The sequence below is a fragment of the Bacillus sp. USDA818B3_A genome, from assembly GCF_009928415.1.
Lineage (GTDB): Bacteria > Bacillota > Bacilli > Bacillales > Cytobacillaceae > Neobacillus.
In genome coordinates this window covers 57,672-114,278 of the sequence record NZ_JAABNN010000004.1, presented here as the reverse complement: position 1 = coordinate 114,278, position 56,607 = coordinate 57,672, and the positions used below count along the sequence as shown (strand labels likewise).

The following is a 56,607-nucleotide window of genomic DNA, read 5'->3' as shown; positions in this document are numbered from 1 at the left end:
ATCTAAATGAAGGATTTTCCGGCGGTGAGAAAAAGCGTAACGAAATTCTTCAATTAATGATGATCGAACCAAAAATTGCGATCTTGGATGAAATTGACTCTGGTCTTGATATCGATGCCCTAAAAGTTGTTTCAAAGGGTGTTAATCAAATGCGCGGAGAAGATTTCGGCTGCTTAATTATCACACACTATCAACGTCTGTTAAACTATATCACTCCTGACCATGTGCATATTATGATGCAGGGCCGTGTTGTTAAATCTGGCGGACCAGAGCTTGCACAACGCTTAGAAGCAGAAGGATATGACTGGATCAAACAAGAGCTTGGCATTGAAGATGAAACAGTTGGGCAAGAAGCGTAACAGAGTGTTAGGAGGATTACAATGACAACAGAAACCAAATTACCAGTTGATCAGGAATTTGTCCGCTCGTTCTCAAAAGAAATGAATGAGCCTGCTTGGTTTGAAGAATTCCGGCTTAAAGCACTAAACGAATTCGAACAGCTTTCCATGCCAAGACCTGACAAAACGAAAATAGATAAATGGAACTTTACACAATTTCAGCAGCACACGGTTAAAAGTGATGCCTATTCATCACTAGATGCACTTCCTGAAGAAGTTAAGGCATTAGTTAACTTAGATGATCAAAATAAAAATCTCTATGTCCAACGCAATCAGACTCCTGCCTTTTTATCATTGTCTGAAGAGCTAAAAGGGCAAGGAGTAATATTCACAGATTTATTAACAGCTGCAAGAGAGCATGGCGATCTTTTGAAAAAGTATTACATGACTCAGGCGATCAATATGGATGAGCATCGTTTAACGGCCCTCCATGCAGCGCTTGTGAACGGAGGAGTTTTCCTATACGTTCCTAAAAATGTAGAAATCAAAGAACCAATTCAGTCTGTATTTGTTCAAGATCATCCGGAGGCAAACTTGTTCAACCATGTCATTGTAGTGGCTGAGGACAATAGTGCTGTCACATACGTAGAAAACTACATTTCTACAGTGGAAAGCTCGAATACTCTTGCGAATATCCTGACTGAGGTTATTGCCAATGTAAACGCAAAGGTTCAATATGGAGCCGTTGATTATTTGGCAAAAGGGATTACTACCTACGTTAACCGCCGTGGTGTGGCTGGAAGAGATTCCTCGATTGAATGGGCACTTGGTCTTATGAACGAAGGAAATACGATCTCTGAAAACACAACCAACCTGCTTGGTGATGGCGCGCATGGCGACACGAAAACTGTCGTAGTCGGCCGCGGAGAGCAAACGCAAAACTTTACCACTAAGGTCGTTCACTTCGGGAAAAATACAACCGGAAACATCTTAAATCATGGGGTTGTAAAAGATAGTGCGACTTCCATCTTTAACGGTATCGGTAAAATTGAACATGGTGCATCGAAGTCAGATGCAGAGCAAACTTCTCGTGTCTTAATGCTGAGCGAAAAAGCACGAGGAGATGCGAACCCAATTCTGCTAATTGATGAAGATGATGTTGTAGCTGGTCACGCTGCCTCTGTTGGCCGTGTGGATCCAGTTCAACTTTATTATCTAATGAGCCGCGGAATTCCAAAAACGGAAGCAGAACGCTTAGTCATTCATGGTTTCCTTGCACCAGTTGTTACACAGCTTCCGATCGAAGGAGTAAAGAAACAATTAACTGAAGTGATTGAAAGGAAAGTTCGCTAATGAACATCCAAGAGATTCGCAGCCAGTTTCCGATCCTTGATCAAGAAGTGAATGGGAAGCCATTGGTTTACTTGGATAGCTCTGCTACTTCACAAAAACCGATACAGGTTATTGAAACAGTTGAAAAATACTACCGTGAAATCAATTCCAATGTCCACCGCGGCGTTCACACTCTTGGAACGAGAGCGACGGACGCCTATGAAGGGGCACGGGAAAAGGTTCGCAAATTTATAAATGCAAAATCCACACAAGAAGTTATTTTTACAAGAGGCACTACGACTTCCCTTAATACAGTGGCTTCAAGTTATGCCGCTGCTAATTTAAAGGAAGGAGACGAAATTGTCATTACTTACATGGAGCATCACAGTAACATTATTCCATGGCAGCAGGTGGCAAAACGTACAGGCGCCCAGTTAAATTACATCCCGCTTCAAGAAGATGGAACTATTTCTTTAGAGGATGCTAGGGCAACGATTACGCCAAATACTAAGATTGTATCTATCATGCAGGTGTCAAACGTACTTGGCGTTATTAATCCGGTGAAAGAAATCGCACAAATTGCACACGAAAATGGAGCCATCATGGTTGTTGATGGCGCACAAAGTGCACCGCATATGAACATTGATGTGCAAGATCTCGATTGTGATTTCTTGGCTTTTTCTGGACACAAAATGTGTGGTCCTACCGGTATCGGGGTACTTTATGGAAAGAAACATTTGCTTGAAAACATGGAGCCGATTGAATTTGGCGGTGAAATGATTGATTTTGTTCACTTGCAGGAATCGACTTGGAAGGAACTGCCTTGGAAGTTTGAAGGCGGAACTCCTATTATTGCTGGTGCTGTAGGTCTAGGAGCGGCCATCGACTTTTTAAATGAGATTGGCTTAGACAATATTGCCGAGCATGAACACAAGCTTGCTGCCTATGCGCTTGAAAAAATGTCTGCAGTTGAAGGCATGGCCATTTACGGTCCCCTTGATGCAGCTAAACGTGCCGGACTGATTACCTTTAATATTAAAGATGTTCACCCGCATGATGTGGCTACCGTATTGGACGCAGAAGGAATTGCCGTCCGTGCCGGACATCACTGTGCACAGCCGCTGATGAGATGGCTTAACGCATCAGCAACCGCTCGTGCAAGCTTTTATTTATACAATACGGAAGAAGATATTGATAAACTCGTTGAAGGGCTTGTCAAAACAAAGGAGTATTTCAGCGATGTCTTCTAAAAATATAGATTTAGATGCATTATACCGTCGAGTCATTATGGACCATTATAAAAAACCGCGTAATCGTGGTATTTTAGAGGATGGCAGTCATACGATTAATATGAATAACCCTACCTGCGGCGACCGCATTCAATTAACCTTTAAGGTAGAAGATGGGATTGTCAAGGATGCCATGTTTGAAGGTGAAGGCTGCTCAATTTCGATGTCTTCTGCTTCAATGATGACACAGGCCATCAAAGGGAAAAAGGTAGAAGAGGCGTTGCAAATGTCCGGGATTTTTTCTGACATGATGTTAGGAAAAGAACCCGATGATTCCTTTGATTTAGGGGATATCGAAGCACTTCAAGGTGTGGCCAAATTCCCTGCCAGGATAAAATGTGCGACTTTAGCATGGAAGGCAATGGAAAAGGGATTAAAGGAAGAGGAACAAAAGTAAAACGATTGGGCTAATGCTCTAATCGTTTATGAAGGAGGAATACGACGATGGCAAAAAAGATGCCTGAAATCGGGGATTATAAATACGGTTTTGCCGATAAAGACGTTTCCATTTTCCGATCAAAACGTGGTTTAACACGTGAGATTGTTGAAGAAATTTCAAAAATGAAAAACGAACCACAGTGGATGCTTGACTTCCGCCTAAAGTCTTTAGAGCATTTCTACAATATGCCAATGCCACAATGGGGCGGCGACTTAAATTCTTTAAGCTTTGACGAAATTACTTATTATGTAAAACCGTCTGAAAAATCCGAGAAGTCTTGGGATGAAGTACCAGAGGAAATCAAAGCGACTTTCGATAAGCTTGGAATTCCTGAAGCTGAGCAGAAATACCTTGCCGGTGTATCTGCACAGTACGAATCAGAGGTTGTTTACCATAACATGAAGGAAGACCTTGAAGAGCTCGGAATCGTCTTTAAGGATACAGATTCTGCCTTAAGAGAAAACGAAGACATTTTCCGTGAACACTGGGCAAAAGTAATTCCGCCAACGGATAATAAATTCGCAGCATTAAACTCAGCCGTATGGTCTGGCGGTTCATTCATCTATGTACCACCTGGTATTAAGGTAGATACGCCATTACAGGCTTACTTCCGGATCAACTCTGAGAACATGGGTCAATTTGAACGTACTCTAATTATTGTTGATGAAGGTTCATCTGTACACTATGTAGAAGGATGTACAGCACCAGTTTATACAACTAACTCACTACACAGTGCGGTTGTAGAAATCATCATTAAGAAGGATGCTTATTGCCGTTATACAACCATTCAAAACTGGGCAAACAACGTGTTTAACCTAGTTACGAAGCGTGCGGTTTGTGAAGCAAACGCAACAATGGAATGGATTGATGGTAATATTGGTTCTAAGTTAACGATGAAATACCCTGCCGTTATTTTAAAAGGCGAAGGCGCACGTGGAATGACCTTATCGATTGCGATTGCAGGTAAAGGTCAGCACCAGGATGCGGGAGCGAAAATGATTCACTTAGCTCCAAATACATCTTCAACGATTGTATCTAAATCCATCTCTAAACATGGTGGTAAAGTAACCTATCGCGGTGTGGTTCATTTTGGACGCAAAGCGGATGGGGCACGTGCCAATATTGAATGTGATACATTGATTATGGATAATCAATCAACATCTGATACGATTCCATACAATGAAATCCTAAACGACAATATTTCTCTTGAGCACGAAGCGAAGGTATCGAAGGTTTCAGAAGAGCAGTTATTCTATCTGATGAGCCGCGGTATTTCTGAGCAGGAAGCAACTGAGATGATCGTTATGGGCTTCATTGAGCCATTTACAAAAGAATTACCAATGGAATATGCCGTTGAAATGAACCGTTTGATCAAGTTCGAGATGGAAGGTTCTATCGGTTAACAAAGAAAAGACCCTTGTATATCAAGGGTTTTTCTTATGTTTAGGTTACGCAATGGAATACAGCCATGCCGTAAAGATGACGATATGGGACGATGGATTTCCTAAAGGTTTATGTTGGACTAAAAGAGGATAGTTAAATAGAGACCTAATTTTTTAAAATTCTAGGGGGGTTGGTATGTGGATTAAGAGACCTTTTTTTAAATATGCAACCGGAACCCTGTTAATTTTATTAATCATTTTCTTATTTGGCAAAATCGATTACTTTGTTTGGCCTTTTCAAAAATTAATTGCTACCATATTCTTTCCGATCCTCATTTCCGGTATCATTTATTATATCATGAGGCCATTTGTAACCTTTTTTTCCAAATATATCAGCAAAAATATAAGTATATTGATTGTTTATCTACTATTCATTGGGGCGGGATATCTTTTTGTTCATTTTACTGGTACTCCTATTGCACAACAAGTCCAGCAGCTTTCGGAGCAATTTCCAAATAAGTTTGATAAGATCTCAAATGTCTCCCATAATATGGTTAAGCATAATAGCTTGGGAAACAGTTCATTAAGAATGATTGAGAAAAAAGCAAGTTCCCTCTCAAACTCTTTTTTACAGCATGTCGAACAAAATATCACGAATATCCTATCTATTGTCACTAGTATCGCAACGGTGCTTGCAGTGGTTCCCTTTATTGTTTTTTATTTTTTACGGGATGGAGAGAAACTGAAGCCTGCTCTCTTAAAAAATCTTCCCGTTGAACACGTGGAAGAGGGAAATTTGCTTCTGGTTGATATCGATAAGACTTTTTCCGCGTATATCATCGGACAATGTATCATAGCGTTATCGGATGGAATCTTGATGTATATTGGTTTTTGCATGATTGGCCTGAACAATAGTCTAGTGCTTGCCATTTTCGCCATGTGTATGACGATTGTACCCTTTATTGGCCCTGTGATTGGAATGCTACCGGCCATCATTGTCGCACTTTTACAAGGTCCGTTTATGGTCTTGAAAGTCATATTAGTTGTAATCGTTACCCAGCAATTAGATGGACACTTAGTTACGCCAAGAGTTATGGGGAAAAAACTGAATCTTCATCCATTAACAGTTATTTTCATTTTGTTAATTTCAGGGGCTATTTATGGATTTGTAGGCATCATTATCGCCATACCGCTCTATTCTGTTATTAAAGTAACCCTTAAAAATGTCATTCGTTTTTATAAACTGAGAAAAATTGAGAATATGTAGCCAAAATAAAACAGAGTTTCACTGACAGTGATGGTCTGTTTTATTTTGATCATTTTAGTCCATAACGTGGATAGGGTTATAGGTTATTTAACTTCTTCAATTATGGATTCTCCTTCAGTTTGGTCAGTATCCGTCCATTTCCACTTCTCATGTAATCTAATTCTTCCATCTGGCAGTGTTTCGGGAGTAGAGTAACATTGACCGCCTCTTATTTCGTTTCTGACGTTCACATGGTTATATCTAAACTGTAAACTGCCATTGTCCTTTACTATACCAATTAGTGTCCCTTTTACAATTTCTCCTCCACTATAGGTGGCTGTCAGGATGTTCCCTTCTTGGTTGTATTCAAAAATCGTATTTGAAGAAACTTCTCCGTTTGCAGTGTTTTCAACTGAAACAAATTTCCGTTGATTATAAAGATCAGTAAAGTCTCTCTTTTTTAGGTTTCAATCGTGCAAGATAGCCAGACCTTAACATTCTATGAAGTTCGTCACTTGCTTTTCCTTTTAAAACTGATTTAGCATAGGCTTGGTCAAGAGCCATTCCTTTGGCATTTGCTCTCTTAACAACTTCTGTAATGTATTTGGCAATTAAGAAATGTCGTTTATGGCAGTATAATTTTTGGATTGAAAATAAGCCACAATGTAAAAAAATTGCATAAAATCTTGTATACCGTGTCTTATTAATTATGATTGCTTTTTTCAGTAAAGCACCCGCTCATAATATAAGGTTAGCCAGATTTCTGGTTGACCTTTTTGTTTATGGTCTTATTATTACGGTAGTCGGAGTAGAACGTCGCACCCGTGGAACTCGATTCCGTCAACTAAACTGTTCACCCTCTACTTGTATAAACATGTACACGCTTTCATGTACCTCCATAACCCATATCATTCCAGTTTATGTATCATTATTAATAAAAACATTTGAAGTTGATTTTCCATATCTGTTAACTTCATAAATCTACAAAAAAAGCTTCTCTTACTTTGAGAAATGTAATCATTACTTTCTGAAGTACCAAGTAAGGTTTAATGACTTTTGAGATTAATTAAGTATTACACTACATTACATGCTCTCCTTTAACTAAAATTACCCACACTCACTTCAACGTGTTTAAGCAAAATTTCTTTACTGATTTAAAGGAATAACTTACTAAAGTCTAGAATAAAAGAGGTGGGGATTATTAAACATGATGGGAGAGATAAGATGCAATACAAGACGTTAGGAAAAAGTGGCTTATTAGTGTCTGAGCTTTGCTTAGGATCCATGACCTTTGGTAGAGAGGTGAATGAAACAGACTCCATTAATATGATTCATCAATTCCTTGACCGTGGAGGGAATTTCATCGATACTGCCGATGTATATGTTGGCGGAGAATCTGAGAAAATTGTTGGAAAAGCCATTAAAGACCGTCGTTCTGAGGTTGTAGTAGCAACCAAGGTACGGATGCGAGTAGGTCCACATCCGAATGATTTTGGTTATTCTCGTCGTCGGATCATGGAAGGAGTAGATCAAAGCCTAAAGCGATTGAATACAGATTATATTGATCTTTATCAATTGCATGTTTGGGATAATATTACTCCTATTGAAGAAACGATCAGGACGTTAGACGATTTAGTCAGTTCCGGAAAAGTTCGATACATAGGCTGTTCAAACTTTTTAGCTTGGCAAATGATGAAAGCCTTATCATATAGCGATTATAACAATCTTGTTCGGTTCATTTCGATTCAACCTCAGTATAGTCTTGTCACTCGTGATATGGATCGAGAAATTCTGCCACTTTGTAAGGAAGAAAACGTAGGGGTCATTCCTTGGGCACCAATTGGTGGAGGATTTTTAACGGGGAAATATAAACAAGGAGAAACACCTACTGCTGGAAGATTATCTAATGACGTAGGTGAATCTAACTGGCAAAACCGTGCATATGATAAAAATTTCGAGATTTTACGAGCAGTACAGGAAGTAGCTTATGAGATTGATAAAACCCCTGTTCAAGTCGCTCTAAATTGGCTGTTAAACAAAGAAGAAATAACATCCCCTATTTTTGGTGCCAGCAGTCTAGAACAATTTGAAGAAAATATGGGAAGTGTTGGCTGGAGCTTAAGTGAGGAACAATGGAATGTATTGGATGAAATAAGTAAACTTCCTAGCGAGTATCCTACAAGGTTTCTTGAGAAGTTTAAGAGATAGTTATATGTCATGATGAAACGAAGCCAACAAGACGTTAAGCTAGTTCTGTTGAAGGGACTTTTTTGGATGTGGTTTGATGCTGTTTTAAGTACTTTTAATCAAGTTCGAGATGGAAGGTTCTATCGGTTAATATGTAAAAAGTTACCCGTTTGCTTATATAGGCAGACGGGTATTTTTATATAAATGATCCGCTGCAACCGGGAATTCTAAGGTTCCCTGGGGAAATTAATATATGATAATCGGTAGGAAGCAAATCCAGATTTGGCAGCATAAAGGAAGCACTTGGCGGAATTAATTAGGAAACTCGCGGAAAAACATCAAAAACTGGCGGGATTATTTCTAAAAGGCGCGGAAATAAATCCACAACTGGCGGAATTATCTCTAAAAGGCGCGGAATTAAGTCTAGCATTAGTCTTAAGAAAACCAATTTTTCACCAGTAGCTGCTGTTAATTTGGCGGAAGAAAAAATGGTTATGCTATTATAAGATAGGGGTGAAAGACATGATCTATATTGGAGTAACCGGCTGGGGAGACCATGACAGCTTAATCCTTAGTAAAATCTCCTCAAGGGATAAACTAAAAGAATATGCCGGGCACTTTCCAATCGTGGAAGTGGATACTGCTTTTTATGCCGTTCAACCCAAACGAAATGCCGAAAAATGGGTAAAGGACACCCCGGAAGGTTTTCAATTTATTGTCAAAGCCTATCAAGGGATGACTGGCCACCAGCGGGGGGATATCCCGTTTGATAACAGAAAAGTCATGTTTCAAGCATTTAAGGATTCTCTAGAACCTTATATCGAACATAATAAACTGGCCATGGTACTGTTCCAATTCCCGCCATGGTTTGATTGTAAAAGAGAAAATGTCGACTACTTACGGTGGTGCAGACAAGAGATGGGTGATCTCCCATGTGCTTTGGAATTTCGGCACCAGTCATGGTTTGCCGCGGACTATCGGCAGAATACTCTGGCATTCATGAAATCAGAAAAATGGATCCATAGTATTTGCGATGAACCGCAATCAGGCGAGGGCTCCATTCCAACCGTTTTAGAGCCCACCACTGAAGAACAAGTACTAGTAAGATTTCATGGCCGCAATGTGTACGGCTGGCAGAAAAGAAATGCAGAAAACTGGCGCGAGGTCCGTTACCTCTATCGGTATAATCAACAGGAGCTCGAGGAATGGGCTGTTCATATCAAAAAGTTAGCGAAGGAATGCAAACATGTATACCTTCTGTTTAACAATAACTCGGGCGGGGATGCTGCCGACAATGCCAAAGAAATGATGAAACTCCTGGAGATCACATATGAAGGGCTCGCACCCAAACAACTGGATTTATTCAACGAAATATAAACTGACACTAGTAGGTGAAAGCATCAATGGAGTGGATTATTTTAATCATCATAGGAATAGCGGCTAGCTCACTTGGGTCCCTGATTGGAATGGGAGGAGGAATTGTCGTGGTTCCTGCCTTACTTTACCTGGCCACTCTCCCATCCTTCCATCACCTGACACCCCAAGTGGTTGTAGGTACCTCGCTGTTTACCATGATTTTTACAGGCCTATCTTCTACACTGGCCTACATGAAGCATAAAACCGTCGATTATAAAAGTGGATTCATTTTTCTAATAGGCAGCGGACCCGGCAGTATTTTGGGAGCTTGGGTGACGGAAAGAATGGCCCTGCATTCTTTTAATATCTATTTTGGTACATTTATTTTGTTTATCTCATTGGTTTTAGTAGTGAAGGATAAATTAAAACCCCTTCCTTTCCGGAAGGATAAAGGAATTGTCAGAACCTATACCGATAATAGCGGCAAAACATTCGAATATGGCTATAACCCAATTCTTGGAGTGATGATCGCTTTTATTGTCGGTTTCTTATCAGGTATTTTTGGAATAGGCGGCGGCTCACTCATGGTACCAACGATGATTTTACTATTTTTCTTCCCGCCCCATGTGGCCACAGCCACTTCCATGTTTATGATCCTGCCAACTTCCATTCTAAGTTCCATCACACATATTTCACTAGGAAATGTGAATTGGCTTTATGCCTTGGCTCTGATACCTGGAGCATGGATAGGCGCGAGGGTTGGGGTATACTTAAATACGAAGTTTAAGAGTAAAACAATTGTACTGATTATCAGAACGGTCCTAGTCATTGTTGGGGTTCGCATGATTTATCAAGGAATAACAGGATAAGGATTTTAAAAAATGGAAACCATACATATTTTTCATACCAATGATGTTCACAGCCATCTGGAGCATTGGCCAAGGATAGATGAATTTTTAAGGGGAAAAGGGGAGTATTACCAAGCAAAAGGAGAGGAATATTATCTCTTTGATATCGGTGACTTCATTGACCGCTGGCATCCCTTAACGGAGGCAACCAAAGGGCAAGGGAATATAGAGTTGTTGAATGCATCCGGGTATACGGCAGTAACGCTCGGCAATAATGAAGGAGTTAATCTTCCCCATTCTGTTCTGGATCATCTCTATGATGGCGCAGCATTCGATGTCATTAACGCGAACCTTTATCGGCCCAATGGTGATTTTCCTGAATGGGTCAAGCCGTATCATATCTATTACACAAATAAAGGAACACGAATAGGTGTCATCGGTCTCACAGCCTGCTTTAACCATCTCTATCATCTATTAGGCTGGCAGGTCACAGAACCGATCCCAGAGCTTAAGAAATGGCTCGAGATTTTAAAAAAAGAGTCTGATGTTATCATTTTGCTCTCGCATCTTGGAATCAATGACGATGAAAAAATAGCTGCCAATTTTCCAGAGGTCGATTTGATTTTGGGAGCCCACACCCATCATTTTCTTGAAGAAGGGAAGTGGGTGGGGCAAACACTAATTGGCGCTGCAGGAAAATACGGTCATTATGTCGGTCACATGACCATTACCGTTAATGAGGAAAAGACTGTGATTAGTAAAAAGGCAGCACTTTATGAATTCACGGAACTGCCAGCCCCAAAAAATGAAGAACAGCAGATTACCGCCTTTTTAGAGACCGGTAAGCAATTATTAAACCAACAAGTAACCTTCCTAAAGGAACCATTTGTTCATCATCCTTTTCAAGTAACTAATCTTTCAAAGTTATTATGTAAAGCGTTAAAGGATTGGTGTCAAACCGATTGTGCGATGATCAATGCTGGCCTGCTTTTAGGTTCATTATCCGATGAAGTCACAAATTATGATTTGCTTAGCATTTGTCCCCATCCCATCAATCCCTGCGTTGTTGAACTGACTGGTGACGAACTGGGTAAAATTATGATTGAAGCAAGTAGTGAGGAAATGTCGCGAAGAGAGATAAAAGGATTAGGTTTTAGAGGTACCGTATTAGGAATCTTTGTATATGAAGGTATTCACATTGAAAATGGAGTAATATTCATAAATCACCAGCCTTTGCAAAAAAATGAAACCTATTCTTTGGCGCTTCCGGATATGTTTACCTTTGGCCATTTTTTCAAAGAGGTACTGCCGTACAAACATAAAGAATATCTGCTGCCAGAATTCATGCGCGATTTATTAAAATGGGAGTTGGAACAACATCACTAGACGATAGCCTGTCACCCTTTAATCCTTCTAATCATACAGTGTTAGTAAGGAAAGGAGTGAGAAACCTTTGGTTGAGCTTTCACCAATTGATATTAATGGTCATACTTTTTTGGCTGTGACGGTACTGCTCCCTAAAACCACCTTGCTTGCCGTTTCGAATGATAAGGGCTATATCATGTGCGGAGCGTTAGATGTAGGCCTATTAAATGATAAACTAAAAGATCGGAAAATAATTGCCGGACGGGCGGTCGGTGTTCGGACAATTGATCAGCTTCTAAATGCCCCTTTAGAGTCAGTCACATGGGAAGCAGAGGAACTTGGCATCCATAAGGGAATGATCGGTAAAGAAGCTTTGCTTAAAATGGTTTAAACTTGCCAGATGTTTTGGCAGGTTTTTTTTTGCAGTAAAAAGGGTGTCCTTTTATTGGGCTAGTTCCCCTTTCTTGTGCATACATTTAACAAGAAGGGGTGATTTTTCTTGGCTAAGTTTTCTAGGCGTATTCGCAAACCGGGGCCGCTGCCTTTCCGCTATGTCTTGATGCTATCCTTTATCCTTTTCTTGTTTTCTACTGCTACAGGATTATGGCTCGTCAATAAGGGGATTGAGCCGACTTTAATGAGAATTGCCACATCTGAAACCCGGAATATCGCCTCACTCGTGATCAATCGAGCGATTACCAAACGAACGACGAATGTGGGTGATAACAATGAGGTCATTAAAATTGTGCCAGGCAGTAACGGAAAGGGACAAAATGCCCAATTAAATACGGATTTAATTAATCGAGTCTTGGCAGAAACGACCGCACAGATTCAAAGGAATTTAAAAACAGCCAAGAAAGGTGATATAGCACTATTAGAAAGTGATGTGGAGATTGAAACAGAAAATACCGAAAAAGAAGACGGGATTGTTTGGTATATTCCATTAGGGCAGGCAACCAATATTACATTACTGGGAAATATTGGCCCTAAGATTCCTGTGAAATTCCATGCTATTGGTGAAGTGGAACCAGATGTGCATATTGAAACAAAAGAAATGGGCATCAACAATACGTGGATGGAGGTTTCTGTAGATATAGAAGTTTCTGTTCAAATCATTACGCCATTTGCAACCGAAGTGACGAAGCTAAAACAAAGCATTCCTGTTGGTTCAGCCCTTGTCGAGGGAGAAGTCCCACAATTTTATAATAGTGGAGGCGGGATAACACCTTCCATTCAACTGCCAGAAAAAAGCACAGACTCTAGTAAGAAAAAGAATGAATAAAGCGAACAAAAAAGGACGATCCCATCGGATGGTCCTTTTTGACATACTAACGATTTTTCGATGCTTTCCTGAGTTCAATCCGTTCCATTCGTTTCCACTGTGCTAAGTGTGGATAGGGATCAAAGGACCATTCGGTAATCCCATTATCTTTGTACATTCCATAATGCAAATGGGGCGGGAACTTCCCGCTCGTTCCAGGCGGCCCATATCCTGTGCTGCCGACACCGCCTATTAACATACCAGGTTCTACTACTTGGCCAACTTTTAAATCCTTCGCAAAGCCGCTTAGATGGGCGAAATAGTGATACGTGTTATTAATATCACGTATTCCGATTCTCCAGCCGCCGAACTTATTCCAGCCTTTCATTTCAACAATCCCGTAGGCAGTTGCCCGGACCGGAACGCCGTAACCCGCAAAAATATCCGTTCCTTCATGAATTCTTCTTCCGCCCCAGCCCCGTGCATCGCCCCATGTGCTCCGGTAACTGTGATTACTTCTTAAAGGAACAGGAAAAACTCTTTTATCTAAATCCAACCGTCCAAAATGGCGGTAAATTTTTGCCTGTCCCGAAATAATACCAACGGTTCTATCGCGATGATAATAGTTCCATAATCCAATTTTTATATTCTCAGGATCAACACCGTATGAAAGAAGATAATTTGCAAATGCGTATAAAACATCCTCATCGCTCTTTAAACTCGCTTTGCCATCTCCGTCACCATCTACACCTATGCCGTTAAAAAACTGGATGACTGCCGGATTTTCTTCGCCTAGATTAGGGTTTGAAACCCCAGCCCAGACTTCCGGACGAAAATAGATACCAGTGATTCCCTCTGCTTTTGGCAGGTCTCTGCGAGCCAGGCGGACATTTCTTTCATATTGATCAATCGCAGCTAAATAATACCAAGGAATTTGGGTAATGGTTTCAACTTTTTTATAAAGCCTCATTCTTTCCTGATAGGGAATGGGTTCTTGTGCATGAGCATCCCTGACAGACAAAGCAGACAGACAAAGTATAAGGATGGTTCCAACCATTAGAACAGCCCGCAACAGGAATCCTCCTTCCAATTGATGTACAAGTTTAGTGTGCGGACTTTACGCTTTTTCATAATGGTTAATAATTGGTAATCAAAATTGAATTGCTTGTTGTTCCTTTTGTAGTATGATAAAGTGACAGAAGAACTCAATTTAAAGCTTTGAGGAGTGTAAGAATGAGCAAGAAAGAAGAAATTTTACGTAAGCCGGAATGGCTAAAAATAAAATTAAATACGAATGAGTCTTATACAGGCTTGAAAAAAATGATGCGTGAAAAGAATTTACATACGGTATGTGAGGAGGCAAGATGTCCTAACATCCACGAATGCTGGGCTGTTAGACGGACAGCTACGTTTATGATTCTTGGCGATACCTGTACACGGGCATGCCGTTTCTGTGCCGTTAAAACGGGTCTTCCAACCGAACTTGACTTGCAAGAGCCAGAAAGAGTGGCGGATTCTGTTCAATTAATGAATCTTAAGCATGTGGTTGTTACTGCCGTGGCCCGGGATGATTTAAAAGATGGCGGTGCAGCGGTGTTTGCTGAAACCGTACGTGCCATCCGCCGTAAAAATCCATTTACAAGTATTGAAGTTCTCCCATCCGATATGGGTGGAAAGGAAGAGAATTTACAAATCCTAATGGATGCCAAGCCAGATATCCTTAACCATAATATCGAAACAGTTAGACGGTTAACTCCAAGAGTGCGTGCACGTGCGAAATATGATCGTTCACTTGAGTTTCTCCGCCGTGCGAAAGAAATGCAGCCAACTATCCCAACCAAATCCAGCTTAATGATTGGTTTAGGGGAAACAAAAGAAGAAATTTTGGAAGTTATGGATGACCTAAGAGCAAACAATGTAGATATCATGACCATTGGACAATATTTACAGCCAACTAAAACTCATCTAAAGGTGGAAAAGTACTATACACCCGATGAATTTAAGGAATTCCAGGAAATTGCCTTCAGCAAAGGGTTCAGCCACTGTGAAGCCGGCCCGCTTGTCCGTTCGTCTTACCACGCTGATGAGCAGGTGAACGCCGCGGCAAAGCATAAACAAATGCTTGGTGAAAAAGAAGCTAAGGAAGCCTAATAAAAATAAGAGTTCAGCCAAAATGGCGTGAACTCTTATTTTTTATTGATTGGTCTTGTTCATATCGGTGTTTTTTCCGCCCTCATTTGTATTTTTATCAAGTGTTTCGGACGTGTTCGGGCGTTTATTATTCCAGTTAGGCGTATTATTGATATTCAAGTCGTCTGGTGTCCGGCCATTTTCGTCTTCACTTGCATTCAAGCGGGCCCCTTGAGGGGATTTTGTCATTTCTGAAATCACATGATTGACTGAACGACGGGCATTACGGCTAGTGGAATCAAGATTAGCAAGATTCTCAACATCACGCATTAATGTGGCATTATCTGTCACATAGACATGAAAATATCGAGGCACTACCGAAAAGGCAGTCTTTTTTACCTGGTCTGCTGTCAGGTTTCGATTTTTTGAATCTGTTCGATAAGCGATTAAAACCTCTTGGTCTGTTACTAATGTTGCCACATCATTCACATTCGGGATATTAGCACTGTACTTACTGATAATATTCGCCAGCTGCTCACGGTCAAGGGCCGTATAGCTATCATTAGATGTATTATCATTCATTAATGGGCTTTTTTGGTGACGGACAAAGCCATAATTTGTGCTGTCACTGCGAATTTTACGGCTTGCTCCCTCGCTATAAAGTTCATGCCGTTTGTTATTCACATTAATCGTATTGCCGCTCTCTTCGTATACATCGTTATTGCCCGTATCCTTAGAACATCCACTTAATGCTGTTATGGTACATAATCCGGCGATTATGAGTAGCTTTTTCAAATTTATAGCACCTCCTATACATAGGATGACCAACACAGCCATTTATTTTCTTAGCAATTGATGGGGAATCGGTTATAATGGGAAATAGGGATTTGTCGGCTAAAATGAGGTGAAATGGATGATAGTGATTAACAATACTACGTATGAAATCTTACAGGAGTACCGGAATGGGTATAATGAGGAAGCCTTTAAAACAAGGTATAGTGATATTTTATCCAGATATGACTATATTGTAGGCGATTGGGGCTATGGGCAGCTTCGCTTAAAGGGGTTTTTTGAAGATCAGAACCAAAAAGCTACCTTTGATACCAAAATCAGTACGCTAAGCGAATATCTTTACGAATACTGTAACTTTGGCTGTGCCTATTTTGTACTAAAAAAAGTAAAAAAGTGAGAAGGATCAGTAAATGGATCCTTCTCACTTTTTTTGCTTCAATTGTCGTATGGAGATTGAAAATCTTTATCAGGGTCATCGTGAGTCGGATGAGCCCCCTCCATTTGTCTTGGGATATCCTGATGCAATGATTTATTTTCATAATTAAAATTGCTGTAATAGCGTTGCCCCTCTTGCCAGGGAGTACTTTTATTCTGAACGGGTTGATTTTTTCGAATCGGTGAACCATAAGGTCCTTCCGGAAACTCTTGGGATGTAAGATAATTATGCTGTTTTTCAACATTGGATAATTCCGTATATGTTTCAGAATCCTTATCTGTCATGTTTTCACTCCTTTAACCCTTATTATGGGAAACTGAAATTAAAAACATGTGTGCTTGCATTAGATGATTTCTGCTAAAAAGCTTCTCAATTCTTCAGCATCTTCCTCATTTAATTGGAAGGCAAACTCTAAATAACCTTCTTCCTCCAAGTCATCAGGTCCAATAATTGCAAAACGATTTCCTTGCATATCAAGGACTAAGGATTTTCCATAGTGGCGGTTCGTTTGGATTATGGCCAAATCAAAGCGCTGGTTTTCACCAACAAAACTGACAAATCTTGTCTTGGTATTTTCTGTATCATCATATAAATAAAAACGTTCCGTCATTGCTTAATCTCCTTTTGATTTATACTGTTATCCGTCTCCTTTATAGTAACAAATTATCTCTAATGATGGGAGAAATTCTCCTGTTAAAAAAAGAGAATGGATGCTTTTGTGATACAATAAGAAACAGATGGAATTACATACAATAAACTTGAGTGGAAGGAAGTGGACAAGATGTATTTCGTTGACAGAGAAAAAATTGAAAGTACACTTCAATATTTAGAAAAACAAATTCATCTTTTCCGAGGTCAAAAGGAGTGGACAACCCCGATTGAAGCAGCAGCCTTGGAGCGTTTGTGCGTGATGATGATTGAGTCTGTACTAGACGTTGGCAATAGTATGATTGATGGCTTTATTATGCGTGATCCCGGCAGTTATGAGGACATTATCGATATATTAATGGATGAGCAAGTCATTGATAGTCAGTTAGGTGAAAGTTTAAAGACGCTTATTCATTATCGTAAGGTACTTGTCCAGGATTATCTGGAGATTCCCCATCAGAAGCTGGAAGAGGATTTTTCACAACGGTTACCTGAGTTAGGGTTATTTTCCACAAATGTCCGCAATTATTTAGCTAATGAATTGGGTCCGGTTTCAGCATTTAAAAATTAATACTGACTCTATCCGCGGTCAATTTCTTTTCTAGTTACCAATTTTTTGAGGAGCGATTTTTATAAATGAAACAATATAAAGGATACCTGATTGATTTAGACGGAACGATGTATAAAGGAACAGAACGAATTGAGGCAGCATCAGATTTTGTGAAAAAATTAAGGGATAACCATATTCCTTATTTATTTGTTACGAATAACTCATCTCGTACTCCCTTACAGGTGGCGGATAAGTTAAATGGTTTTGATATCCCGGCAGAAGAACAACTTGTTTTTACGACAAGTCAAGCGACGGCCAATTATATATATGAACAGGATAAAGATGCCTCGGTTTATTTAATTGGAGAAGACGGCCTTCAGTCTGCCATTAAAGAAAAAGGATTTAGACTTGCAGGGGAAGATGCCGATTTCGTTGTGATCGGGATTGACCGTGAAATCAGTTATGAAAAGTTAGCGGTTGCCTGCCTTGCGGTTCGTAATGGGGCAAAGTTTATCTCGACAAATGGAGATATCGCCATTCCTACAGAGAGAGGGCTAGTTCCAGGAAATGGTTCACTTACTTCCGTTATTGCCGTTTCGACACAAACGAAACCGACCTTTATCGGTAAGCCTGAAGCAATTATTATGGAGCAAGCGTTGAAGGTTTTAGGTACGGCTAAAGAAGAGACGTTAATGGTTGGCGATTATTATGATACAGATATCTTAGCTGGAATGAATGCCGGAATGGATACATTACTTGTCCATACAGGGGTGACCACAAAGGAATTACTGGCAGGATATGATCAAAAGCCAACGTATTCTATTGATTCATTAGATGAATGGGAAATAGAAAAGGGATGGAAATAATCCATCCCTTTTTAATCGTCTAGGAACGCTTGTGGATAACTGTTAAACAAAGGACTGTCGACGTCCAGCTCCAGCGCCTAGCCCCTCGAGGTCATAAGCCAATCCGACCAAAAGGTTAAAAAGCAACCTTTCGGCCGGCTCGTCTTATGCTTGTCGGGGCTGTTCAAGGCGCTTGCGCTTTTGTTCTTGTTAATCCTTTTCCTCTTCTTCTGCATGAGCGGCGCGATGGGCAAGTCTGCTTGAGGCTGCCGCTGCAATGGCACCGACGATATCATCCAGGAATGTATGGCATTCTCCGGTCGATTTATCATTCAGATGAGCGAGGATTCCTGGCTTTAATTTATCAATGTATCCATAATTGGTAAAACCAATTGAACCATAAACATTTACAATTGAAAAGGCAAGGATTTCATCTACACCATAAAGGCTTTCGTCCGTCCCGATAATGGATTGAAGCGGCTCTTCAAGCAGGCCTTTTTCAGCCAGGACATCAAGCTGTATCCCTGTAAGAATGGCATTTTGTACTTCTCGTTTGGAAAGAACACGTTCTACATTGGAAATACAATCTTCCATTTTTAAATTTTTATGATACTTTTCTTGTAAAAAGAAGACTAAATCCGCAATATCTTTAACTTCTACTCCTCTTTCTTTTAACCATTTTCGTGCCGTTTCTTCAGTTAGGTCTACTTTTTTGTTGTCTGCCATTTGACTTATCACCTTTTCCTTGTGAAATAATTTGAGATACTGATTTGAACTTAGCTCCAGCACTTTCTATTTTCAATATATATATACTTTTTTTACGAAATTATGCAGCTTAGTGCCTCCTGCCTAAACAAAATGTTATTTTTCCCAATCTTATTTCGGGGCATTCGCCTCTTTTTATAACAACTAGTTTTTAGATTGTGCACATATACATAAGGTAAGAAAAGGAAACTAGGGCGGGGTGCTAACATGCTTCGAAAAATGCTCGAGAATCAATATGGGATTACCGTAGAAGAATATGTGAAGCTGGATATATATGATGCTTTGAGGGGAAATGGCTGGCTTTATCTGGTTTCAAAACCAGGCGGAAAAGGAGAAGAGGATATTACCGAACTGGAAAAAATTGCGGAACACTTACGAAATTATGGAGACCAGAATGTACCCATTTTCCTTCCCTCAAAAGAAGGGAACCTGATTACCACATGGGAACAGAATCAATATTGTGTTTTAGCGAATCGGCAAATGGCATCCCATCCAAAAATAAAGTTAGGCCGAAAATTAGCAAGGTTCCATGAACGGGGAAGGAGAGTACCTTTTCAAATCGAAAGGTCGAGCCGAATGGGCCAATGGAAAGGCTTATGGGAAAAGCGTTTGGAACAAATGGAAAAGGTGTGGAACGGGCTGTTATTTCAAACACCGGAAGATGAGTTTGAACGAATGTTTATTGATTCGTTCCCGTATTATCTTGGATTAACTGAAAACGCGATTCAATATTTAGTCGATACGGAAATAGATGATGAACCGCGCGAGGAAGATAGCGGTACTGTTTGTCATGAACGGTTTACGAATAAAACATGGGGACCTTATGACCAGTATATGATTAAAAGTCCATTTGACTGGGTTTTTGATCATCGAAGCCGAGATTTGGCTGAATGGACGCGGGCAAGGTATTTTCGCAATATCCAAACCTATCATATCGAGTTAAGAAATTTTTATGACGAGTATCAGAGTATTGCTCCCTTATCTTCCTTCTCTTGGCGCCTGTTATATGCACGTTTGGTTTTTCCGCTTCACTATTTTGAGTGCATTGAAACCTATTATATCACCCGCTCAGAACAGGAAAAGAAAGTATTGGAAGAACGGTTAAGTAAAATATTACGACAATCGGGCGATTATGAGCGTTTTTTGGCAGAATTCTATCAAATATCTGGGGCACCTTTAAAACAGCTGCACCTGCCGCCGCTGGATTGGCTCTATTCCGTTTAAATCAGACTTGTTATTAAAGGGAGCAAAACGGGAAATTATGGTACACTTAAAATATAAAACAGCAAAGGATGTGGCAGGATATGAAGCCCTATGTCTATATAACAAGAAAGCTCCCTGAAGCACTTGTGAAACCATTGCAGGAAAAATTCAACGTGAATATGTGGGAACATGATGATATCCCGGTACCAAGAGATGTCTTATTGGAAGAAGCCAAAAAAGCAAATGCTTTATTCACCGTACTTGCAGACTCAATTGATGATCAGGTCCTAACGGCAGGTAACCATCTAAAGGTTGTGGCAAACCTTGCAGTTGGGTTTAATAATATTGATTTAGAAACGGCGAGTAAAAAAGGAATTGCCGTTTGCAATACTCCAGATGTACTTACCGATACGACAGCGGATCTTGCCTTTGCCCTCTTAATGGCGGCTGCGCGCAGGATGATCGAAGCTGCCGAGTTTGTTAAAGAGGGGAAATGGCTTGCTTGGAATCCTTTCCTTATGGCCGGTACTGATATTCACCATAAAACGCTTGGAATTGTAGGGATGGGGAGAATTGGGGAAACGGTTGCAAAACGGGCAACGGGTTTTGACATGAACACTCTGTATTATAACCGGACAAGAAAACCTGAGGCAGAAAAGCAACTTGGTGTTCAATATTCATCTTTTGATGAACTTGTGGAAAAGTCAGATTTCATAGTGTGTCTTACCCCGCTCACACATGAAACAAAAAATCTGTTTACCCGTGAAGTCTTCCAAAAAATGAAGCCGTCGGCCATTTTTATTAATGTATCTAGAGGGGCAGTCGTTGATGAACAGGCCTTACAAGAAGCCCTTGAGGCAGGAGAGATTGCAGGAGCTGGCCTTGATGTATTCCAAAAAGAGCCTATTTCTTCAGACCATCCATTAGTAAAGCTCCCTAATGTCGTTGCCCTTCCGCATATCGGCAGTTCAAGCGTAGAAACAAGAACAGCAATGATTCAGCTCTGTATCGAAAATATTATCGCTGTATTGGAGGAAAAAGAACCGAAAACATTGGTTAACAAAGACTGGCGGCCCTTAGTTAAAGGTTTGAAATAAAAAGAAAAGCGACTGCCGATTTCGGCAATCGCTTTTTAGCATTTTAGAATACCTGCTCTACTTCCACAATTCCAGGAACTTCTTCAAGAAGAGCTCTCTCAATGCCCGCTTTAAGTGTGATTGTAGAACTTGGGCAGCTGCCGCAAGCACCTAATAGGCGAAGCTTAACAATGCCATCCTCCACATCTACTAATTCACAATCTCCACCATCGCGAAGAAGAAATGGACGTAATTTATCTAATACTTCTTGAACTTGTTCAAAAATTTGAGTTTCTGTTGCCATATTAATCGACTCCTTTCCTAATTATATTATAATGCGATAAGTGCTAAAAATCCATTCTCAGAAATTAGGAAAATACAGTTTTATACCCTTATTTTTAGTGAAAATTTTTCCTATCGTTTAAAATAAAAGAAAAAGGCAGGAATGATTAGAATGGGAATGAAAGAAGTGGAAATAATCCTGTATGGGGCTGAAACCTTATGTCCAAGTTGTGTGAATTTACCGTCATCAAAAGAGACTTTTGAGTGGCTTGAAGCCGCTATTGCCAGGAAGTTTCCCAATCAGCCTGTAAAAATGTCGTATGTGGATATATTTCAACCATCGGGTGACAGCGAAAAATTAACCTTTGCGAAAAGGGTGCTTGAAGAAGATTTATTTTATCCAGTGGTCGTCATTAATGAAAAAATTGTTGGAGAAGGTAATCCTCGACTAAAAACAATTTTTGCTGAACTTGAGAAATATGGTTACATAGCAAAGTAAAAGAAGCATTCCATTCATAGTAAAGGCACTGAAAAAATCCATTTTATTAAAATTTAGCCTGTGTAAAAGAACACTGTTGATTGGAGTGGAAGGCGGCGAAGACTCCTGCGGGAGTACGGGGCAGGGGAGACCCCGCAGGCGCCAATGCGCCGAGGAGGCTCCCCGGCACGCCCGCGGAAAGCGAAGCCGCCTGGAACGGAAATCAACAGCCTCATTTAGACACACACCCTAAATTTAAAGGACTTTTTCAGTGCCCTCTTCATAGTTGGAATGCTTCTTTTGTTACGTTCAGAGCTGTTCTTCGCTTTATTTTTAACCATTATGAAACTTATATAACCACAGTATCCCTGATTTTAACAGACGGGCTACCCGGCCTGTAATCGCACGGTCGGCCATCACTCCAAAACCTTGCTTTTTCCCAAGCGAGCCGAGGACACCTTTCAATTTAATAGGCGGGAAAGCTTCTGGAAGTGGTTCACCGTTCCAGCGTCTTTTTAGTACTTCGACAACCTGTTCTGCCTGTCCCTCTGCTAGCTGCGCACTCGGGGCATGGGGCGAATGGGCACAGTCACCCACAATAAAGACATGTTCATCATTCGGTAAGTGATGGCGGGGGGTGACAATCATCCTGCCTAAGCGGTCTTTTTCACCGTCCATTTGCCGAATGATTTGATTGGCTTGAATGCCTGCTGTCCATACAATCACATCGCAATCAATTGGCACATCGTGATTATATAAACGCTTATCTTCTACTTTCGTAATATTGGATTGATTAATAATCTCAACATTATTCCGGACAAACCAGTTTTCAACATACTTGCTTAATCTCTCAGGAAATGAGGATAAGATATGTTTGCCTCTATCAAATAATTTAATCTTAAGATCTTCACGGCTTTCACTTAACTCACTTGCTAATTCAACCCCGCTTAAGCCAGCCCCGACAATTCCAACGACAGAGCCGGGACCAAGGTTATTTAAGACCGAGTAGGTAAGCCGGGCCTTTTCAATCGATTGAATACTATAGGTAAATTCAGACGCTCCTGGGACATCGTGGTACTTATCTTCGCAGCCAAGGCCGATGACTAAATCATCATAGTGAAAGGAAGAGGTATCCTTTAGATTCACTTGATTATGTTTAGTATCAATTCCAATTACCTCTCCATATTTAATCTTTAGACGCGGATGTTCGGGAAAAGCAACACGTATTTCTTTATCAGAAATAGTCCCGGCAGCTAAAGCATAATATTCGGTTTTTAAGCAGTGATATGGAACACGGTCGACGAGGGTGATGGTGACATCTTCGGGCAAGTTGGGAAGCAGTTCATGTAAGATTTTCATTCCGCCATAGCCGCCGCCGAGAATAACAAGGTTTTTCATGGTTATTTACCCCTTTGCTTTAACAGGCTTGTAATAGTATGACTGAAAAATAAAATAGTAGAATAATATTATCTCATTAACATCTAGAGTATATATAAATTGTGGCAAAACAACAACATTTTTCACTTCGGTATTGACAAAGGTATAACAAACATGGTATTTGACGGTTTTAATTAAATAGAGTAGGATTAAAGGGTGTTAAGAGGTGAAAATATTGATTAAGCCGATCATTGAATTTTGTATAAGCAATCTGGCAAATGGTGCACAAAAAGCACTGGAAAAACTGCAAAGAGATCCTAATCTGGATATTATCGAATACGGATGTCTCGGGTACTGCGGGAAATGTGCGCTATCTCTTTATGCTTTAGTTAATGGAGAAGTGGTGGCAGGGGACACACCAGACGATCTGGTTGAAAAGATCTATCAATATCTGGATGAAAATCCGATGTTTTAATAAAGGGGCAATCGTGCTCCTTTTTATATAATGTTTTTTTTAAAAAATTAGTGCATTTAAATTAGTTGAGTCTTCAATCACACGTGTATATACTATATTAAAAGCCTCAAGAAGGAGGAATTATGATGAGCAAGGAAATTATCATTCTAACCGAAGCGGCCATCTCACACATTAAAGAGATGATGAAGCATAACGAAGAAGAAGGTGCCTTTTTACGAGTGAGTGTAAAGGGAGGCGGCTGCAGCGGCCTTTCGTACGGAATGGGTTTTGCCCATGAAGTAAACGAAGACGACCTTCAATTTGAGCAGCACGGAATTCCTGTTCTCGTTGATAAAGAAAGTGCCCTAATCCTGCAAGGTACAAAAATTGATTATAAAGAATCCATGATGGGCGGCGGATTCACCATCGATAATCCAAATGCCATCGCTTCATGCGGCTGTGGTTCATCATTCCGGACGGCAACAGCAGCTGGAACACCAGAGGAATGTTAAGAAATGAACAAAAAGGCGCCGGCTAAAGACGCCTTTTCCGGCTCCAGCGCCCTGTTTTAGGGCGCCGGAGCTTTTTTATTTATCAAACATAGACGAACTATGGAGCGGCTGGATTTTTGCTTTTGGATCAATAAAGGATTTTGCATTATTAATGGCTGTTGGTGCTTCCCCAAATCCACAGGCAATTAGTTTAACTTTTCCGGCATATGTACAAATGTCACCTGCTGCGTAAATTCCTGGAATATTGGTTTCCATTTTTGAATTAACGACAATTGAATTTTTTTCAATGGTAAGTCCCCACTCTTTGATCGGGCCAAGCGAAGAAACAAATCCATAATTACAAATGACCGCATCCACATCGATGATTTCGGTTTCCTCCCCCTTTACTGTTTTAAGCACCACTTGTTTAATCCCTTCATCGTCACCAATTAAGTCGGCGGGAACATAGGGGGTTTTCACTTCAACCTTTGAGTTATAGAGATTCTCTACACTGTGTTCATGGGCTCGGAATTTATCGCGGCGATGGACAATTGTTACAGATTCAGCAATAGGCTCCAGCATTAAGGCCCAGTCAACGGCAGAATCCCCGCCGCCAAAGACGACCACTTTTTGCCCTCGTAACTGGTTTAAGTCATCTATAAAGTAATAAAGGTTCCTATTCTCATATTGCCGGGCACACTCCAGCTCTAAGCGGCGCGGTTGGAATGCACCATTACCAGTCGTTATAATAATAGATTTTGTATAATGAACTTCCTTATTCGTTGTTAATTTAAACAAACCATCTTTGTGTTTTTCAAATTTCTCAACAGACTGCTCTAGAACGACTGTCGGTTCAAATTTAGCCATCTGTTCTTTTAAATTATTGATCAATTCTTGTGCGCGAATCTTTGGAAAACCTGCTACATCATAAATATATTTTTCGGGGTATAGGGCGGATAATTGACCGCCAAGCTGCGGCAGACTTTCAATAATTTTAACAGACGCTTGTCTCAGGCCTCCATAAAAAGCTGTAAAAAGACCGGTAGGACCGCCGCCAATAATAGTAATATCATAAATTTTTTGATCCTCTTGCATTCGTATCCCCCCAACAAGTTGTAACTACCTTTATTCCATATCATATGACATGAAATCGTTATGAAGTATGGATCTTTTGATAAGGGAATCTTTGGATGTATAAACCGCGAAAATATTTATAAAAATTGCTTGAAAATAGCGTGAAAGTAGCATAACATGTAATGTGGATATATTGTTAAGTTTTTGTGACAAAATAAGTACACTTATGTGAATGTGTCTCTATTCATAATATTCATTCTTTTTCATTTAAATGACTCACTTACTCTATGTACTTATGGTCATTTCTTTTTCTTTATTCCTATTCGTGAAGTAAATCACATAATTGTTTTTTGCCTTTAATCGTGAAGTATCTCACATACATCATTTTTTTGATTAATAAAATAAAAATGGTGATTGAAGCGGAAGATAAGAAAAAGAGCATTTATAATTCAAAATACTATAAAAGGTGGAAGTGATCACTTTGAAAAAGCCTAAAATTGTGATTCTCGGTGCAGGTTACGGCGGACTTCTTACAACAGTTCGTTTGCAGAAATTAATCGGTGTAAATGAAGCAGATATCGTTTTAGTAAATAAAAATGATTACCATTATGAAACAACATGGTTACATGAGGCATCTGCTGGTACTCTTCACCACGATAAAGTCCGTTACGATATTCGTGATGTTATAGACCGCAGCAAGGTTGATTTTGTTCAAGACACTGTTGTTGAAATTAATAAAGAAGAAAAGAAAGTCATCTTAGGAAAAGGCGAAGTTAATTATGACTATCTTGTTATTGCCCTTGGTGGTGAACCAGAAACATTCGGTATTAAAGGCTTAAAAGAATATGCCTTTGGAATTACGAATGTCAATTCTGCCCGTCAATTACGTGAGCATATTGAATATCAATTTGCTACTTACAATATGGAAGAGGAAAAGAACGATAATCGTCTATCCATTGTTGTTGGTGGTGCTGGTTTTACAGGAATTGAATTCCTTGGTGAATTAACAAACCGTATTCCAGAATTATGCAAAGAATATGATGTGGATTTCCACAAGGTTAAAATTTATTGTGTAGAAGCAGCCCCAACCGTATTGCCTGGTTTCGATCCTGAGCTAGTTAATTACGCTGTATCAGTGTTAGAGCGTAAAGGTGTTGAGTTTTTAATTGGTACTGCGATTAAGGAAGCTGTGCCTGGCGGTATTTTTGTAGCCAAAGGCGATGCGGAGCCATATGAAATCAAGTCTGAAACTGTTGTTTGGGCAGCAGGTGTACGTGGTAACTCTGTCATCGAAAAGTCAGGCTTTGAAGCAATGAGAGGCCGCGTAAAGGTTCAACCGAATCTTCTTGTTCCTGGATTTGATGATGTCTTTATCATTGGTGACAGCTCTCTTGTTATCAATGAAGAAATCAATCGTCCATATCCGCCAACTGCGCAAATTGCAATGCAGCAAGCTGAATTAACTGCAAAGAATATTACTGCATTAATTCGTAACAAGGCAGACTTAGAAACCTTTACATTCGATAATAAAGGTACTGTTTGCTCTCTTGGTGAAGATGATGCAATTGGTGTTGTTTTTGGTAAAAAACTTACCGGCGGCAAAGCATCTTTTATGAAAAAAGTTGTTGATAACCGTGCGTTATTCATGATCGGCGGCGCGGGTATGGTAATGAAAAAAGGTAAATTTAATTTCTTTTAATAAGTGATTCGTAAAAGGGCAGAGAAGTTCTGTCCTTTTTATTATGGATTATATTATTTGTTAAATTTTTAGATAATTAGAGTAAGCTTATGTAAATGGGAGAAAATCTAACGTGTATCCGGTTCCATGGTGGAATTTGGATAAATATAACTCTTTCCTTTTTTACGGATTTTTGGTATATTATCAGAAAATTGAGATAATAAAAAGGAGGGCGAAGAGAATGACTGTAAAAACGGCTGAATCGACAAAGACTTGTGATTATTGTGATGGAAAAGGGTATTTTCAATTAGTGTTAGGCGGATCGGAAACTTGCCCGGGCTGTGAGGGAACTGGTAAGAAAAAAGAATAAACGATTGTGTATGTAAAGCTTCTTAGATTGTAAGAGGCTATTTTTTTGTTTGCGTTTTTATTGACTCCCCCATCGACTTTAAGTACACTAATTGTTGATGTATAAAGGGGGAATTGTCAGATGCAGATGAGCATTGTGGTCCTAATCATCTCAATCGTGCTATTTTTTGTTTTATTTTTTGGAATCGGTTTTATTCTCAATATGCTCTTAAGAATGTCTTGGGTTATGGCAATTATTTATCCTATTATAGCTATTTTTATTGTAGATAAAGTGGGGTTTGCGGAGTATTTTACAAACAGTAAATACGCCTTTCAAGATCTGTGGTCAAGAATCAGCGCATTAGCCGCGGCTGATATTTTCATTTTGATTAGCGGGCTCGCAGGTGCGATTGCAGCTGGATTTACGATTAAACTATTACGAAAAAGTGGATATCAAATGTTTTAAGACTTTTACCTTAAGTAAGAGTCTTTTTTTGTACCTATATTTTTCCTCCTCCAATTTGTATATTTCCCTTTACTTTGGGAATGAATATTTTGGAGGAGTGAAAAAATTCAATGAGTAAAGTAAAAAATTGGACGAAACGATTGGCAATGTTCTGCCTGTTTATTATGGCATTGGCTGCAACTTTTCAGTCCATTACCGGTGTGAATGTAAGATCATTGATTCTGCCGTTTGCATCCGTTTTTTCGTTTAGTAACCAGGTGGAGGCGAAAGCACCTCCATTGTTGGAAGACGCTTTCGACTGGTCGAAGTACCCTAAGCATACGGTAACAGCTACAGGGTATACAGCAGGTTTTGAATCCACTGGAAAATCCCAGGGTCATCCTGAATATGGCATTACCTACTCAGGGGTGAAAGTGAAACGTGACTTATTCTCAACCATTGCAGCTGATCTAAATATATTTCCGATTGGGACCATTCTTTTTATCCCTGGCTATGGGTATGGCGTTGTTGCCGATAAGGGTGGCGCTATTAAAGGAAATGAGCTTGATCTTTATTATGAAACAGTTGACGATGTCTATAAGCAGTGGGGCAAAAAACAGGTCGATGTGTATGTTGTCGAGCAGGGAAATGGTCATCTAACGGAAGAACAATTACAAACATTAAATAATGATAAATCGCTGCAGGTATTCCGCCAACAATATACCCGCTCAGAGAAAAGATAAATACTAATCAACCTAGCAGGCTTTGTGCCTGTTTTTTACGTTACTTAGAGTTCCGAAACAATATCCTTTTCGTTATAATATAATCATATATCTTGGAGGTGAAGGCACATGTTTCATGTGATTAAAGAGGTAGATTTAGAAGTAGGCCAGGAGAGCTTGGTTATTGGACTATTTGAAAAGCCTGAGAAATTTACAGGTGTTTTAGCTGGGCTAGATGAGAAATTTAATGGACAATTAACAGAACTGGTTAAATCAGGCGATCTTTCAGCTAAACGAAAAAGCATAACGAAAGTACATAGTTTTGAAAAAATAGGAGCGAAACGGATCTATTTTGTTGGATTAGGAAAGGAAAAGGAATTATCCTTTGAAAAACTTCGATCCTCGTTTGGAAAAGTCTTTAAGCAGTTAAAGGTAAATAAACTCGAGGAAACAGCTGTCTTCCTGGATTCGTTTGTTACCGAGGAAGTTAATGGCTTAGACGCAGCTCATGCTTTGAGCGAAGCATTGGCGCTCTCTATGTATCAATTCGATGGATATAAACAAAAATCAAATGAACCAGAGAAAAAACTAGATAAGGTAACCGTTTATTTCGCTGGAGCAGAAGAGGAGGATGTCCGAGCTTCTTTAACTGTAGGTTATGCCTTCGGTAAGGGAACTAATTCAGCACGCACTCTTGTGAATACTCCTGGGAATTTACTAAATGCAACAGATTTGGCAAATTATTCAGCGGAACTTGCAGCAAAATTTGATTTCGACGTGGAGATTCTTGATAAAGAGGAAATCGAGAAATTAGGGATGGGGGCATTTCTTGCTGTCAATAAAGGGTCTGTTGAGCCTCCAAAAATGATTGTCTTAAAATATCAAGGAAAAGATAATTGGACAGATGTCATCGGCCTTGTTGGAAAGGGAATTACCTTCGATACAGGTGGTTATTCGATTAAAACAAAAGCCGGCATTGTTGGTATGAAGACCGATATGGGTGGTGCTGCTGCGGTGTTAGGAGCGATGGAGATTATTGGTGAAACAAGGCCGGAACAAAACGTAGTCGCGGTCATTCCATCAACAGATAATATGATTAGCGGTGGAGCGTTCAAGCCGGATGATGTGATTACATCCATGAATGGAAAGACGATTGAGGTCTTGAATACGGATGCTGAGGGACGTCTGGTGTTAGCTGATGCCATTACATATGCTAAGCACCATGGAGCCAATTATTTAGTCGATGTGGCAACTTTAACAGGCGGAGTAATCACGGCACTTGGTTTACACACAACTGGAGCCATGACAAATGAAGAACGATTGTATGAACAAGTGCGTGAAGCTTCTGCCGAGGCAGGGGAACAGATGTGGCTGCTGCCTTTGTTTGAGACGGAAATAGAGCGAGTTCGTAACAGTAAAGTGGCTGATTTAAATAATTCTCCAGGCAGTGAGGGACACGCCCTTGTGGCTGGTGCGTTTATCGGCGAATTTACTGAAGGAACTCCATGGGTTCATTTAGATATTGCCGGAACAGCAACAACTGCAAAAGACCATGATCTTGGTCCAGCGGGAGCCACAGGTGTAATGGTTCGTACACTTGCATTGTTTGTAGAACGTTTTGAATCTATTGAAAAATAAACTTAAGCCCCAGCAGCTTATTAGCCAAACGCCGCTAAACGGGCGCTTCCGCTTTTCTATTGTCTAGCTGCAGCGCCCAGCGGCTAGTGTCCTTCCGCGCTTCTCCCTACGATAAGTCAACATCGAATCGCTAGCGCTCTTCGTGTTGTCTAGCTTCGGCGCCTAGGGGCTCGGGGTTATAAGCCAATCCGTCAAGAAGGCTAAAGAGCTGCCTTCTCGCCGGCTCGTCTTATACCTGTCGCCCCTGGTCAAGGCGCCTCCGCTTTTCGGTTTTCCTTTATCTCAGTCGATGCACTCCAGGCCATACGCCGCTAAACGGGCGCTTCCGCTTTTCTTTTTGCCCACTCAAAACCGACAGTTTTTGCATATGAAATAGTGTAGGCAAGTATAGAAAAAAGGAGGTAATAAGGTATGTACCCATATCGAAGCCCGTACCCGGTACAAGATCAGCGGTTTATCGGTCTTGGCTGGCCATTAGCGATCGGTGGACTTAGCTTTTTAGGTGGTTTAATTGGAGGGGGATTAGGAGCATCTTTTGGAGCTCGGCCCTTCTATGGCGGATACCCTGGATTCGGCGGTTATCCAGGTTTTGGATACCCTGGTTTTGGTGGCCCGGGATTCGGAGGTCCTGGATTCGGATACCCTGGTTTTTATTAAATTTCGGAAAAAACAGCTCCTGCAGCTGTTTTTTCTTTTTTTAACATAGTAAACAACATTCAATAAGAGGAATATGCAACATGGTAAAGAATACGTTAATATGAAAAAGAAAAAGGTTTGGAGGGGTAAGATGATTAAAAATACATTAATCGAGGCACTTGGAATCGAAATTACTAAAATGGAACCAGGGAAAGTCACTGCAACCATGCCTGTAGATCATCGGACTAAGCAGCCATTTGGCTTACTTCATGGCGGCGCATCTGTTGCTTTAGCGGAGACAGTTGCAAGTCTAGGAGCCTATGAACTCGTTGACAAAGAATCAGAAGCGGTAGCAGGGCTTGAAATCAATGCAAATCATGTCCGTCCGAAAACAGAGGGAATCGTTACGGCAGTGGGAACTGTCCTGCATCAAGGCAAAACCACGATGGTATGGGATATAAGAATTACCGATGAACAGAATAGGCTCATCTGTGTTTCTAGATGTACAATGGCCGTCATCAAACTCAAAAAATAAGCTTTCTATAAAGAGAATGGAGTAACCATTCTTTTTTTGTGTCCATTGTACAAAAATTTAAAAAATTCTCTCTTGATTCATGTTATAATATAAGAAATAAAAAAATAGAAAAAAAGCACAATTTTTTGTACAGGTATCTTTATATAATGGTAGTAAGATGGAAAAGAAAAGGTGGTGAAAACGATGAGAGTAAAGAAACAATATTTATTTATTGATTTTGAATTTACCATGCCGGAGCGAAATGTTCGTATGAAAGACTTCTTTGCGGAAATCATTGAGGTCGGGATTGTTGCTGTTGTGGATGACCAAGTAACAGAACAGTTCTCTTCCTACGTAACTCCGTTAAAGTTCCCCAGATTATCTGAACGCTGCAAATCATTCTTACATATTACGCAGCAACAGGTCGACAGGGGGATGAGCATATACGAGCTCATTAAGAAATTGGCGGAATTCAATAAGGACAATGTTGACACAACCATCGTTACTTGGGGAAACATGGATATGAAGGTACTGAGGCAAAATTGTTTAATGGCGGGAGCACCATTCCCATTTACAGGAGCTGAATTAGATTTATCAATGGAGTATAAACGATTCTTTGGAGATCAAAACCAAACAGGTTTGTGGAAAGCCGTTCAGGAATACGGAAAAGAAGGGACCGGAAAGCACCATCGGGCACTGGACGATGCCTTAACTACCTACAATATATTCAGACTGGTTGAAAAGGATAAACGCTATTTGGAAAAACCTCAACCAACGACGATCGGTGACCGAATCGATTTTTCAAAACTGCTAAATGAATTCGCATAAAAGGCCAAATCATTCAAACTGATTTGGCCTTTAATCATGTTCCAGCATTTTGAGTGCCAACATTAAGGCGCTCCCACTTTTGTTTTTTTAAGATAATTTGTAGTCCGCCTCAAGAGACTCCAATGCCCGAAGACTCATCTCTGCCCACTGCGAATCCGTTTCAGCTAATTCATTTTTCATCTTTTCTAAAGCCTCTTTTAAGGAAGTCTGATAATTTGGTACTTCTCCCTCAAACGGTTTTACCATTTGTTTTGGAACATTGGTTTGTTCTCTGAAACTTAAAGCCTTTCTTTCATGGAAAAAACCAACATCCGCATCCTTTGGATGGTGCAGATCCCCCTGGATGGGATGTTTCAGCACGGCTAAAACTCTCACTAAATAATGCTGAGGGCGAACATCGGTTATTTCTCCAATATATTTTCCTGTTTTATAGATTCCTGTTACCATATCGCCAACTTGTAATTCCATCACAAATCAACCCCCTTATTAATAAATTCACTTGATTCCTCTCCTTCATTATGACTAAATTAAAAACATAGTGCAAAAAGTTTAAAGTGAATAAAATGGAGGGATGATAATTGAGAAAGCGGTGGCCATTAATTTTTCTTTATTTAACGATTGTCCTGATGTTAGCGGCGTGTGGGACAAGCCTGAAAAAACAAGAAGAAAGCTCGGCTTCAAAAACGGAACAAAAGGAAGGAGCAGCCCAAGTGTCAGATACCAATTTTCCTCAGCTTTCAACCGAAGTAGCTGAAAATGAGAAATTAGTAGAAATGGAAACCTCGATGGGTTCGGTTAAAATTAAACTTTTTCCGGAGTACGCTCCAAAGGCTGTCGAAAACTTTGTAAAACACAGTCAAGAAGGCTACTATGATGGTCAAATCTTTCACCGGGTAATCAAAGATTTCATGATTCAAGGCGGCGATCCAAAAGGGAACGGAACGGGCGGTGAAAGTATCTGGGGTAATCCATTTGAAGATGAATTTTCTAATCATCTCTTTAATCTTCGCGGAGCATTATCGATGGCAAATGCCGGATCTAATACAAATGGAAGTCAATTTTTTATTGTTCAGAGTAGTTCCCTAGACCCTTCGATGAAATCTGAAATGGAAAAAGCAGATTATCCGAAAGAAATCATCGATGCCTATGATAAAAATGGCGGCACACCATGGCTTGATAATCGCCACACAGTATTTGGGCAAGTCATTGAAGGAATGGACATTGTTGATAAAATAGCTGATACGAAAGTGGATAGTAAAGATAAGCCTGAACAAGATGTCTTGATTAAGGGAATTAAAGTATTAAAATAATGCAGCCGGACAGTATTCTTCATTGGTACGGAATCTTTTGTTATAATAAGGTTGAACTTATTAGGGGTTTTTTAGAAGGGGAGAAGAAAAATGTTTCTGCCATCCGTACTAGCATTATTTTTATATTTTCCTGAAGATAAATCAGAATATATTCCTGCAGCCATCACCTGTGCTATTTTCTTAATCGGTGCCTTACTGACCATGAGGCTGATCATCAAGATTTCCAATCGGGAAGCGGCTAAGACGAAAGAATTAGAAGAACAAGTAACAAACAATCAATCTTCCCAAAGGAACAGTTAAGCCTGACTGTTCCTTTTTTGTTTTTTGGATGAAGTTTTTGGAATAGCAGCCATCCGTCTTGCTCATACTAATCCCAAATTGTCTTAGATGGGGGAAATCTGATGAAGAAAAGTTGGATGCTTATTCCACTTCTTTTCCTTTCAGGCTGTATGGAAAAGGAAATAAAAAAGTTAGATGTGGAGATGTATAATCCTTCTGGAGACTCACTTGGGACGATCACCCTTGCTGAACAGTCGAGCGGTGTGAAGATGTCGGTCAATTTAAAAGGGCTGCCTGCAGGGGAACATGCCATTCATATACATGAAACGGGTAAATGTGAGGCCCCTGATTTCAAGTCAGCAGGGAACCATTTTAATCCTGAAAGTAAAGAGCATGGCCTCTTGCATCCTAAGGGTGCTCATGCAGGAGATTTGCCGAACTTAATTGTGGAGGATGACGGTTCTATAATGGCGGATATAATGGCGCCTAATGTGACTTTAAAAAACGGAAAGACATCATTATTTACAAAGGAAGGCACCTCAATTGTCATTCATGAAGGAAAAGATGATGGGATGACTCAGCCAGCGGGAAATTCCGGGAATCGAATTGCCTGCGGAGAAATTTCTAAAGAGAAAAAAGCAGGGCAGCAAAAGGCACAAGACGAAAAGAAATAGAGTTAATTCCAACTCTAAGAGTTATGTGAGCGTTTAATCAACCGTTATAGTTTAAACTTAGAGCCAACGGTAGTTATGAGAGTGTCTAATCAACCGTTAGGGTTCAAACTTAAAGCCAACGGTAGTTATGAGAGCGTCTAATCGACCGTTAGGGTTCAAACTTAGAGGAAACGGTAGTTATGAGAGCGTCTAATCGACCGTTATGGTTCAAGCTCACAGCCAACGGTAGTTATGAGAGCGTCTAATCGATCGTTATGGTTAAAAGCTCACATCACAATGGCAGTTATGAAGCTTCCTTCGCCTTTGTTCACCTATTTACCGGCCACATACAGTTTTTTTTAAAACCATAGGTATCCATCTAAGCTTATCCAAAAAGTGGACATACACTGTTAGGGAGAATGCAAGGAGGCGATCTTATGGAAAAAAGGCAATTTGGACAAATGGGGGTTCCTCAAATGATGGGCGGTTATCAAGGCTATCCACAAATGGGAGGGTACCCAATGATGGGTGGTCAGCAAATGATGGGCTACCCGCAAATGGGTGGATATCATCCACAGATGATGGGCGGATTTCACCAAGGCTATCCACAAATGGGCGGCTTTCCTCATATGATGGGTGGACAGCAGCCAATGGGAGGCTTCCCTCAAATGGGCGGACAGCAGCCAATGGGAGGCTTCCCGCAAATGGGCGGTCAGCAGTCAATGGGAGGTTTCCCGCAAATGGGCGGTCAGCAGTCAATGGGAGGCTCCCCACAAATGGGCGGTCAGCAGCCAATGGGAGGCTTCCCACAAATGATGGGCGGTTCCATGCAGGGACAACGAAAAAAGAATAAATAATCAATAACAGTGAGAGCCTGTTCCTGGAAAAAGGGACAGGTTTTCCTTTTCTCTTGCTTTCATTCCCATCTTTATAGAAAATGAGTACATCAATTCAAAAATCGGAGTGTATTGCCATGAAAACTAAACTGTTTTATCAGGATCCATACCTGAAAACCTTCTCAGCCCGCATCCTTAAACAGGAAGTGGATGAAACAGGAAAAAATTATGTGGTACTTAATCAAACTGCTTTTTACCCGACAGGAGGCGGCCAGCCTCATGATACAGGCCGAATTGCCAATCAGACGGTTGAAGATGTAGAAGAAGTAAACGGCGAAGTTCGTCATTATCTAAGCGGACCTATACATACGATCGATTCGGAAGTAAACAGTAAAATTGATTGGGAAAGAAGATTTGATCATATGCAGCAGCATGCAGGACAGCATATTTTATCGGCTACCTTTGACCATTTATTTGGCTATAAGACGGTTGGCTTCCATCTAGGGAAAGAAAACCTCACCATCGACTTAGAAACAGAGGAATTAACGAAAGAGGAAGCAAGACAAGCGGAGCAGCTGGCTAATCAAATCATCCTAGAAAACCGGCCGATTGAAACGAAATGGGTAACAGAAGAAGAATTGTCTCAGTATAATCTAAGAAAAGATACAAAGGTGAAAGAAGATATTCGACTTGTCATCATCCCAGACTTCGATTATAACGGCTGCGGCGGTACACATCCAAAAGCTACTGGCGAAGTTAGTGCGATAAAAATTTTAGATTGGGACAAGCAGCGGAAAAATATTCGCGTTCAGTTTGCCTGCGGATTGCGAGTCATCCAAAAACTTGGGGAAAAGCAAACCATCTTACATCAATTAACTAAACTCTTGAATGCTCCGGAAATAGATATGCAGAAAGCCGTCACTCGTTTGTTAGAAAACGAAAAGCACCTGATCAAAGCGCTTGAGCAAGCAAATGAGACCATTCTTCAATATGAAGCACTGGAATTGGCGAAAAAGGGGCAGGCGGTTATTGCAAAAGCCTTTGAGAACAGGACCATTCGAGAACTGCAGAAGCTTGCCCGCATGATTGTTTCAGAGGATGCTGAAAGCCTTGTTATTTTTGCTTCATCAGATGGAACTCGAAAGCAGCTGGTTTGCGCAAGAGGAAAAGCGAGAACAGAAAATATGAAACAAGTAATAGGCGAAATTTTGCCGATGATAAATGGCAAAGGCGGCGGGAATGAGTCCTTTGCTCAAGGTGGAGGAGACGCAGTCCTAACAACCGAACAGATTCTTGAGAAATTAGTATCTTTAATAAACAAATAAACCACTTTGAAAATAGATAGGAGATTAAAGCATGCGAAATGAGGTACAAACCAACTTGCAGTTTGTGGACTTGTTAAATCAATGGGATCCTTTACATTTAGTCAATGGGGATTATGAGACGGAAATTGCCGATACCATTCAAGCGGTTTATGAATTAGATGAACCCAAAATGCTGGCAGAACGTATCCAGGCCATCTATGAATTTTCATTTGAAAAGGTCATCCCGATGCAAGCCTGTCTGCAAGTTGCTAAAGAGTTATTGGTCATTAAAGCGAATCAATCCTGTTCATTATAATCTTATCAACAAAAAAGGAGGACAACCGATTGGATTGTCCTCTCAAAAAGGGGGAATACTAGAAAGCTTTATAATTCAAGTGTTTCCAAGCTCCCCATTTTTATACACTAATCAGTAAAAAAACGGTAAATTTTTCCGTCCTTAGCCTGCTTCTTATACTATTTTGAGTTTACAATAGAGGAGTTTGGATGATTATTATTTTGCTGTAATAATTCTGATGCAGGTATATCAAGTACAGTGGACAGTTTTAAGATCGTTTGATTACTTGGAATTTGTTCCCCGGATTCATATTTAGAGATTTGTTGAGTACCCACTCTCAACCGTATAGCCAGTTCCTCTTGGGTCATTTTTAAGCTTTCCCGATACGTTTTAATGGTCCGGCCAATTGTATTCATACCACTCACCTCAACATTCCAAAGTTAAACTTCTCACTATTAATATATCATGCTATAGGACCACTCTATTTATTCTTCTTTGAAAGTTATGTTAAGGTTTCTATAGAGTGTGGAAAGTTTGAGCATAAATTAGAAAGCTTTTTTGATTAAATACTGTGTTTATGATATAATTTTTTAATGCGTATATATGGGAAAAAATAATTATCTACTTAGGAGTGTTTTCATGACAGAAAAATTAGAAGTCGGAAGTATTTTAACAGGTAAAGTAACTGGAATTCAACCTTACGGAGCGTTTGTCGCATTAGACGAAAATACACAAGGTCTTGTTCATATTTCGGAAATTACCCACGGGTTTGTAAAGGACATTAATGAACATCTTAAAGTTGGAGATGAAATTAAGGTTAAAGTTTTGTCTGTTGATGAAGGAGCAGGAAAAATCGGTCTTTCTATCCGTCAAACCGAGGAAGCACCTGTTCAAGCGTCTGCAAAGCCAAAAAAGCCTCGTAAGCGCGTTGCGGCTGCTATCATTCCTGAAGCTGAAGGACAACAAGGTTTTAATACCTTAAAAGATAAACTGCAAGAATGGATTGACCAATCTTCACGTGATGATTTAATTAAAAAATAAGCAGATTGTAAGCCTAGCCCAAACTATTCCCTGGTTTGGACTAGGCTTTTTTTTGGGGGAAGATAGCTACTGTGGGAGGAATACCTAAGTCTTTATAAAAAAGTGTTCATTCTTTTTTCCGGCTCGGCTACAATAGAAGTATCTATACATAAAATTCGGAAATCGGATGGAGGAATAGCATGGAAATAAAAAACAGCACAAGTGAATTGATTGAGCAAACAGAGAAGTATGGTGCCCATAATTATCATCCACTGCCAATCGTGATTTCACGCGCTGAAGGGGTTTGGGTTGAAGACCCGGAAGGCAAAAAGTACATGGACATGCTAAGTGCTTATTCAGCCCTAAATCAAGGACACCGACATCCCAAAATCGTTCAAGCGCTCAAAGACCAAGCCGATAAGGTAACCTTAACTTCCCGCGCTTTTCATAACGATCAGCTCGGTCTTTGGTATGAAAAGGTCTCTCATTTAACGAATAAAGACATGGTATTGCCGATGAATACAGGTGCGGAGGCGGTCGAGACGGCTATTAAAGCTGCAAGACGCTGGAGCTATGATGTGAAAGGCGTCGCTGAAAATCAAGCGGAAATTATCGCTTGTATCGGGAACTTTCATGGAAGAACAATGACAGCGGTCTCACTGTCTTCTGATGAGGAGTATAAGCGCGGATTTGGTCCGATCCTTCCTGGTATCAAATTAATCCCATACGGTGACTTACAGGCGCTAAAAGCCGCAATTACTCCAAATACTGCAGCTTTTTTAATTGAACCCATTCAGGGGGAAGCAGGGATCATCATCCCGCCTAAGGGCTTTATGTCATCAGCATTTGAGGTTTGTAAAGAAAACAATGTTCTTTTCATTGCCGATGAAATTCAGGCCGGACTAGCACGTACAGGTAAAATGTTTGCAAGTGAGTGGGAAGGCATTGAACCGGATATGTATATCCTTGGAAAGGCACTAGGCGGAGGGGTATTCCCTATTTCTTGTGTTACAGCAAATAAAGACATATTGGGTGTTTTTAATCCTGGTTCTCACGGTTCAACATTTGGAGGAAATCCAATCGCTTGCGCTGTTTCAATTGCGGCATTAGATGTACTGGTAGATGAAAAGCTTGCTGAGAAATCATTGAAGCTTGGGGAATATTTTATTAACAAGTTGAGAGAAATTAAGAATCCCAAAATTAAGGAAGTCCGCGGCCGTGGCTTGTTTATCGGGGTGGAATTAACAGAATCAGCACGGAAATATTGTGAGCAGTTAAAAGAATCTGGACTGCTGTGTAAGGAAACACATGAGACAGTCATCCGTTTTGCACCGCCGCTAGTGATTACGAAGGATGAATTAGACTGGGCTCTTGAGCGAATCAACAAAGTTTTAGGATAATTTTTATATATCAGGGGTGCCAAAATGGTGACGATTGATGAGGACAGAACGGTTAATGAAGATTTAAATCTCCTTACATCAACAAAGATTGTAATACATGATGCCTTAAAAAAGCTCGGCTATCATCAAGATATGTTTCATCTTTTAGAAGAGCCGCTTCGGACACTCATTGTCAGGATTCCTGTCCGGATGGATGATGGTACAACCAAGATTTTTAAAGGGTATCGTGCGCAGCATAGTGATGCGGTCGGACCCACCATGGGCGGGGTCCGATTTCATCCGAAAGTAACAGAGGATGAGGTTAAGGCACTATCCATGTGGATGAGCATTAAATGTGGGATTTGTGACCTGCCATTTGGCGGCGCTAAAGGCGGGATCCTTTGTAATCCGCGGACCATGTCCTTTGGGGAGTTAGAACGTTTAAGCCGGGGGTATGTCCGGGCCATCAGCCAAATGGTCGGACCTGCGAAGGATATCCCTTCCCCTGAAATGTATACGAACTCACAAATCATGGCCTGGATGCTCGATGAGTACAGCCGTCTCAGACAAAATGTCTCTCCCGGCTTTATTTCGGGCAAACCAGTGGTATTGGGAGGCCTGGAGAGTTGGGAAAAGGCTGGGGCTATGGGGATTACCATATGTATTGAAGAGGCTGCCAAGAGACGGGGAGTGTCAATCATAGGGTCGCGGGTTATTGTCCAGGGCTTTGGTAATGCTGGCGGCTTTGTCGCAAAGTTTTTACATGACGCTGGGGCAGTGATTATCGGTATCTCCGATGTGTATGGTGCCCTCTATAACCCCGACGGTTTACCGATTGATTATCTTCTTGACCGGCGTGACAGTTTTGGGACGATTTCTACGCTCTTTGATGGTGTTATGCCAAACGAGGAACTGCTTACAAAGGAATGTGATATTTTAGTTCCTGCAGCTGTTGCTAATCAAATAACCGCTGAAAATGCGTACAATATAGGAGCGAAAATTGTGGTGGAAGCGGCAAGTGGACCTACGACACTTGAGGCTGCTTCTATATTGGCAGAACGGAATATTCTACTTGTACCGGATGTTTTGGCAGGTGCGGGAAGTGTGACGGTTTCTTATTTGGAATGGGTTCAAAATAACCAGGGACTTTATTGGGATGAAGATGAAATAGAAGAGAAGTTACGGCAAAAAATAGTCGCATCCTTTGATCGGATTTACGAGCTTGCGCAAAGTCATCGTATTGATATGCGCCTTGCTGCGTATATGGTAGGTGTGAAAAAACTGGCAGAGGCATCCCTTGTTAGAGGCTGGGTTTAAAAAATTCCTGCATCATGAAAATGATGCGGGGATTTTTTTTGCACATAAGTAAAGAATATAACCTTGAGCGCGCTTCCTGCCGCTGCTTAAAAAGGTGAGAATCTCAACCACTGCGACGATGAGGCGAGGTCTCAACCCCTGAATGAGGAAGGAAGCTGGAGCTTCGACAGATGAGGCGAGGTCTCAACCCCTGAATGAGGAAGAAAGCTGGAGCTTCGACAGATGAAACGAGGTCTCAACCCCCGAAGGAGGAAGAAAGCTGGAGCTTCGACGGATGAGGCGAGGTCTCAACCCCCGAAGGAGGAAGAAAGCTGGAGCTTCGACAGATGAGGAGGAGTCTCCCCCAAAAGGAGGAGCCTTAAAATACAAAGACTGTTTTTTTTGCAAAAAAAAACATAATAAATAATAATAGTAAAAGAAAAGGAAGGTGTTATCTTTGGAGAATTTTACATTCCTAAACCCAACTAAATTAATATTTGGAAAAGGTCAGCTGGAACAATTAAAAACAGAAATCCCTCAATACGGGAAAAAGGTATTACTTGTCTACGGCGGCGGCAGCATCAAAAAAAGCGGCCTCTATGATCAAGTGACAGGCCTGCTCGATGAAATCGGAGCCCAAGTCTTTGAACTTGCTGGAGTCGAACCTAATCCACGCCTGACAACAGCCAGAAGAGGTGTGGACATCTGTAAACAAGAAGGCATCGAATTCCTGTTAGCAGTCGGTGGAGGAAGTGTCATTGACTGTACAAAGCTGATTGCCGCGGGCGCTAAATATGATGGAGACCCTTGGGATATTGTCACCAGAAAAACTGTTGCCCAGGAAGCCCTGCCGTTTGGTACCGTCCTAACCTTGGCTGCGACAGGATCAGAAATGAATTCAGGATCTGTCATTACCAATTGGGAAACAAACGAGAAATACGGCTGGGGAAGTGCGGTCACATTCCCTAAATTTTCAATCCTTGATCCGGTTAATACCTATACAGTACCTAGAAACCAAACCATTTATGGCATGGTCGATATGATGTCACACGTATTTGAACATTATTTCCATCTTGCAGAACATACAGAGTTTCAAGACCGCATGTGTGAATCACTGCTCACAACGGTCATGGAGACGGCTCCTAAGTTACTTGAAGACCTTGAAAATTATGAGCACCGTGCAACCATTTTATATTGTGGAACCATGGCATTAAATGGAATGGTAAACATGGGCTATCATGGTGACTGGGCGACACATAATCTAGAACACGCCGTATCTGCAGTCTATGACATTCCACACGGCGGCGGACTGGCAATCCTTTTCCCACACTGGATGGAGCATAATCTAAGTGTAAAACCGGAGCGTTTTAAGCAGCTGGCTGTCAGAGTGTTTGGAGTAGATCCTGAAGGCAAGAGTGCCGAAGAAGCAGGTCTTGAAGGCATTCGTAAGCTTCGTGAATTCTGGAACAGCATTGAGGCTCCAGCGCGTTTGGCAGATTATGATATTGATGACAGTAAGATCGAGCTGATGGCAGATCGTGCGATGGTCAATGGCGATTTTGGTAATTTTAAAAAGCTAAATCGTGAAGATGTACTTGCCATTTATCGGGCATCCCTATAAAAGTAGGAAATTGTCGAAAATGGGTGCGCTTTCATCTGTTAAGGTTTCTTGATAAATTCCTCAAGCTTCGGTAAAGTGATAACTGAAAAATAAAATAATGGAGGATTATTCATTCATGACACACGTTCGTTTTGATTACTCGAAGGCCCTCTCCTTTTTCGGAGAACATGAACTTACATATTTACGTGATGCCGTAAAAGTTGCCCACCATTCTCTTCACGAGGGAACAGGTGCTGGTAATGACTTCTTAGGCTGGATCGAACTGCCGACTAACTATGACAAAGAGGAATTTTCCCGCATTCAAAAATCTGCTGAGAAAATTAAATCTGATTCCGATGTTTTACTTGTAATCGGAATTGGCGGTTCTTACCTTGGTGCAAGAGCAGCGATTGACATGCTGTCTCACAGCTTTTACAACGCACTACCAAAAGAAAAGCGCAGCAATCCACAGATCATTTTTGTCGGAAACAGCATTAGCTCCACTTATATGCGCGATTTAATGGACCTGCTTGAAGGTAAGGATTTCTCTATTAACGTCATCTCAAAATCAGGAACGACTACAGAGCCAGCGATTGCTTTCCGTATTTTCCGCAAGCTTCTTGAAGAAAAGTACGGCGTTGAAGAAGCTCGTAAACGCATTTACGCGACTACTGACAAAGCAAGAGGCGCTCTTAAAACATTAGCGACAGAAGAAGGCTACGAATCCTTTGTGATTCCCGATGATGTCGGCGGACGTTACTCTGTTTTAACAGCTGTTGGTCTTTTACCTATCGCTGTTTCTGGTGCAGATATTGATAAGATGATGGAAGGTGCCCGCCAGGCACAAAATGATTTCAGTCATTCCGAAATCGAAGAGAATCCAGCCTACCAATATGCTGCGGTAAGAAATGTCCTTTACAATAAAGGAAAAACAATTGAAATGCTGATTAACTATGAACCAGGCCTGCAATACTTCAATGAATGGTGGAAGCAATTGTTTGGTGAAAGCGAAGGGAAAGACCAAAAAGGGATTTACCCATCTTCAGCCAACTACTCAACTGACCTTCACTCACTTGGACAATATGTTCAAGAAGGACGACGCGACCTATTTGAAACCATTGTAAAAGTAGACAAGCCTCGCCATGAGCTATCAATCGAAGCATTTGAAAATGATTTAGATGGTCTTAACTATTTAGAGGGAAAAACCATCGATTTTGTTAATAATAAAGCTTTTGAAGGAACCATGCTTGCTCATACAGACGGCGGCGTGCCAAACTTAATTGTAACCATCCCTGGAATGGATGAATATTCGTTTGGCTACCTTGTTTATTTCTTTGAAAAAGCATGTGCCATGAGCGGATACCTTCTTGGCGTCAATCCATTTGACCAGCCAGGAGTTGAAGCTTACAAAGTGAATATGTTTGCTTTACTTGGAAAGCCAGGATTTGAAGAAAAGAAAGCAGAACTTGAGAAACGTTTAAAATAAATTAAAAAAGAGTGCTGATGTATTATTGCATCAGCACTCTTTTATTTGGGAAAACTAACCCTAAAAAAGGGGGAATTTGTACATGCATGAAATCCCGTCAAAGGTAGAAGGAAAGACGTTTGAATTGTTTAAACTCGAACAAAAATTAAAACCAATCGGCTATACGATTGGCGGTAATTGGGAATATGACCATGGTTCATTCGATTATAAACTGAATGATGAAGATAGTTATGAATTTTTAAGGGTGCCCTTTACTGCCGTTGATGGCGAGCTGGATACCAGGGGATGTACAGTTGAAATTGGCAGGCCCTATTTGTTGGCCCATCAGTATGAATATGGGATTGATGAGCACGGGGATACTGGTAATTTTTCTGCTTCCCTAAATCAATTCCAAGCACCCATAGATGAGGATGCAGATATCCCATCTCAATATATTGATAAGGGTAAGAAATTGGTAACCGAATTAGAAAAGGTTATCTTAACAAGCGATTAATCATTTAAACATCAGTAATTGATCATCTTCCTCAAATTCAAATGATTGCGGGGGATTAAGAAATGTTTCATCCCCCCTTTTTACTCCAATGACTAATAAATCCTCTTTCATAAGCTCAAGAGCTATGTCCCTAAAATTCTTTCCCCTATCATCTATCTTGACCGTGCGGGCCGAGAGCCTGCTTTCCTGCAGTTGATGAATGACATTTAATAGCAGTCCATCTTCTTTACTGTGGAGGCTATTAATCATAAAAACACTTGTTAATTTATTAGATTGGATTACCTCATCCGCACCAGCTCTTTTCGCATTGACCACTTGTTCTGCAGTTAATATTTCAATAATACATTTTACTTGGGCACAAATTCCTTTAATAGTGAGTAAGGTTAAGATACTGTTCATATCTGCCTGTAGTTCATCGTTCCCTCGATCTGCTGTGATTAAAACTTTTTCTGCGTGCTGGATATCACTTTTAATAATCGTATCATCGACATGTCCTTTTCCTTGGATAAAATGGACAAACCGTGATTTCACCGGATTGGTATTAAGTGTTTCATCAATTAACACAATCATTTGCTGATTATTTGCATTCGTTAGCTTATGAATCAATTCTTTTGAGCGCTCATTCCAGCCGATGATAATAATATGGCCTTCTCCTTTAAAAGGGATTTTTCCTTCAAAAAGGGCATCCTGTTTAGTAACAGCCGCTGCAGCTAAGGTTCCAAAATAAGAGGAAACGAATGCTACGCCAAATAAAATTAAGAGTAATGCGGTTAATCTTCCCAATATGGAATGGGGGACAAAGTCTCCGTAACCAACGGTTGAAGCAGTGATAATTGCCCACCAGATCCCGTCAAAAATTGTTGGGAAGGTGTCCGGCTCTAATAAGTGTATAGTAACTCCGAATAGGAGGAACACGACTAATGCCATTACTAAGATTCGAATAAGAAGCGGTAAGCGTAAAAAGCTGATATAAACTCTTGGCAAAAAATAGCACCTCGTTTCTGTATTCACTATTATGGTCAAAAATAAACCGTCTCATAATCCATAAGCACCTATTTCAACTAATAGTCCATTGTTCACAAAAAGTTGGAATTCTTTAGCTGAAACCTACTTGTCTTCTCTTTAAAAAACTTATAAATTAAGGTTAATAACATCACTGCAGTTATAATGGGAAAGAGGGTTGGCAGATGAATACCAGTACAATAGCACTACAAGAAGATATTGAAATCACTCGCACGGAAATGATTCAGTTAGCTCAACAACTCGGGTTTTCTAATCCCAATGTCGTCAAATGCAGTCAGAAACTCGATTCCCTGCTCAATGTTTATCATAATCAAATAATTAAGAGATAAAAACCTTCCAGAAAGCTGGAGGGTTTTTTTAGTTTTTGGAATAATTTTCAACCCTTGAGTAAAATTTATAATAGAAGAACTCGTGTACATAGGGGTGTAGAAGAGTGTTAATGGAAACGAAAAAGGAGCGCCTATTCATCCTTTTCGCTTTACTAGTGATCCTGGCCTATCTTTCACCATTGTTTATTTTGCAGGAAAATGCCCATATCCGGGTTCATGATAATCTTGACAGCAATTTGGCTTGGTATAAGGTACTGGCGCAAAGTGGGGAAATGTTTGGCAGTGTGAATGCCGTAATCCCGCAAATTATCAATGGACATTTATCGAGGAATGCTTTTGGTACAGAATATAGTGTCATTGTTTGGTTGTATTCACTCTTTCCAACGATGGCTGCCTACGGGTTAAGTCAAGCGCTCACAAGGGTTGTCGCTTTCTTTGGGATGTATTTATTGCTTAAAGACCATTTTCTCCCTGGAGATAAATGGCTGGTAATTAAAATTGGCACTGCCCTTGCCTTTGCCTTGACCCCATTTTGGCCGTCGGGAATGTTAAGTACCTTAGGGATGCCATTAGCATTATGGGCCTTTTTAAATATTCGAAAGCATGAGGATACATGGAAGGATTATTTGGTTCTTACCTTACTGCCTTTATACTCAAGTATCGTTTTAGGCTTTTTCTTTTTTTTAAGTGCGATGGGAATGTTTTGGTTATGGGAGGTTATAAAGGGGAAGGGATGGAATCTTCGATTTTTATTTGGGATTAGTTACATGACCGGGATTTTCATGCTAGTTGAGTACCGGCTTATTTATTCCTTTTTATTCTCGACAGAACCTAATAGCAGGGATGAATATTTCCATGCCCATCTTACTTTTTCACGGGCTGTCAGGCTGTTTGTAAAGAATTATTTGCTTGGGCATACGCATGTAATGACGGTACATACCCTTATCATTCTGCCAGCGACCTTTATGGCTATTTACATTGTATTTAAGAAAAAGTTATGGGAGCAGGAGCGGCTGTATGTCTTTTTATTTGGGTTAAATATTATTTTGTCCTTATGGTATGCTTTTTGGTTTTATGAAGGCTGGCTGCCAGTAACGAAAATTTTTCACTTCATGGATACGTTTAACTTTGCCCGTTATCATTTTTTAAGACCAATGGTGATTTATGCAAGCTTTGCTCTTGCTTTAAAAATTATTGCAATCCATGGTCTTGATGGATTTAAGCTAGCCAAATGGCTGGTAATTGCGCAGATTGTTTTTTTAGGGCTGTTAAATGATGAAATCATCTATCGAGAAAAGCCTACGGTGAAAGAATTTTTTGCAGAAGACTTATTTGCCGAGGTAAAGGACTATATTGGCCTCGAACCGGAACAATACCGGGTCGCAAGTATCGGGATCCATCCGGCAATCTCGCAATATAACGGCTTCTTTACCATTGATACCTACAATAATTTCTATCCTTTAAACTACAAACATCAATTTAGGAAAATTATTGAAAAGGAATTAGCCAAAAATAAAACCATTGAGACCTATTATGACAAGTGGGGCGGACGCTGCTATCTTTTTACGGCCCAGCTTGGCAAAAGATATATGATAAAAAAAGATTCAAAACGGCACTTAAAGAATTTGGAGCTAAATACAGAAGTGTTTAAGGAGATGGGCGGGAGGTATATCTTTTCAGCTCTTCCGATTGATAATGCAAAGCAGAATAAGCTTTTACTCGAAAGGGTTTTTACTTCAAAAAACTCAGCTTGGAAGATTTACTTATACAAAACCATGTAGACAGCGGGGGTATTTTAAATGATAGAACCAATCCTTACCATTGTGGTACCATGCTATAACGAAGAAGAGGTTTTGCCGCAATCAATAAAGGAGCTCGCGGGACAGCTAAAAGAATTGATTGCTGATTCGCTTGTTTCTAAGCAAAGCAAAATCCTATTTGTTGATGACGGCAGTAAGGATCGTACATGGGAAGTGATTTATAAGGAGAGCCTCAGGAACGATTATGTCCGCGGCTTAAAATTGTCCCGTAATGCTGGGCATCAGAATGCTTTACTTGCAGGATTATACACGGCAAAAGAGCATTCTGATTGTGTCATATCTATCGATGCTGACCTGCAGGACGATATCCGGGTCATCCGTGAATTTATCCTTAAGTTTCAGCAGGGCTTTGACATTGTCTATGGCGTCCGGAAAGGGCGTGAGACAGACAGTCTTTTCAAACGCAGTACAGCCCAAGGATTTTACAAGCTGATGAAAAAAATGGGTGTCGACCTTGTGTACAATCATGCGGATTTCCGTCTGTTAAGCAAACGGGCTGTCCAGGAACTGGAGCGGTTTAATGAAGTGAATTTATTCCTAAGGGGCATTGTTCCGCTGCTTGGTTTTCGCTCGGATGTGGTTTATTATGACCGTTTAGAAAGGCAGGCAGGGGAAACGAAGTATCCATTAAAAAAGATGCTGGCGTTTGCTTTTGATGGGATTACCTCCTTTTCCGTCTCGCCGATCCGTTTTGTGCTAATCACTGGTTTTGTTTCGTTTTTCATGAGTCTTATTTTTGGAGGTTACTTTTTAGCGCTTAAATTTTTTGGAACCACGCAAACGGGATGGACATCCTTAATCACTTCCATCTGGCTGATTGGCGGACTGCAATTGATTGCGATTGGCCTAATTGGCGAATATGTTGGGAAAATTTATAAAGAAACGAAACACAGACCGAAATACATTGTGGAGATTGATTCCTACTCGATACCAAAACCAAGACATCATTTGCTTAGTCATACGGTAGAAGAAGCGGGATTCGGTTTTGATTTAAGGAAAATTTCCGAGTCGAATCAGTAGCCAGTAAAGAAAAGGGCGTGCCTAAATAAATAGGCAGCTCTTTTTTATTGTCCAGCTCCAGCGCCTGTTCAAGGCGCTTCCGCTTTTCTAATATTTTTGTGGTACAACCCTCCTATTATGAATAAACATGGATAGAAAGGCATCTATCCATTGCATTGGGGGGGAGAGGTATTTAATGAATGTATTTTTGAGCTATATATTGTTGGGACTTTCGCTAGCCGCTCCAATCGGGCCGATAAATGCGGCCCAAATTGATCGGGGAATTCGTAATGGCTTTATGCACTCATGGCTGATTGGAGTGGGGGCCGTAGTAGCAGATGGAATCTATATGCTTGTGGTCTATATAGGGGTCGTCCAATTCCTAGAAACTGCCTTTATGCAAACCTTCTTATGGTTTTTTGGCTGTTTTGTCCTTATGTATACAGGAATCGAAACCTTTATGAATGCTGGAAAAATTAATCTGCAGCAGGCACGTGGTCAAGAACCGCTTTATAAATCATTTTTTTCGGGTTTCTTAATGTCCATTTCGAATCCATTAACCATCCTCTTTTGGCTGGGGATTTATGGGTCAGTACTTGCTAAAACTGCAGCTACCTATGATACGAGTCAATTAATCCTCTATAGCAGTGCCATTTTCATTGGGCTGTTGACGTGGGATTTAACGATGGCAGGTGTAGCAAGCAGCGCCCGTAAATTTTTAACATCCCACCTGTTGGTCATCATCTCATGTCTTTCTGGAATCTCATTAATTGGATTCGGGGTCTATTTTGGCATGCAAGCATTTCATAACTTATTTGGATAACAAAAAAGTCAGCAAAAAGGCTGACTTTTTGTTTTATGGAGAGAGCAAGTCCATGCAAGGCTCTATTCTTAGGCTGTCGGCCATGGTTTAAGGACACTGCTCTTACTTTTTTCCTTGTTCTTTTCTTTTTTCCATTTAAAGCTCAAAATCAAAGTGATTATTCCAATCACACCAACAAATGCTAAGCTAATAAAAAAACCTGGCCTGCTCGTATCGTGGAATAATGTCCCGGTGACGGCAATTAAGATAAATAGGGCTCCGATGGTATACATGACCTTCTCTTTTGTTTTTAACTCTAATATTTTTCTTGAGGAGGCAAGTATAAAGAGCCAGTTATACAGGAGCATTAATCCTGCTGCCGTCGTCACCCATTCGTAAATTTTATCGGGAAGAACTAAAGCAGAGATAATCGATGCTGTAATCCCAAGCATGGTAATAATTAACGTCCATAATGGGACATTCAGTTTCCCTTTCTTAGCAAAACAGGCAGGAGCATCATGCTCTTCGCCCAAGGTTTCCAGAACGCTGGTTACCCCATATAAAGATGCGGTCATCGTTGAAAAACCCGCTATAATGAGTGTGGCGTTAAAGAAATGGGGGATAAAAGGCAAATGGTACGCATTTAGGGCCACAACAAAGGTGCTTTCCTTTGTATTAAATTGATTCCAGGAAACCATGATTACAGCCAGGCCAATCGATAAGACATAAATAATCATTAGAGTGAACAACATGACTTTTCCAGCTTTAGGCGCTTCACTTGGATCTTTTAATTTTGTAGCCATTAACCCTAAAATTTCTATTCCGCCAAACGCATAAAACGCAAAGATAACAGCAGACCATAGACCGATTGTTCCGTGCGGGATGATTTCATTGCTACTATTCGGAAATTGAATCGGACGATCGCCATCGATCACACCAAAAATCGCTAATAGGGCGATAACAATGAACATTGTAATTGCTGAGATTTTTAAAATGGCCAAGATGTTTTCGAGCCTATTTAACACTTTTACCCCAATTAAAATAATGGTTAACCCTAGAGCAGCATAGATGGCGGTAAATACCCACAATGGAACGTTTGGAAACCAAAAACGGGAAAAAATGGACAAGGCTGTCAATTGACTTCCCATAATCAACACTTCCGAGGACCAATACACCCATCCGCTGCTAAAGCCGGCCCATCTGCCATAGGCCTTTTTGGCATATGATCTGAACCCGCCTTTTAAAGGCTCTTTGGAAGTCATTTTTGACAGGGCATCATAGACAAAATAAGTGCCAAGCGCAGCAATTAAAAACGCAATCAAAATAGCGGGCCCTGCCATTTTAATAGCAAGACCAGAACCTAGGAAGAACCCTGTCCCAATCGTACATCCCACTCCAAACAGGGACAGCTGCCACCATTTCATATTGTTATTTTCATTTGCACCGGATTTGGATTTACTCATTGTACTCTCCTTTGTATCCATCCCTATACCGTGTATAAAATGGTTAAGAGGGAGTCCCCTTTAGGCCGCACAAATAAGGGAAACTAAATATTCCGGCCTGTGGCACCTGGTGATTTATCGGTATTGGATTGATTATTATATTCACGGTCGTTCAAACCAGGCTGTTGATTTTTATCACTGCCTATATACTTGCCTTGATGCTTGAGTTCGACCTCTCTAAATTTATCAAAGTTTTCGTTTACCATTAACATCTCCTCATTTCTGTTTTAAGTTTCACTTCAATTAATCATTCTTAAGATACACGACCGTCTGAAACTTATTCGAGATATGCCGCAGAAACGAATTCGAAATTTATTGGAATTAAATTTTTATTACATAATCAACAGTGAAAAAAATGAAAATATAAGGGAACGATAAATAAAAACATAAATGGATAAATAGATGGTGAAATAGTGCTTCTGAAAGGGGTAACCATATGTTATCGACACAGCAGCTCTCTGAGCTACGATTACAATTGTTAAAGGAAAAAGATGAAGTAGAGGAGCGTCTCGATCAGAACGACCATTTTGGGTTTGAACGAGGGCATGCTCATGAGTCAATGGGAGAGTTATCGAGTTATGATAACCATCCGGCTGACGAAGCCACGGACCTCTATGAGCGCGAAAAAGATAATGCCTTGCTAGAACACTACAAATTGCAGCTGGGTAATATTAATCGGGCGCTAGAGGCGATGGAAAACGGAATGTATGGGAAATGTGAGGTATGCAAACAGGAAATCCCGCTAGAAAGGTTGCAAGCTTTGCCCAATACAACCTATTGCAAGGAGCATACCCCCGATCAGCATCTATCTCATGATCGGCCGATTGAAGAGGGCGTGCTGATTCCTCCATTCGGTAAGTTTGATATGGATGAATCAGATGAGAATGTCGCTTTTGATGCGGAGGATTCCTGGCAGGCAGTAGCGGAATGGGGAACCTCAGATACCCCATCAGACCTTGCCTTTCCGAAGGATCACTATAATGATACTTATAATGAATCCGAAGAGAGTATTGGTTATGTAGAGGACTTTGAAAACTTTGTGGGCAATGATATGTATGGAAATAATATTACTGTCTATCCGAATGCCCAGCATGAAAAGTACGAGGCTGCCCTTGATGAAGAAGGAATTATGACAAGCTTCGGAGACTTACCGGCTTACGAACACGATCCATATGTTGAAGACTAAAAGTTGGCTAAAAAGAAAACAGCTTTCAAATGAGAGCTGTTTTCCTTCTTGCTTTAACTTTCTTTTGTGCCTACTTTTCCGATAGGGATATCCTTCCCGTTCACATCGTCGATAACGGCACCGATTTCTCCTTCTGTATAGACATCGCTTACTTGCTCATGGGAAGTAGCGATACCTTTAGAGAGGTCGTCACTTTCTTGGTAATAACTTGGATGATAAAAACTTCCGGCAAGTTCTTTTTTAGGATTTGCTTTCTGATGTTCCATTTTTTCATCCTCCTTTTTGGATTAGTGGTACAACCGTATTTTTTCTTATTTCACATTTCTTACTCCTAAAAAATTTGAAAGGGGACGAGGGTCCATGAAACAAAACAATGAATTTCCATCGCGGGAAGAATTAGATCAAGCCTTCCACTACCTTCATGATCAAATTAACCGTATTTCTGTCACAGAAGAGGTTGAAATGCTTAAAAAGGAAAATGAGGGTCTCGAGGATTAGTATTTTTGCTGGCTGCAACACTCGTTGAACGAGGCAAGAGTTTTTCTCTAGACCCACTAGGACCATGTTTGTTATGATTCCTGAGGCTAAGTTACTTTGAGTTTATATAAAAATGGCGCTTGCGCTTTTCTGAGTTTAAAGGTGGTTTAATAATGGTAATAAATAGAGAAACTCTTGCAAAAAAAATAGCGTGGATTAGTGTGATTAGTAATGTGATTTTGACGCTCGGGAAGATTGTTATTGGCCGGCTGGGAAACAGTGATGCTGTTTTTGCTGACGGTATTCATTCCGCTGCAGATGTGTTTGCATCTGTAATCGTTTTATTGGTCATTAAAATCTCTAATAAACCAGCAGATAAAGAACATCCTTATGGGCATGGAAAGGCTGAGGTCATTGTCTCAGAAATCGTGGGTATTCTCCTATTTTTAGTTGCCATCTATGTGGCATTCGAGGGCATAAGCGGTTTCTTTCATGCGGTAGAGTCACCGAGTCTTTTAGCTATGTGGGTTGCTCTTTTTTCCTTTGCTGCGAAAATTATTCTTTATCGCAGCTCGTTAAAGGTGGCAAATGAACATCATAGCAAGGCCATTGAGGCGATTGCCTTCGACCACAAAGCAGATATTGTTGCATCGATTGCAGCGGCCATTGGTGTTCTTCTATCCGTCATCGGAGAACGGTTTGATATTCACTTCTTACTATATGGGGATAAGGCAGCCAGTATTTTTGTCGCCTATTTAATCTTTAAGATTGCCAAAGAAATGATGACCGAAGCTTTTGATATCCTATTAGAGCGGAATATCGATACGGACACGCTGCAGGAATATATCGGTGTGATCGAAAGCTTCCCTGAAGTTCGAAGGATTGACCGGGTTCGCGCAAGAGAGCATGGCCATTATGTTTTAGTGGATGTCCGAATAGCCATTGATCATTTTAAGACCATTAAGGAAGGGCATGATCTGGCAAAATTAATTAAACAGGCACTTATGGATCAGTATGATAATATTCATGAAGTATTAATCCATTTAAATCCATATTTTCCTGAAGACAAATAATTCCTAAAAAAAACTCCTTTGTACTTTGAGCCATTTCGGTTTATGATAGGATAGGATATAAAAGTTAAGGGAGTTGATATTTTTGAGTTATTCCGTAGACCCGGACCCAAGTAGGCGGGGGGAAGTCAATGAAATCTTAGAATTGATGAAATTGAATACCAAAATATCAACTCTTAAAAAGGTTGTTGGCTTCCTCGACTAAGAGACTAGAGGAGGTTTTGCCATGTTAGAAATTTTTAAAAGCACTGATGCACGGGTTTTGGAACAGGTTGACGCGGTCTCAAAAGGCTGCTGGGTGAATATGTATGCCCCAACGGCAGAAGAAATAATGAAGGTATCGAATGACGCTCAGGTGGATGTCGATATTATCAAAGATGCGCTCGATGATGAAGAGCGTCCAAGGATTGAACGTGATGACGGCCGAGTCTATATCATCGTCGACTTTCCTTACATTATCCATGATGAAACAGGTTTTGCGGTTTATGAAACCATTCCAATTGGCATTATTTTAACTGAAGATAATGTTATTACTGTTTCTTTAAAGGATTCACCTATTATTGAGGAATTTCGGAAAAATCGGATCAAGGAATTCTATACATTTAAAAAAACACGCTTTGCCTTGCAATTATTGTTTGTCATTTCATCTTATTATCTCCGTTATCTGAAGTTGATTAATAAGAAAACAAACGAAATTGAACGGGAAGTGCATCAATCCTTAAAAAATAAAGAGCTTTATGCATTTTTAGCTCTAGAGAAAAGTTTAGTTTACTTTACCACTTCCTTAAAATCTAATAAGGTAGTTCTTGATAAAATTTTGCGTTTTAATTATTTAAAAATGTACGAAGAAGATAAGGATTTATTAGAAGACGTGATTATTGAGAAAACGCAGGCCATTGAAATGGCGGAAACGTACCGTTCGATTTTAAGCGGGATGATGAATGCCTTTGCTTCGATCATCTCGAATAACCTGAACATTGTCATGAAGTTTCTCACATCAGTCACGATTATCTTGGCGCTGCCAACGATGGTGGCGAGTTTTTACGGAATGAATGTGTCGATCCCGTTTCAGCATATTAGACATCCATATATGATTCCATTGATTTTATCTGCATGTTTAACATGTTTAACTGCGTTTATTTTTTGGAAAAAGAAATATTTCTAGATTACCAGTCTTACATTAGACTGGTTTTTTTATTTTTTTTTAAAAATTTTCCCAACTTTTTAAGACGAACTTTTCTTATATTGCTATATGGGTGCGAATATAATTTACCGCAAGCCAATTTGTCCATGGCGATTTTTTGAAAGGGGAGTTTGAATGAGGAAAAAGAGAACTTTGGGTGCAGTTTTGATGAGTGTAGCAATGGGGATGTCGTTATTTGCGACAGGAGCATTTGGACAGCAGGTTGAGTCCAATGACACCTATCGTGTCCTGATTAAAGGCCCCGCGTCAGAACAAACGAAAGCGAAGGCAAGCTATGGAGTCCGCTGGGATTTCGCAGCAAATGGTTTCACAACAACCGTCAATACCAAGCAGTACCAAGCACTCCTTCATAATAAAAACTTGCAGATTGAGCAGGTTCCTGAAGTTTCTTTAACGGATGGAAGAGTGGAAGCAGCTGCAAAACCGGGCGGAACAGCGGGTACTGTGCCGAGCGACCGAACTCCATGGGGCATACAGGCCATTTATAACGATCCTCTCATTGCTAGTACCTCTGGCGGCAGCGGAGTAGTTGTTGCCGTGCTTGATACAGGGGTTTACCGGACTCATCCAGATTTAGCCGGCAGTTTAGAACAATGCCAGGATTTCTCTCAGATGAAGGTCTCCTGGGTCGATGGAACCTGTGCGGATGGAGATGGACATGGTACGCACGTTTCCGGAACGGTTTTAGCGAATGGCGGCAGCGGCAAGGGAATTTACGGAGTGGCCCCTGAAGCGAAACTTTGGTCATATAAAGTGTTAAACGACCGTGGCAGCGGCTATTCAGATGACATTGCCGCCGCTATTCGAAAAGTAGCCGATCAAGCCGCAGGAAAAAGGGTAATTATTTCAATGTCCCTGGGTTCAAGCACAAAGGATTCACTGATTGCTAGTGCGGCAGACTACGCCTATCAAAAAGGAGTTCTAATTATTGCGGCAGCAGGGAATAGCGGTTCTGCTGACAACACGATCGGATACCCTGGGGCATTAGCTAATGTGGTCGCGGTGGCTGCATTAGAAAATGTTCAAGAAAACGGTACGTATCGCGTAGCTGATTTCTCCTCGAGAGGCAGCTCTGCTACAGATGGCGATTATATCATTCAAGAACGGGACGTAGAGGTTTCTGCACCTGGAAGATCCATCGAATCCACTTGGAATGATGGAGGATATAACACCATTAGCGGTACCTCCATGGCTACACCGCATGTCTCCGGCCTTGCTGCCAAACTTTGGTCTGCCAATCCGTCGTGGTCTAGTACCCAAGTGCGGACAGAACTGCAGAATCGAGCAAGAGCCAATGATATCAAAGGCGGGATTAGTTCAGCAGCAGGTGACGATAATGCATCTGGTTTTGGTTTCCCGAAAGTAAAGTGATAACCAAATAGCCATCTGGGGTCTTGACTTCGGATGGTTATTTACATATTTTAAAAATTCTTTATTTTTAAAAAATAACTGTCGGAATCATTTTTATTATAGTAAAATGGGAAAAAAGACAGACAAGCTGGTGAGATGATGGAGTTCGGAGCCTTGATCAAATACTATCGTACCCAAAGAGGAATCACCCAAACAGCGCTTGCTAAAGGGATTTGCTCTGTCCCGCATCTAAGTAAAATTGAAAACAACTCAAAAGAAGCTAACGAGGAAACTATTGCACTATTACTTCAACGGCTCAGCATTAGTCTCGAAGAAATGGAAGAACAGGAAGGACAAATTAAAAACCTCCTTAGAGATTTAAGCAATAAAATGAACTTTTTTCTAATGGAAGAAGTAGATGAAATCTATCAGACATTAAAG

General features: G+C 40.6%; 65 protein-coding genes and 1 pseudogene (2 of these 66 running past the window's edge). 51 read left to right on the top strand and 15 right to left on the bottom strand.

Features of this window, described 5'->3' with window-relative positions; translation table 11 throughout:
• From sufC to GXK58_RS10310, 6 genes are all read left to right on the top strand, one after another.
• A protein-coding gene (gene sufC, locus GXK58_RS10335) for a Fe-S cluster assembly ATPase SufC (RefSeq protein WP_160722435.1) crosses the window boundary here: on the top strand, positions 1-359 show its 3' end. It extends 427 nt beyond the left edge of the window; 359 of the gene's 786 nt are visible here — the last part of the coding sequence; its start codon lies off the left edge, out of view; it ends in the stop codon at positions 357-359.
• A gap of 21 nt (positions 360-380) precedes the next feature.
• On the top strand, positions 381-1,691 hold the full coding sequence (gene sufD / locus GXK58_RS10330; protein WP_160722433.1) for a Fe-S cluster assembly protein SufD: 1,311 nt from the start codon (positions 381-383) through the stop codon (positions 1,689-1,691).
• A complete protein-coding gene (locus GXK58_RS10325; protein WP_160722431.1) occupies positions 1,691-2,920 on the top strand; it encodes a cysteine desulfurase in 1,230 nt (409 codons plus the stop codon). Before sufD ends, GXK58_RS10325 begins: the two co-directional genes overlap by 1 nt.
• Positions 2,910-3,356, top strand: a complete 447-nt coding sequence (sufU, locus tag GXK58_RS10320) for a Fe-S cluster assembly sulfur transfer protein SufU (protein WP_160722429.1) — start codon at positions 2,910-2,912, stop codon at positions 3,354-3,356. The genes GXK58_RS10325 and sufU overlap by 11 nt, the downstream gene beginning before the upstream one ends.
• 47 nt (positions 3,357-3,403) lie before the next feature.
• Positions 3,404-4,801 (top strand): Fe-S cluster assembly protein SufB, encoded by a 1,398-nt coding sequence (sufB, locus tag GXK58_RS10315; protein ID WP_160722427.1) that lies wholly within the window; start codon positions 3,404-3,406, stop codon positions 4,799-4,801.
• Between the two features lie 175 nt (positions 4,802-4,976).
• Positions 4,977-6,047 (top strand): AI-2E family transporter, encoded by a 1,071-nt coding sequence (locus GXK58_RS10310; protein WP_160722425.1) that lies wholly within the window; start codon positions 4,977-4,979, stop codon positions 6,045-6,047.
• A gap of 83 nt (positions 6,048-6,130) precedes the next feature.
• Here GXK58_RS10310 and GXK58_RS27225 read toward each other — a convergent pair.
• Positions 6,131-6,463: pseudogene (locus tag GXK58_RS27225) on the bottom strand (n-acetylglutamate synthase); the annotation flags it as partial.
• Between the two features lie 787 nt (positions 6,464-7,250).
• Here GXK58_RS27225 and GXK58_RS10305 point away from each other — a divergent pair.
• From GXK58_RS10305 to yunB, 6 genes are all read left to right on the top strand, one after another.
• Positions 7,251-8,234, top strand: coding sequence for an aldo/keto reductase (locus tag GXK58_RS10305; RefSeq protein WP_160722423.1), 984 nt, complete (start codon positions 7,251-7,253; stop codon positions 8,232-8,234).
• Positions 8,235-8,735: 501 nt separating this feature from the next.
• Positions 8,736-9,590 carry a DUF72 domain-containing protein gene (locus GXK58_RS10300; RefSeq protein WP_160722421.1) on the top strand — a complete coding sequence of 285 codons (855 nt, stop codon included), beginning with the start codon at positions 8,736-8,738 and terminating at the stop codon, positions 9,588-9,590.
• A 26-nt stretch (positions 9,591-9,616) separates the two neighbouring features.
• Positions 9,617-10,438: a sulfite exporter TauE/SafE family protein gene (locus tag GXK58_RS10295; protein WP_160722419.1), complete on the top strand. Its 822-nt coding sequence runs from the start codon at positions 9,617-9,619 to the stop codon at positions 10,436-10,438.
• A 12-nt stretch (positions 10,439-10,450) separates the two neighbouring features.
• Positions 10,451-11,803, top strand: coding sequence for a bifunctional metallophosphatase/5'-nucleotidase (locus GXK58_RS10290; RefSeq protein WP_160722417.1), 1,353 nt, complete (start codon positions 10,451-10,453; stop codon positions 11,801-11,803).
• Between the two features lie 67 nt (positions 11,804-11,870).
• The gene (locus GXK58_RS10285) at positions 11,871-12,173 is read left to right on the top strand and encodes a YunC family protein (protein ID WP_160722415.1); all 303 of its coding nucleotides are present in this window, start codon (positions 11,871-11,873) and stop codon (positions 12,171-12,173) included.
• A 108-nt stretch (positions 12,174-12,281) separates the two neighbouring features.
• On the top strand, positions 12,282-13,064 hold the full coding sequence (yunB, locus tag GXK58_RS10280) for a sporulation protein YunB (protein ID WP_160722413.1): 783 nt from the start codon (positions 12,282-12,284) through the stop codon (positions 13,062-13,064).
• 46 nt (positions 13,065-13,110) lie between these two features.
• Here the strand turns inward: yunB and GXK58_RS10275 are convergent, their stop codons facing one another.
• Positions 13,111-14,115 carry a M23 family metallopeptidase gene (locus GXK58_RS10275; RefSeq protein ID WP_237389628.1) on the bottom strand — a complete coding sequence of 335 codons (1,005 nt, stop codon included), beginning with the start codon at positions 14,113-14,115 and terminating at the stop codon, positions 13,111-13,113.
• A 146-nt stretch (positions 14,116-14,261) separates the two neighbouring features.
• Here GXK58_RS10275 and lipA point away from each other — a divergent pair, with 146 nt between their 5' ends.
• Positions 14,262-15,194, top strand: a complete 933-nt coding sequence (lipA, locus tag GXK58_RS10270; protein ID WP_272928136.1) for a lipoyl synthase — start codon at positions 14,262-14,264, stop codon at positions 15,192-15,194.
• A gap of 42 nt (positions 15,195-15,236) precedes the next feature.
• Here the strand turns inward: lipA and GXK58_RS10265 are convergent, their stop codons facing one another.
• Entirely contained in the window at positions 15,237-15,968 is a 732-nt protein-coding gene (locus tag GXK58_RS10265; RefSeq protein ID WP_160722408.1) for a YhcN/YlaJ family sporulation lipoprotein, read from the bottom strand.
• A gap of 118 nt (positions 15,969-16,086) precedes the next feature.
• Between GXK58_RS10265 and GXK58_RS10260 the strand changes: the two genes are divergently transcribed.
• Complete coding sequence (locus GXK58_RS10260; RefSeq protein WP_160722406.1) at positions 16,087-16,362, top strand: YutD family protein; 276 nt, start codon at positions 16,087-16,089, stop codon at positions 16,360-16,362.
• Between the two features lie 38 nt (positions 16,363-16,400).
• On the opposite strand, the gene GXK58_RS10255 is transcribed toward GXK58_RS10260, so the two are convergent.
• Positions 16,401-16,685 carry a cytosolic protein gene (locus GXK58_RS10255; protein WP_160722404.1) on the bottom strand — a complete coding sequence of 95 codons (285 nt, stop codon included), beginning with the start codon at positions 16,683-16,685 and terminating at the stop codon, positions 16,401-16,403.
• A gap of 59 nt (positions 16,686-16,744) precedes the next feature.
• Positions 16,745-17,011 (bottom strand): DUF3055 domain-containing protein, encoded by a 267-nt coding sequence (locus tag GXK58_RS10250; protein ID WP_160722402.1) that lies wholly within the window; start codon positions 17,009-17,011, stop codon positions 16,745-16,747.
• Positions 17,012-17,182: 171 nt separating this feature from the next.
• Here GXK58_RS10250 and GXK58_RS10245 point away from each other — a divergent pair, with 171 nt between their 5' ends.
• Both GXK58_RS10245 and GXK58_RS10240 read left to right on the top strand, forming a co-directional pair.
• On the top strand, positions 17,183-17,620 hold the full coding sequence (locus GXK58_RS10245) for a DUF86 domain-containing protein (RefSeq protein WP_160722400.1): 438 nt from the start codon (positions 17,183-17,185) through the stop codon (positions 17,618-17,620).
• Positions 17,621-17,685: 65 nt separating this feature from the next.
• Entirely contained in the window at positions 17,686-18,465 is a 780-nt protein-coding gene (locus GXK58_RS10240) for a TIGR01457 family HAD-type hydrolase (protein WP_160722398.1), read from the top strand.
• A 189-nt stretch (positions 18,466-18,654) separates the two neighbouring features.
• Here the strand turns inward: GXK58_RS10240 and GXK58_RS10235 are convergent, their stop codons facing one another.
• On the bottom strand, positions 18,655-19,170 hold the full coding sequence (locus tag GXK58_RS10235; RefSeq protein WP_160722396.1) for a phosphatidylglycerophosphatase A family protein: 516 nt from the start codon (positions 19,168-19,170) through the stop codon (positions 18,655-18,657).
• Positions 19,171-19,416: 246 nt separating this feature from the next.
• On the opposite strand from GXK58_RS10235, the gene yutH reads away from it, so the two are divergent.
• Positions 19,417-20,433, top strand: coding sequence for a spore coat putative kinase YutH (yutH, locus tag GXK58_RS10230; RefSeq protein WP_160722394.1), 1,017 nt, complete (start codon positions 19,417-19,419; stop codon positions 20,431-20,433).
• An 80-nt stretch (positions 20,434-20,513) separates the two neighbouring features.
• Positions 20,514-21,509, top strand: a complete 996-nt coding sequence (locus GXK58_RS10225; protein ID WP_160722392.1) for a 2-hydroxyacid dehydrogenase — start codon at positions 20,514-20,516, stop codon at positions 21,507-21,509.
• A 43-nt stretch (positions 21,510-21,552) separates the two neighbouring features.
• On the opposite strand, the gene GXK58_RS10220 is transcribed toward GXK58_RS10225, so the two are convergent.
• Entirely contained in the window at positions 21,553-21,792 is a 240-nt protein-coding gene (locus tag GXK58_RS10220) for a NifU family protein (protein WP_160722390.1), read from the bottom strand.
• Positions 21,793-21,942: 150 nt separating this feature from the next.
• Between GXK58_RS10220 and GXK58_RS10215 the strand changes: the two genes are divergently transcribed.
• Positions 21,943-22,269, top strand: a complete 327-nt coding sequence (locus GXK58_RS10215) for a YuzD family protein (protein ID WP_160722388.1) — start codon at positions 21,943-21,945, stop codon at positions 22,267-22,269.
• 312 nt (positions 22,270-22,581) lie between these two features.
• Here GXK58_RS10215 and GXK58_RS10210 read toward each other — a convergent pair whose 3' ends face one another.
• Positions 22,582-23,646 carry an NAD(P)/FAD-dependent oxidoreductase gene (locus GXK58_RS10210; RefSeq protein WP_160722386.1) on the bottom strand — a complete coding sequence of 355 codons (1,065 nt, stop codon included), beginning with the start codon at positions 23,644-23,646 and terminating at the stop codon, positions 22,582-22,584.
• A 214-nt stretch (positions 23,647-23,860) separates the two neighbouring features.
• Here GXK58_RS10210 and GXK58_RS10205 point away from each other — a divergent pair, with 214 nt between their 5' ends.
• Together GXK58_RS10205 and GXK58_RS10200 are read left to right on the top strand one after the other, a co-directional pair.
• Positions 23,861-24,100: a YuzB family protein gene (locus tag GXK58_RS10205; protein WP_160722384.1), complete on the top strand. Its 240-nt coding sequence runs from the start codon at positions 23,861-23,863 to the stop codon at positions 24,098-24,100.
• Between the two features lie 125 nt (positions 24,101-24,225).
• Positions 24,226-24,591, top strand: a complete 366-nt coding sequence (locus GXK58_RS10200; protein WP_160722382.1) for a HesB/IscA family protein — start codon at positions 24,226-24,228, stop codon at positions 24,589-24,591.
• A 75-nt stretch (positions 24,592-24,666) separates the two neighbouring features.
• Here GXK58_RS10200 and GXK58_RS10195 read toward each other — a convergent pair whose 3' ends face one another.
• Complete coding sequence (locus GXK58_RS10195; RefSeq protein WP_160722380.1) at positions 24,667-25,665, bottom strand: NAD(P)/FAD-dependent oxidoreductase; 999 nt, start codon at positions 25,663-25,665, stop codon at positions 24,667-24,669.
• A gap of 460 nt (positions 25,666-26,125) precedes the next feature.
• Here GXK58_RS10195 and GXK58_RS10190 point away from each other — a divergent pair, with 460 nt between their 5' ends.
• From GXK58_RS10190 to kapD, 8 genes are all read left to right on the top strand, one after another.
• Positions 26,126-27,343, top strand: coding sequence for an NAD(P)/FAD-dependent oxidoreductase (locus GXK58_RS10190; protein WP_160722378.1), 1,218 nt, complete (start codon positions 26,126-26,128; stop codon positions 27,341-27,343).
• Between the two features lie 220 nt (positions 27,344-27,563).
• The gene (locus GXK58_RS10185) at positions 27,564-27,692 is read left to right on the top strand and encodes a YuiA family protein (protein WP_160722376.1); all 129 of its coding nucleotides are present in this window, start codon (positions 27,564-27,566) and stop codon (positions 27,690-27,692) included.
• A 120-nt stretch (positions 27,693-27,812) separates the two neighbouring features.
• A complete protein-coding gene (locus GXK58_RS10180; RefSeq protein ID WP_160722374.1) occupies positions 27,813-28,136 on the top strand; it encodes a YuiB family protein in 324 nt (107 codons plus the stop codon).
• Positions 28,137-28,246: 110 nt separating this feature from the next.
• A complete protein-coding gene (locus GXK58_RS10175) occupies positions 28,247-28,858 on the top strand; it encodes a 3D domain-containing protein (RefSeq protein ID WP_160722372.1) in 612 nt (203 codons plus the stop codon).
• A gap of 108 nt (positions 28,859-28,966) precedes the next feature.
• A complete protein-coding gene (locus tag GXK58_RS10170; RefSeq protein WP_160722370.1) occupies positions 28,967-30,475 on the top strand; it encodes a leucyl aminopeptidase in 1,509 nt (502 codons plus the stop codon).
• 411 nt (positions 30,476-30,886) lie between these two features.
• A complete protein-coding gene (locus GXK58_RS10165; protein ID WP_160722368.1) occupies positions 30,887-31,132 on the top strand; it encodes a hypothetical protein in 246 nt (81 codons plus the stop codon).
• 130 nt (positions 31,133-31,262) lie between these two features.
• Positions 31,263-31,646 (top strand): hotdog fold thioesterase, encoded by a 384-nt coding sequence (locus GXK58_RS10160; RefSeq protein ID WP_160722366.1) that lies wholly within the window; start codon positions 31,263-31,265, stop codon positions 31,644-31,646.
• Positions 31,647-31,829: 183 nt separating this feature from the next.
• Complete coding sequence (gene kapD / locus GXK58_RS10155) at positions 31,830-32,453, top strand: 3'-5' exonuclease KapD (protein ID WP_160722364.1); 624 nt, start codon at positions 31,830-31,832, stop codon at positions 32,451-32,453.
• A gap of 87 nt (positions 32,454-32,540) precedes the next feature.
• On the opposite strand, the gene GXK58_RS10150 is transcribed toward kapD, so the two are convergent.
• Positions 32,541-32,921, bottom strand: a complete 381-nt coding sequence (locus GXK58_RS10150) for a kinase-associated lipoprotein B (RefSeq protein ID WP_272928142.1) — start codon at positions 32,919-32,921, stop codon at positions 32,541-32,543.
• Between the two features lie 158 nt (positions 32,922-33,079).
• Here GXK58_RS10150 and GXK58_RS10145 point away from each other — a divergent pair, with 158 nt between their 5' ends.
• From GXK58_RS10145 to GXK58_RS10120, 6 genes are all read left to right on the top strand, one after another.
• On the top strand, positions 33,080-33,763 hold the full coding sequence (locus tag GXK58_RS10145) for a peptidylprolyl isomerase (protein ID WP_160722777.1): 684 nt from the start codon (positions 33,080-33,082) through the stop codon (positions 33,761-33,763).
• 90 nt (positions 33,764-33,853) lie between these two features.
• Positions 33,854-34,063 (top strand): hypothetical protein, encoded by a 210-nt coding sequence (locus GXK58_RS10140; RefSeq protein WP_160722360.1) that lies wholly within the window; start codon positions 33,854-33,856, stop codon positions 34,061-34,063.
• A gap of 101 nt (positions 34,064-34,164) precedes the next feature.
• Positions 34,165-34,716: a superoxide dismutase family protein gene (locus GXK58_RS10135; RefSeq protein ID WP_160722358.1), complete on the top strand. Its 552-nt coding sequence runs from the start codon at positions 34,165-34,167 to the stop codon at positions 34,714-34,716.
• Positions 34,717-35,132: 416 nt separating this feature from the next.
• Positions 35,133-35,552: a hypothetical protein gene (locus tag GXK58_RS10130; protein ID WP_160722356.1), complete on the top strand. Its 420-nt coding sequence runs from the start codon at positions 35,133-35,135 to the stop codon at positions 35,550-35,552.
• Between the two features lie 116 nt (positions 35,553-35,668).
• A complete protein-coding gene (locus GXK58_RS10125) occupies positions 35,669-36,856 on the top strand; it encodes an alanyl-tRNA editing protein (protein WP_160722354.1) in 1,188 nt (395 codons plus the stop codon).
• A 31-nt stretch (positions 36,857-36,887) separates the two neighbouring features.
• Positions 36,888-37,151: a DUF1871 family protein gene (locus tag GXK58_RS10120; protein ID WP_160722352.1), complete on the top strand. Its 264-nt coding sequence runs from the start codon at positions 36,888-36,890 to the stop codon at positions 37,149-37,151.
• Positions 37,152-37,309: 158 nt separating this feature from the next.
• Here GXK58_RS10120 and GXK58_RS10115 read toward each other — a convergent pair whose 3' ends face one another.
• The gene (locus tag GXK58_RS10115; RefSeq protein WP_160722350.1) at positions 37,310-37,546 is read right to left on the bottom strand and encodes a helix-turn-helix domain-containing protein; all 237 of its coding nucleotides are present in this window, start codon (positions 37,544-37,546) and stop codon (positions 37,310-37,312) included.
• A gap of 223 nt (positions 37,547-37,769) precedes the next feature.
• On the opposite strand from GXK58_RS10115, the gene yugI reads away from it, so the two are divergent.
• From yugI to GXK58_RS10085, 6 genes are all read left to right on the top strand, one after another.
• A complete protein-coding gene (gene yugI / locus GXK58_RS10110; protein WP_160722348.1) occupies positions 37,770-38,171 on the top strand; it encodes a S1 domain-containing post-transcriptional regulator GSP13 in 402 nt (133 codons plus the stop codon).
• 179 nt (positions 38,172-38,350) lie between these two features.
• A complete protein-coding gene (locus GXK58_RS10105; protein WP_160722346.1) occupies positions 38,351-39,550 on the top strand; it encodes an ornithine--oxo-acid transaminase in 1,200 nt (399 codons plus the stop codon).
• Between the two features lie 24 nt (positions 39,551-39,574).
• Positions 39,575-40,846 carry a Glu/Leu/Phe/Val family dehydrogenase gene (locus tag GXK58_RS10100; protein WP_160722344.1) on the top strand — a complete coding sequence of 424 codons (1,272 nt, stop codon included), beginning with the start codon at positions 39,575-39,577 and terminating at the stop codon, positions 40,844-40,846.
• A gap of 436 nt (positions 40,847-41,282) precedes the next feature.
• Complete coding sequence (locus tag GXK58_RS10095) at positions 41,283-42,446, top strand: iron-containing alcohol dehydrogenase (protein WP_160722343.1); 1,164 nt, start codon at positions 41,283-41,285, stop codon at positions 42,444-42,446.
• 115 nt (positions 42,447-42,561) lie between these two features.
• A complete protein-coding gene (locus tag GXK58_RS10090) occupies positions 42,562-43,911 on the top strand; it encodes a glucose-6-phosphate isomerase (RefSeq protein ID WP_160722342.1) in 1,350 nt (449 codons plus the stop codon).
• 82 nt (positions 43,912-43,993) lie between these two features.
• The gene (locus tag GXK58_RS10085; protein ID WP_160722341.1) at positions 43,994-44,404 is read left to right on the top strand and encodes a YugN-like family protein; all 411 of its coding nucleotides are present in this window, start codon (positions 43,994-43,996) and stop codon (positions 44,402-44,404) included.
• Here GXK58_RS10085 and GXK58_RS10080 read toward each other — a convergent pair whose 3' ends face one another.
• On the bottom strand, positions 44,405-45,388 hold the full coding sequence (locus tag GXK58_RS10080) for a potassium channel family protein (RefSeq protein ID WP_160722340.1): 984 nt from the start codon (positions 45,386-45,388) through the stop codon (positions 44,405-44,407).
• Positions 45,389-45,591: 203 nt separating this feature from the next.
• Between GXK58_RS10080 and GXK58_RS27500 the strand changes: the two genes are divergently transcribed.
• The 4 genes from GXK58_RS27500 to GXK58_RS10060 all read left to right on the top strand — a co-directional run bounded on the left by GXK58_RS27500 (position 45,592) and on the right by GXK58_RS10060 (position 49,398).
• Entirely contained in the window at positions 45,592-45,756 is a 165-nt protein-coding gene (locus GXK58_RS27500) for an aspartyl-phosphate phosphatase Spo0E family protein (protein ID WP_160722339.1), read from the top strand.
• Positions 45,757-45,866: 110 nt separating this feature from the next.
• On the top strand, positions 45,867-47,537 hold the full coding sequence (locus tag GXK58_RS10070; protein WP_160722775.1) for a DUF6044 family protein: 1,671 nt from the start codon (positions 45,867-45,869) through the stop codon (positions 47,535-47,537).
• 18 nt (positions 47,538-47,555) lie between these two features.
• Complete coding sequence (locus GXK58_RS10065) at positions 47,556-48,596, top strand: glycosyltransferase family 2 protein (RefSeq protein WP_160722338.1); 1,041 nt, start codon at positions 47,556-47,558, stop codon at positions 48,594-48,596.
• Between the two features lie 175 nt (positions 48,597-48,771).
• Positions 48,772-49,398 (top strand): LysE family transporter, encoded by a 627-nt coding sequence (locus GXK58_RS10060; protein WP_160722337.1) that lies wholly within the window; start codon positions 48,772-48,774, stop codon positions 49,396-49,398.
• Positions 49,399-49,466: 68 nt separating this feature from the next.
• Here the strand turns inward: GXK58_RS10060 and GXK58_RS10055 are convergent, their stop codons facing one another.
• Together GXK58_RS10055 and GXK58_RS10050 are read right to left on the bottom strand one after the other, a co-directional pair.
• Positions 49,467-50,840, bottom strand: coding sequence for an amino acid permease (locus tag GXK58_RS10055; RefSeq protein ID WP_160722336.1), 1,374 nt, complete (start codon positions 50,838-50,840; stop codon positions 49,467-49,469).
• Positions 50,841-50,923: 83 nt separating this feature from the next.
• Positions 50,924-51,085, bottom strand: a complete 162-nt coding sequence (locus GXK58_RS10050) for a hypothetical protein (protein ID WP_160722334.1) — start codon at positions 51,083-51,085, stop codon at positions 50,924-50,926.
• Positions 51,086-51,315: 230 nt separating this feature from the next.
• Between GXK58_RS10050 and GXK58_RS10045 the strand changes: the two genes are divergently transcribed.
• Positions 51,316-52,065, top strand: coding sequence for a TraR/DksA C4-type zinc finger protein (locus tag GXK58_RS10045; RefSeq protein WP_160722332.1), 750 nt, complete (start codon positions 51,316-51,318; stop codon positions 52,063-52,065).
• A 53-nt stretch (positions 52,066-52,118) separates the two neighbouring features.
• Here GXK58_RS10045 and GXK58_RS10040 read toward each other — a convergent pair whose 3' ends face one another.
• Positions 52,119-52,331, bottom strand: a complete 213-nt coding sequence (locus GXK58_RS10040) for a YozQ family protein (RefSeq protein WP_160722331.1) — start codon at positions 52,329-52,331, stop codon at positions 52,119-52,121.
• 94 nt (positions 52,332-52,425) lie between these two features.
• Between GXK58_RS10040 and GXK58_RS10035 the strand changes: the two genes are divergently transcribed.
• The 5 genes from GXK58_RS10035 to GXK58_RS10015 form a co-directional block, all read left to right on the top strand.
• Positions 52,426-52,563, top strand: a complete 138-nt coding sequence (locus GXK58_RS10035) for a hypothetical protein (protein ID WP_160722329.1) — start codon at positions 52,426-52,428, stop codon at positions 52,561-52,563.
• A gap of 152 nt (positions 52,564-52,715) precedes the next feature.
• Complete coding sequence (locus GXK58_RS10030) at positions 52,716-53,615, top strand: cation diffusion facilitator family transporter (RefSeq protein WP_160722327.1); 900 nt, start codon at positions 52,716-52,718, stop codon at positions 53,613-53,615.
• Between the two features lie 223 nt (positions 53,616-53,838).
• Entirely contained in the window at positions 53,839-54,777 is a 939-nt protein-coding gene (locus GXK58_RS10025; RefSeq protein WP_160722325.1) for a magnesium transporter CorA family protein, read from the top strand.
• A gap of 153 nt (positions 54,778-54,930) precedes the next feature.
• Positions 54,931-56,187: a S8 family peptidase gene (locus GXK58_RS10020; protein ID WP_160722323.1), complete on the top strand. Its 1,257-nt coding sequence runs from the start codon at positions 54,931-54,933 to the stop codon at positions 56,185-56,187.
• Positions 56,188-56,340: 153 nt separating this feature from the next.
• Positions 56,341-56,607, top strand: the beginning of a protein-coding gene (locus GXK58_RS10015) for a tetratricopeptide repeat protein (protein ID WP_160722321.1). The gene runs 951 nt beyond the window's last position; only the first 267 of its 1,218 coding nucleotides appear in the window; it begins with the start codon at positions 56,341-56,343; the stop codon falls past the right edge of the window.

Bases quoted from the DNA above. Each gene is read 5' to 3' on its own strand.
- GXK58_RS10140 (WP_160722360.1), top strand. From the start codon at position 33,854: ATGTTTCTGCCATCCGTACTAGCATTATTTTTATATTTTCCTGAAGAT.
- GXK58_RS10020 (WP_160722323.1), top strand. From the start codon at position 54,931: ATGAGGAAAAAGAGAACTTTGGGTGCAGTTTTGATGAGTGTAGCAATG.
- sufD (WP_160722433.1), top strand. From the start codon at position 381: ATGACAACAGAAACCAAATTACCAGTTGATCAGGAATTTGTCCGCTCG.
- GXK58_RS10085 (WP_160722341.1), top strand. From the start codon at position 43,994: ATGCATGAAATCCCGTCAAAGGTAGAAGGAAAGACGTTTGAATTGTTT.
- GXK58_RS10300 (WP_160722421.1), top strand. From the start codon at position 8,736: ATGATCTATATTGGAGTAACCGGCTGGGGAGACCATGACAGCTTAATC.
- yutH (WP_160722394.1), top strand. From the start codon at position 19,417: ATGCTTCGAAAAATGCTCGAGAATCAATATGGGATTACCGTAGAAGAA.
- GXK58_RS10200 (WP_160722382.1), top strand. From the start codon at position 24,226: ATGAGCAAGGAAATTATCATTCTAACCGAAGCGGCCATCTCACACATT.
- GXK58_RS10070 (WP_160722775.1), top strand. From the start codon at position 45,867: ATGGAAACGAAAAAGGAGCGCCTATTCATCCTTTTCGCTTTACTAGTG.
- GXK58_RS10160 (WP_160722366.1), top strand. From the start codon at position 31,263: ATGATTAAAAATACATTAATCGAGGCACTTGGAATCGAAATTACTAAA.
- GXK58_RS10180 (WP_160722374.1), top strand. From the start codon at position 27,813: ATGCAGATGAGCATTGTGGTCCTAATCATCTCAATCGTGCTATTTTTT.
- GXK58_RS10175 (WP_160722372.1), top strand. From the start codon at position 28,247: ATGAGTAAAGTAAAAAATTGGACGAAACGATTGGCAATGTTCTGCCTG.
- GXK58_RS10220 (WP_160722390.1), bottom strand. From the start codon at position 21,792: ATGGCAACAGAAACTCAAATTTTTGAACAAGTTCAAGAAGTATTAGAT.
- GXK58_RS10250 (WP_160722402.1), bottom strand. From the start codon at position 17,011: ATGACGGAACGTTTTTATTTATATGATGATACAGAAAATACCAAGACA.
- GXK58_RS10185 (WP_160722376.1), top strand. From the start codon at position 27,564: ATGACTGTAAAAACGGCTGAATCGACAAAGACTTGTGATTATTGTGAT.
- GXK58_RS10120 (WP_160722352.1), top strand. From the start codon at position 36,888: ATGCGAAATGAGGTACAAACCAACTTGCAGTTTGTGGACTTGTTAAAT.
- GXK58_RS10145 (WP_160722777.1), top strand. From the start codon at position 33,080: ATGTTAGCGGCGTGTGGGACAAGCCTGAAAAAACAAGAAGAAAGCTCG.
- GXK58_RS10055 (WP_160722336.1), bottom strand. From the start codon at position 50,840: ATGAGTAAATCCAAATCCGGTGCAAATGAAAATAACAATATGAAATGG.
- GXK58_RS10135 (WP_160722358.1), top strand. From the start codon at position 34,165: ATGAAGAAAAGTTGGATGCTTATTCCACTTCTTTTCCTTTCAGGCTGT.
- GXK58_RS10060 (WP_160722337.1), top strand. From the start codon at position 48,772: ATGAATGTATTTTTGAGCTATATATTGTTGGGACTTTCGCTAGCCGCT.
- GXK58_RS10065 (WP_160722338.1), top strand. From the start codon at position 47,556: ATGATAGAACCAATCCTTACCATTGTGGTACCATGCTATAACGAAGAA.
- GXK58_RS10260 (WP_160722406.1), top strand. From the start codon at position 16,087: ATGATAGTGATTAACAATACTACGTATGAAATCTTACAGGAGTACCGG.
- GXK58_RS10030 (WP_160722327.1), top strand. From the start codon at position 52,716: ATGGTAATAAATAGAGAAACTCTTGCAAAAAAAATAGCGTGGATTAGT.
- GXK58_RS10090 (WP_160722342.1), top strand. From the start codon at position 42,562: ATGACACACGTTCGTTTTGATTACTCGAAGGCCCTCTCCTTTTTCGGA.
- GXK58_RS10105 (WP_160722346.1), top strand. From the start codon at position 38,351: ATGGAAATAAAAAACAGCACAAGTGAATTGATTGAGCAAACAGAGAAG.
- GXK58_RS10170 (WP_160722370.1), top strand. From the start codon at position 28,967: ATGTTTCATGTGATTAAAGAGGTAGATTTAGAAGTAGGCCAGGAGAGC.
- GXK58_RS10225 (WP_160722392.1), top strand. From the start codon at position 20,514: ATGAAGCCCTATGTCTATATAACAAGAAAGCTCCCTGAAGCACTTGTG.
- GXK58_RS10115 (WP_160722350.1), bottom strand. From the start codon at position 37,546: ATGAATACAATTGGCCGGACCATTAAAACGTATCGGGAAAGCTTAAAA.
- GXK58_RS10215 (WP_160722388.1), top strand. From the start codon at position 21,943: ATGGGAATGAAAGAAGTGGAAATAATCCTGTATGGGGCTGAAACCTTA.
- GXK58_RS10050 (WP_160722334.1), bottom strand. From the start codon at position 51,085: ATGGTAAACGAAAACTTTGATAAATTTAGAGAGGTCGAACTCAAGCAT.
- GXK58_RS27500 (WP_160722339.1), top strand. From the start codon at position 45,592: ATGAATACCAGTACAATAGCACTACAAGAAGATATTGAAATCACTCGC.
- GXK58_RS10025 (WP_160722325.1), top strand. From the start codon at position 53,839: ATGTTAGAAATTTTTAAAAGCACTGATGCACGGGTTTTGGAACAGGTT.
- GXK58_RS10305 (WP_160722423.1), top strand. From the start codon at position 7,251: ATGCAATACAAGACGTTAGGAAAAAGTGGCTTATTAGTGTCTGAGCTT.
- GXK58_RS10210 (WP_160722386.1), bottom strand. From the start codon at position 23,646: ATGAAAAACCTTGTTATTCTCGGCGGCGGCTATGGCGGAATGAAAATC.
- GXK58_RS10325 (WP_160722431.1), top strand. From the start codon at position 1,691: ATGAACATCCAAGAGATTCGCAGCCAGTTTCCGATCCTTGATCAAGAA.
- GXK58_RS10125 (WP_160722354.1), top strand. From the start codon at position 35,669: ATGAAAACTAAACTGTTTTATCAGGATCCATACCTGAAAACCTTCTCA.
- kapD (WP_160722364.1), top strand. From the start codon at position 31,830: ATGAGAGTAAAGAAACAATATTTATTTATTGATTTTGAATTTACCATG.
- GXK58_RS10150 (WP_272928142.1), bottom strand. From the start codon at position 32,921: ATGGAATTACAAGTTGGCGATATGGTAACAGGAATCTATAAAACAGGA.
- GXK58_RS10100 (WP_160722344.1), top strand. From the start codon at position 39,575: ATGGTGACGATTGATGAGGACAGAACGGTTAATGAAGATTTAAATCTC.
- sufB (WP_160722427.1), top strand. From the start codon at position 3,404: ATGGCAAAAAAGATGCCTGAAATCGGGGATTATAAATACGGTTTTGCC.
- sufU (WP_160722429.1), top strand. From the start codon at position 2,910: ATGTCTTCTAAAAATATAGATTTAGATGCATTATACCGTCGAGTCATT.
- GXK58_RS10290 (WP_160722417.1), top strand. From the start codon at position 10,451: ATGGAAACCATACATATTTTTCATACCAATGATGTTCACAGCCATCTG.
- GXK58_RS10255 (WP_160722404.1), bottom strand. From the start codon at position 16,685: ATGACAGATAAGGATTCTGAAACATATACGGAATTATCCAATGTTGAA.
- yugI (WP_160722348.1), top strand. From the start codon at position 37,770: ATGACAGAAAAATTAGAAGTCGGAAGTATTTTAACAGGTAAAGTAACT.
- GXK58_RS10240 (WP_160722398.1), top strand. From the start codon at position 17,686: ATGAAACAATATAAAGGATACCTGATTGATTTAGACGGAACGATGTAT.
- GXK58_RS10130 (WP_160722356.1), top strand. From the start codon at position 35,133: ATGGAAAAAAGGCAATTTGGACAAATGGGGGTTCCTCAAATGATGGGC.
- GXK58_RS10310 (WP_160722425.1), top strand. From the start codon at position 4,977: ATGTGGATTAAGAGACCTTTTTTTAAATATGCAACCGGAACCCTGTTA.
- GXK58_RS10295 (WP_160722419.1), top strand. From the start codon at position 9,617: ATGGAGTGGATTATTTTAATCATCATAGGAATAGCGGCTAGCTCACTT.
- GXK58_RS10245 (WP_160722400.1), top strand. From the start codon at position 17,183: ATGTATTTCGTTGACAGAGAAAAAATTGAAAGTACACTTCAATATTTA.
- GXK58_RS10235 (WP_160722396.1), bottom strand. From the start codon at position 19,170: ATGGCAGACAACAAAAAAGTAGACCTAACTGAAGAAACGGCACGAAAA.
- GXK58_RS10040 (WP_160722331.1), bottom strand. From the start codon at position 52,331: ATGGAACATCAGAAAGCAAATCCTAAAAAAGAACTTGCCGGAAGTTTT.
- GXK58_RS10165 (WP_160722368.1), top strand. From the start codon at position 30,887: ATGTACCCATATCGAAGCCCGTACCCGGTACAAGATCAGCGGTTTATC.
- GXK58_RS10045 (WP_160722332.1), top strand. From the start codon at position 51,316: ATGTTATCGACACAGCAGCTCTCTGAGCTACGATTACAATTGTTAAAG.
- GXK58_RS10195 (WP_160722380.1), bottom strand. From the start codon at position 25,665: ATGCAAGAGGATCAAAAAATTTATGATATTACTATTATTGGCGGCGGT.
- GXK58_RS10035 (WP_160722329.1), top strand. From the start codon at position 52,426: ATGAAACAAAACAATGAATTTCCATCGCGGGAAGAATTAGATCAAGCC.